This window comes from Acidovorax sp. 35-64-16 (assembly GCF_002281195.1).
GTDB classification, from domain to species: domain Bacteria; phylum Pseudomonadota; class Gammaproteobacteria; order Burkholderiales; family Burkholderiaceae_C; genus Acidovorax; species Acidovorax defluvii.
This window is the reverse complement of the sequence record NZ_NCFM01000006.1, coordinates 54,936-110,500: the sequence shown is the minus strand read 5'-3', so window position 1 is coordinate 110,500 and position 55,565 is coordinate 54,936. Positions and strand designations below refer to the sequence as shown.

The following is a 55,565-nucleotide window of genomic DNA, read 5'->3' as shown; positions in this document are numbered from 1 at the left end:
CCGATCAACTCGTCCTGCACGCGCTGGGGGGCGAACTCGTCGGCCTGCGTGTCGAACTGCGACAGCACCTCCTGAAAGAAGTCGTCGAAGTCCTGCACCAGCGTGCGGCCCTTGGCGTAGCGCTCCCACGCGAGCATGCAGGCCTTGCGCGTGACCGACAGGCGTTCGACTTGGTGGCGGCCGAGCCCGCCATAGAGCACGGTCGGGATCGCCGGCAGGAGGTAGCGCACCGCGTCGTTCATGCGGCTGATGTGCGACTGCTGGACTGGGAAGCCGTCGGCAGCGAGCCGGCGCGCCAGCTCCGACTGGCTGAGGGCGGCGCCGCTTTCCTGCTCGTAGAACTCGCGGACTTTCTCGACGCCGAGGGCGCGCTCGATGAACGTCAGGCCCCCGCGCAATTCGTTCTCGGCCAGGTGGCCGGTCAGCATCACGACTTCGCCGCGGCTGGGCCACGGGCGGAACAGGCACGATATGCGGAAGAACCGCTCGTCCTTGGTCTCCGACCACAGTTCGCGCAGGATCGCCAGGCGCGTGTTGCCGCCGTTGCGGATGATGTAGTGGTCCTCGCCCGGGCGCCGGGTGATCGCCGGCGCTGCGTCCAGGCCGCGCTCACGGATGGACGCCTTGATGTCCTCGTAGGCTGGGTTGCGCTTCTTCCTGGGATCGTGGTCGTAGGGGCGCAACTGGTCCAGGGTCACGACCATGGGCGTGTCGGCGATCGGGTCGCTCAAGGCCGAGGTGGACGGGCCGCTGCGCTCGAACCCGGCCGCGAGCAGCTTGCCGGCCATCTGCTGGGAGGTCATTTCAGCCATGGCGGCCTCCCTGCGCTGGGGACCGGGACTCGCGCTCGGCGCGGCGGATCTGCGCGCGGGCGTTGAGGGCCGCCCGGTGGTCGCTGGCCGTCGAACTGGTGTAGATCGCGGCGCAGCCTGCCTTCGTGAATTTGAGGTGGCCGCCTGGCGTGCGCTTGACGTGCCAGCCCTCGCCGACGGCGAACTCGATCAGGGCGCGCAGCCGCTTGTGGCCTCGGGCCAGTTCATGTGCGTTCGCCATGGGGCCTCCCGGTATCAAGAGGAAATGGCGGGCGGCCGGACACGCGAGCCAGTCGGTGCTGCCATTGCGGGAACAGTTCGCCGGCGAGGCCGCGCATGGTGTCGAGCGCGGCGGGGGCGACTCTGCCCGGTGGCTGGCGGTACTCGACGCGATGCACGGGCAGGCCGCGCGTCGCGGCGCGTGGATAGGCTTCGATGGCCGGCACGTCGGCGGCCAGCACGCGGATGCCGGTGTGGTCCTGGAACAGGTCACGCAGGGCTTGCTGGATCAGCCGGGCGTTCGCCGACACCGGGTGGACCCGGTTGATGAGCAGATGCAGCGGCGGCGGCTCGATGCCCAGGTGCCGGTACGGCGCGATGTCTTCCAGCAACTGCATGGTGCCGCGCCGCAGCTCGCGGGCGGCGAGGATTTCCGGGGTGACAGGCGACAGCGCCAAGTCGGAGGCCAGTACTGCCATCTCCAAGGTCACGCTGCGCGCGCCCTGGGTGTCGATCAGCACCAGGTCATAAAGGGGAGCCAGCATCGGCAGCAGGTGCCGCAACCGCAGGCGCCCATCCGGCGCGTGCAGCAGCAAGGTGTTCAGCTCGCCCCGATGGTCGTTGGACAGCACCAGGTCCAGGCCTGTGATGATCGTGCGGGACACGAGCTGGCCGAGGTCGCGCTCGTTGAAGGCCAGCAATTCATAGATGCCGCCGGGCGCGCGGTGGGCCAGCTCGTAGTAAGAGGACAAGGTGGGCTGCACGTCGAGATCGAGCAGCAGCACGCGCAGTCCCGCATCGGCGGCTAGCCCGCCCAGGTTGGCGGCCGTGGTCGTTTTACCGACGCCCCCTTTGGTCGAGACAATGGATACAACCTGCATGGCGTTCTCCGGGTGAGGATGGGAAGTCCGTGGGAGAACGGGTCAGGCCCGGTTGTTGACGCGCTCGGCGATCCACTGGTCGATTTCGATGGAATCCCAGCCGACGGCGCGCACGCCCAGGCGCAGCGCCTTGGGGAACTTGCCGGCGCGCATCAGGTTGTAGAGGTGGGCACGCTTGAAGCCGGACTTCGCTTCGACTTCTTCCAGGCGCAGGATGCGGCGCTCGTTGGGCGGCAGTGCAGGTGTTGGCGACATGGCGGTCACTCCTGAACGCTCAGTGGCGTTTGTTGGCGTGACCTCTATTCAATAGACGCGGCTGCGGAAAGACATTGCCAATGCAATCTCCGCGGCTGCCTAAACAAGCTGGAAAACCTTAGAGGATGGCGCTATGTAGCCGGCGCCTGGCTGTGGCGAACTTGCCGTTCAATGTCCGCTCCGCGATCCCCATGACGCCGTGGTGATGGGCGACCAATGCGCTGACCACGGCCTCCTGCGTCTTGAAGCTGGAGTACGGCGTGCCCGAGGGCGACTGGCCGAGTATCAACTCCAGCATGCCCCCGATGATGTTCAGGTAGGTGGTCTCGGCCCGATCGCTGATCGAGCATTGCGCGCATGCGGGGATCACCGAGGACTGCTTGAGCAGCGCGTCGTGCTTTTCCTGCAACTCGCGAAGCTGACGCTTGGACTGCTCCAAGGCGGATTTGAGGGCCAGCCTTTCGACCAGCATGGCTTGCCCGGTCTCCAGCGAGATGAAGGGATGGGCGATGCGCTCGCTGCGGGAGAAGAGAAAGGCGGGCCGCTGCTCGGGGTAGTGCTGGCGCATCCAGCGCTTCAGATCGACGTGGCGAACGGTGATATCAGGGGAGTCGATCAGTTCGATGTCGCGCATCGTGATGCCGTTCTGCCCGAAGGGCAGTTCCCCATTGAGGATGCCGTCGTAGATGCGGTCGGTATACAGCCGCAGTTCGCCCCAGCGCGGGCAGTCCAACGACTGTGGCAGGTCTCTCGGCGACGAGATCGAGGCCAGGATGACGTGCTCGAATCGCAGCAGCCCGGCCCAGCGTATGGAGGCTTCGATCGGGCGGTAGAACACCTTTGATGTTGGTGCATTGTTGTTCATGCTCCTATCTCCTTCCAGGAGAACTACATGGCCGACTCCTTTGGTGCCAACCTGAAGGTCGGCGTGTTGTCTGTGCATGAAGCGGGTCCCGAGGTCCGCTTCGTCATGGGGCCTGAGTACTTCTCACCGGCTTGTGTTGCAGGTAGCCGTCGTGTGCTCGATATGCAAGAATCCAGTGAGTCGCAAGATGGTCGAGCCTTCGCTGGCAGGCTCGAAAGCGACGCGCACAGTAGCAGCGTCATAAGTAGCGGCGATCTTCGCAAAACCGTTTGGGTATGGCCTGATATGCCAGCGGTTTCACGAGGCGCGAAGGGCTCGCAATCGCTACCCGACGTCCACAAGGACGCGGTGAAACCCCAGCCTGTCATGCTTGTCCAGCATCCTGATATAGCGACAAAGAATCGCGCGCTGACGCGCCACGGCTAGGGTGTGCGTTCTTCCCGCACGACTTGTGCGGACGAGCTACGCAATGCGCGGCGCATGCGGCTCGTAGCTGACATCCGAACTGAGCCAGCACCGAGAGAATCGGCCTGGACGTCATCGCGGTACTGGTGCGGGTGCCGAGAGCAGGGACAGGCGCCAGTTCGAGACCGTCGCTGACGACGTTGTGACGAGTGTGGGGCCGGTGTGCTGAGTGCGGGTCTATGGACGCCAGTGGAACTCTTTGGACGATCTTGTTGGCGGGGGTGAAAAACTAGGCTACAATCTAGGTCTTCGCTGGCCACCTCGGCGAAGAAAGTGTTCGGGAAACAACGACTTACGCGCCTAGTAAACGTCTCGTTTCCCGCTCCAGATATGCAAGGGAAGCTTCGGCTTCCCTTTTTTCTTGGTGATGGCGATAGTCCGGTTGATCGGGCGTTGCGTTCACCGGATAAGACAGGGGCATTGCGTGTCCGCGCGGCCCGGGTTACGCTGTGACGCAGGTGTGCGTTGGGCAGCCGGCGCCCCGATGGTGAAATTGGTAGACACTGCGGACTTAAAATCCGCCGCTTTCCTGAAAAGGGGCGTGCCGGTTCGACCCCGGCTCGGGGCACCACTACGATTCAATCATGTCAAGTTACAACGCTCCCTTTGAAATCCATGTCCACGGACAGGTCCAGTTGCGCGCCGATACCAGCTTTGAACAGCTCCAGGAGGCGCTCAAACCCCTGTGGAAATACGCCGGTGCCCGCTCGCTGGCCGATGGCGCGGCCAGTGCCTACGAAGAAGAGCCTGGAATCAAGTTCGATGCCCAGGAGCACATGCTGCAGATGTGCTGGACGGTGCGTGGCGACGACGATTTTCGCCAGTCGCTCGATGAAATGTGCATGAGCCTCAACGAGCTGGCCGAGTTGGGCGCCGCCATCGAGGTGACGTTTTACGACGCCGATTTCGATGAGGACGAGGAAGACGACGGCACCGAGTCGCGCGACGATTTTGTGATGCTGTTCGTGGGCCCTACGCCTGCGGCCATCATGCAGGTGCAGCGCGATTTGCTGGTGCAGGATGTGGTGAACATGATGGAGCGCCACTTTGATGGCGCCGAGCTCGGTGGCGTGGTGGCCGAGATCGACAAGTTGTTCACCCAGCGTTTCGACGCCCTGGTCAATTCGCTGGAAATTGGCAAGCCCCCGCGTGGATCGGGTGGGCCTGGCGGCTCGGTTGGCGGACACGGTGGCGGACGTCGCCCGCGCCACCTTCACTGAAAACGCGAGTTTTTGAGTTGCTGCGCCACCGGCCTGGCCCGGCTTGCTGCGCTGCGCGATTGACGGTGACTGGATGAAAACCGATCTGCCTTACCTGCGCACCTACCCCGAGTCGCTGCAAGACCAGGCCCGGCAACTGCTGGGCGAGGGGCGGCTGGGCCCTGTGTTGCTGCGCAAATACCCCCAGCCGCACGCGGTGCGCAGCGACAAGGCGTTGTATGACTACGCTGCAGAACTGAAGGCCCGACATCTGCGCAACGCAGGCACGGTGAACAAGGTGGTTTTTGACAGCAAGATCCATGTCGTGCGCCATGCGCTGGGGTTGCATACCTCGGTGTCGCGTGTGCAGGGCAACCGCCTGGCGGCCAAGCATGAGATTCGCGTTGCAGCCATGTTCAAGCAGGTTCCGGACGAGTTTTTGCGCATGATCGTGGTGCACGAACTGGCCCATTTGCGCGAGAAAGACCACGACAAGGCGTTCTACAAGCTGTGCGAGCACATGGAGCCTCAATACCACCAGTACGAGTTTGACGTGCGCCTTTACCTCACGCACCTCGAGCACGCTGGCGAGCGTCTGTGGGCGCTGGAATAGCTATTAATTAGATAGCTGCTCGCGCTTTACCAGAAAGCGCTACAGCCTGATTTGATCTGTATTCACGGGATGGAGACAGTGGAGCAGCAGTCGGGTGGCAACTGCAGCCAGCGTTCTGCGGCCGCCTGCAATGGTGCGAGTGCGCCGGTGGTGAGCAAGTGGATGGAGGCGGGCACCTCAGCCGCTGAATCTTCGGGGGCGAGCAGCGCATCCTTGTGCAGCAGGCGCCGCGTTTGCCGTGCCACCGGCTCGCCGGTTTCAATCAGCCGCACCTGCGGGCCAACGAGTGAGCGCAACTCGTCCGCCACAAACACATAGTGCGTGCAGCCCAGCACCAGCGTGTCGATTTGGCCCGTTTCGGTGCCAAATGTGCCCATCGCGCTGATGTAGCGTGCACACAGTGCTCTGGTTTCGGTAGCAAAAGGGTCGGTAGGCAAGGGCCGCGCCGTGCTGTCCTCGATGGCGCGTGCCAGGCCATCGCAGGGCTGGACAACGAATTCAGCCTGTCCAGCCAGCGACGCCAGCAGCCTGGAAAATTTGTCGCTGGTCAGCGTGCCGCGCGTGCCGATGACGCCGATGCGCCCGGTTTTGCTCAAGGTTGCAGCGGGCTTTAGGGCGGGCTCCAGCCCCACCAGCGGCAGGTCGGGCTGGCTGCTGCGCACCTCATGGATGGCGGCGGCCGTGGCCGTGTTGCAGGCCACCACCAGCGCCTTGATGTGGTGCTGCTCGCGCAGGTGTTGCGTAATGGCATGCGTGCGGGCGCTCACGAAGGCGTCGCCCCGTGCGTCGCCATAGGGCGCATTGCCGCTGTCGGCCAGGTAGACAAAGCGCTCGTGGGGCAATTCGGCCCGCAGCGCCTGCAGCACGCTCAGGCCCCCGATGCCACTGTCGAAAACGCCGATGGGTTGCGCAGCACGGTTCATGGTGTCAGGCAGGTAAAGGAAACAGGGGCAGGGCGGATGGTTTCACCCGCTGTGTGCAGATGCCACCCCGCGCTATCGGCGCGCCGCCATGCCCGGAGACGTCAGGCTGCCGCGACTTCGATGCCCTTGAATTCGCCTGTGGCGATGCGCTTTTGCCACTCGGCGGGGCCGGTGATGTGGGCGCTGGTGCCGCCCGCGTCCACGGCCACGGTGACGGGCATGTCCACCACGTCGAATTCGTAGATGGCTTCCATGCCCAGGTCTTCAAAGCCCACCACCTTGGCGGTCTTGATGGCCTTGCTGACCAGGTAGGCTGCACCGCCCACGGCCATCAGGTAAGCGCTCTTGTGGTTCTTGATGGACTCGATGGCGACCGGGCCGCGCTCGGCCTTGCCGATCATGGCAATCAGGCCGGTCTGCTCCAGCATCATGTCGGTGAACTTGTCCATGCGCGTGGCAGTGGTCGGGCCGGCGGGGCCCACGGCCTCGTCACGCACGGGGTCGACCGGGCCCACGTAATAGATCACTCGGTTAGTGAAGTCCACGGGCAGCTTCTCGCCCTTGGCCAGCATGTCCTGGATGCGCTTGTGTGCGGCATCGCGGCCGGTGAGCATCTTGCCGTTGAGCAGCAGCGTGTCACCGGGTTTCCAGCTGGCCACTTCTTCCTTGGTGAGTGTGTCGAGGTTGACCTTCTTGCTCTTGTTGTAGTCGGGCGTCCAGTCGACGTTGGGCCACAGGTCCAGGCTGGGGGGCGTGAGGTACACGGGGCCCGAGCCGTCCATCACAAAGTGCGCATGGCGCGTGGCGGCACAGTTGGGGATCATGGCAATGGGCTTGCTGGCCGCGTGCGTGGGGTACATCTTGATCTTGACGTCCAGCACCGTGGTCAGGCCGCCCAGGCCTTGGGCGCCAATGCCCAGGGCGTTGACCTTTTCAAACAGTTCCAGGCGCAGGGCTTCGACCTTGTCGAGCGCGGGGCCGCCGGTCTTGGCGGCTTCGGCCTTGGCCTGCAGCTCGTACATGTCCAGGTCGTCCATCAGGCTTTCCTTGGCCATGAGCACGGCTTTTTCTGCCGTGCCGCCAATGCCGATGCCCAGCATGCCGGGCGGGCACCAGCCTGCGCCCATGGTGGGCACGGTTTTCAGCACCCAGTCCACCACGCTGTCGCTGGGGTTGAGCATGTACATCTTGGATTTGTTCTCCGAGCCGCCGCCCTTGGCCGCCACGGTGATGTCCACGGTGTTGCCGGGCACGATCTCGGTGAAGATCACGGCAGGCGTGTTGTCCTTGGTGTTCTTGCGGTCGAACTGGGGGTCGGCCACCACGCTGGCGCGCAGGGTGTTGTCGGGGTGGTTGTAGCCACGGCGCACGCCTTCGTTGATGGCGTCGTCCAGGCTGCCGGTAAAGCCTTCCCAGCGCACGTCCATGCCCACCTTCAGGAACACGTTGACGATGCCGGTGTCCTGGCAGATGGGGCGCTGGCCCGTGGCGCTCATCTTGCTGTTGGTCAGGATCTGCGCAATGGCGTCCTTGGCAGCGGGGCTCTGCTCACGCTCGTAGGCGCGGGCCAGGTGGGCGATGTAGTCGGCGGGGTGGTAGTAGCTGATGTACTGCAACGCGGCGGCGATGGACTCGATCAGGTCTGCTTGGCGAATGGAGGTCGTGGTCATGGCAGGTGGGGTCAGTGGGGTAAATCGCGAACCCTGAATTATCCCCCTGCGGGCTTGCGCGGTGCTGTCAGGCACGATGGTGGGGCGGTGGCTGGCGCAAGAGGCGGCGGCGGCGACCCCAATGGGTGGCGCAGCACAGCGTTGCATGGGTATGCTGCGCCCTGGTGTTTCTATCCCTTCATTCCATTGGCTCGCAGAGCAGCAAGGCAGAACTGTGATGACATCCCGACCCGACCCGGCCGCAGTCCGCACCGAGAAAGACAGCTTTGGTCCCATCGATGTGCCCGCCCAGCGCCTGTGGGGCGCGCAGACCCAGCGTTCGCTGCAGCATTTTGATATTTCGGGCGAGCGCATGGCGCCGGAGCTGATTCGTGCCCTGGCCCAGGTCAAGCGCGCCAGCGCCTATGTGAACAATGCGCTGGAACTGCTGAATGCCGCCACGACCACGGCCATTGTGGCGGCGGCCGACGAGGTGATTGAAGGCGGCCATTTGCAGGAGTTTCCGCTGGTGGTGTGGCAGACCGGCTCGGGCACCCAGACCAACATGAACATGAACGAGGTGCTGGCCAACCGCGCCAGCGAGCTGCTGGGCGGACCGCGCGGCGAGGGGCGTCTGGTGCACCCCAACGACGATGTGAACAAGAGCCAGTCGAGCAACGATGTCTTTCCCACCGCCATGCACCTGGCCGCAGTGGAGGCGCTGACGCACCGGCTGCTGCCTGCATTGCAGCAACTGCGCACCACGCTGGCGGACAAGGCCGCAGCCTTTGAAGACATCGTCAAGATTGGCCGCACCCATCTGCAAGACGCCACACCGCTCACACTGGGGCAGGAAATATCGGGCTGGGTGGCGCAGCTCAAGCATGGCGAGCAGCATGTGCGTGCCGCACTGCCGCACCTGTGCGAGCTGGCGCTGGGCGGCACTGCCGTGGGAACGGGGCTCAATGCGCCCGCCGGTTATGCCGCAGCGGTGGCCCGCGAGCTGGCCGACCTGACGGGGCTGCCCTTGATCACTGCGCCCAACAAGTTCGAGGCCCTGGCCAGCTGCGATGCGCTGGTGCATGGCCACGGTGCACTCAAAACCCTGGCCGCCAGCCTGATGAAAATTGCCAACGACGTGCGCTGGCTGGCCAGCGGGCCGCGCAGCGGGCTGGGCGAGATCACGATTCCCGAGAACGAGCCGGGCTCGTCCATCATGCCGGGCAAGGTGAACCCCACGCAGTGCGAGGCGCTGACCATGCTGTGCGCGCAGGTGATGGGCAACGATGTGGCCATCAACATCGGCGGTGCTTCGGGCAACTTCGAGCTGAATGTGTTCCGCCCCCTGGTGATCCACAATTTTCTGCAAAGCGTGCGCCTGCTGGCCGACGGCATGGCCAGTTTCAACCACCATTGTGCCCAGGGGATCGAGCCGCACCGCGCCCGCATGGCCGAGCTGGTGGAGCGCTCACTGATGCTGGTGACGGCGCTGAACCCGCACATCGGCTACGACAAGGCGGCGCAGATTGCCAAGAAGGCCCATACCGAAGGCAGCAGCCTGCGCGATGCGGCCATTGCCTCGGGCCATGTCTCGGCCGAGCAGTTTGACGCCTGGGTGGTGCCGCAAGACATGGTGGGCCGATAGCCGACACCCGCCAGCGCCCGTGGTGCTGCACGCCAGCAGTCATGCAGGGATTTGAAGTGCTATAATAAACATAGCTGCTAGCGCTTTATGGTATTGCGCTAGAGCCTGTTTTTATCATTAATTTGCGTGCTATTTTGCCGCGGCAATGGCCTGGGCAATCCAGCCGTCAAACGTCTTTTGGTGCGCCTTGATCCAGCCGTCGGTGTGGCGTGCGATGTCGCTGGCCTTGTTTTCGCCCCGGCTCATGCGCAGGTTCTGGGCGTTGATGTCGGCCACCGGCAGCTGCATCACCTCAAACAGCCGGGCGGCCGCCGGGTTCTGGTCGGCAAAGGCCTTGTTGGCCATGATGTGCTGCTGGTTCACCTTGAACCCGTAGTTTTTGCCGTTGGACAAACGGGTGTCGTCCTGCGCTGCGGCCGTGGGGGAATCGGGCACCTCCAGCCAGACCACATCGGTGCCGGGGCGCAGCACGGCGCTCACCCAGTAGGGCGTCCAGGTGTAATAAAGGATGGGCTGCCCTTGTTTGAAGCGGGCAATGGTGTCGGCGATCAGCGCGGCATAACTGCCCTGCTTGTGGGTGATGGAGCCGCCGAGCTGGTAGTTTTTGAGGTGGCGTTCGATGGCCAGCTCGCAGCCCCAGCCAGGGTTGCAGCCGGTCAGGTCGGCCTTGCCGTCGCCGTCGGTATCAAACAGCTTGGCCAGTTGGGGGTCTTTGAGCTGGGCGAGGTTGGTGATCTGGTAACGCTCGGCGGTCTTCTTGTCGATCAGGTAGCCCTGGGCGGCGTTGTCGGAGTACACGCCCTTGCGGTAGAGCTTGGCGTCGCCACCGCTGTTTTTGTAGAAATCGGCGTGCAGCAGATTCCAGTGCGTTGCCATGAAGGTGGCGTCGCCGTTGGCAATGGCCAGGTGCTCTGTAGCGGGCTCCAGGTCTTTCATGGGCTGCACGTCGTAGCCCAGTTTTTCCAGGGCGCGCGCAACCAGCAGGGTCTGGAAGGCCTCTTCGGCAAGCGAGCTCTTGAGGGGCTGCACGCTCACGCCCTTGCCGGGCAGGTTTTGCGCATGGGCGGCTCCTGCCAGGCTGAGGGCCAGCAAGCTGGCAGCGATGGCGGTCTTGGCGCCGTGGGTGAAAAGTGGCTGATTGGACATGGCTGCGGTCTCCTTGAATGAGGGTGCGGGAAATTCGATCAATGGTGGTATGCGGCCCAAGCCCTAGCGGCGGGCCGGTGCCAGATCGGCGGGGGCTTCAGGTGCCGCCGACGCTGCGGGTGTGGTGGCGGTGGTGGCAGTGCGGCGCACCAGGCGCCACGCCAGACCGGCCGGTCCGGTCTGCCACCAATGGCGCACACCCCGGCGCGGCCGGCCCATGGCCTGGGTGATGCGGTCCAGCGTGACGGCCAGCAGCACAATGCCCAGACCGCCCACGGTGGCCAGGCCCATGTCCAGGCGGCCAATGCCACGCAACACCATCTGGCCCAGGCCGCCCACGGCAATCATCGAAGCGATCACCACCATCGACAGCGACAGCATCAGCGCCTGGTTGATGCCCGCCATGATGGAAGGCATTGCCAGCGGAAGCTGCACCTTGACCAGCAACTGCCAGGGCGAAGCGCCATAAGCACGCGCGGCTTCGATCAGGTCGGGGCGCACCTGGCGCAACCCCAGGTTGGTCAGGCGCACCAGCGGCGGCAGCGCAAACACGATGGTGACAATCACCCCCGGCACGTTGCCAATGCCAAACAGCATGACCACCGGCACAAGGTAAACAAAGGCGGGCGTGGTCTGCATCGCATCCAGAAACGGGCGCATCCAGCGCTGGGCGCGGTCGCTGGCTGCAAGCACAATGCCCAGCGGCAGACCGATCACGATACAAAATGCCAGCGAGGTCAGCACCAGCGACAGCGTCACCATGGCCTCGGACCAGATGCCCAGCAGGGCCACCAGCAGCAGCGAGACCACGGTGCCCAGGGCGATGGCGCGGCCCGCGAACTGCCACGCCAGCAGGCTCAGCAGTGCCACCATGGCCAGCGTGGGCACACTGGTGAGCAGGCTTTCCACCCAGGTGAGCGTGCCGTCAATCGGCGCGCGCACGGTCTGGAAGAAAGGACGAAAGTTCTCTACCACCCAGCCCAGTCCCTCGTTGATCCACGATTCGATGGGCAAAGAGCCATCCCACAGTTGCTGGATGTGCCAGCCACGGGACGCGGCATCGGTGCTGTCCAATGGTGTGGTTGCGGCCTGTGCCGGGGCATCCAGCCAGCTGCCGGTGCTGTCGGTGGCGTCACTGCCGGCCGGGGCTGCGCCCCATGGGTCGGCGTTCTCGGTGGTTGCTGCCGTAGTGGGCGCATCCGACGCTGCGGCAGGCAAATCCCAGGGCGTGACGGCTGCGCCGGAATCTCCCGCTGTGGCCCAGGGGGCGGTATCGGCGGGCGGTGGCAGCGCGGTTGCCGCGGGCGTGTGCAGTGCATCGGTCATGCGAAGCTCCTTTCTTGGGCGAGGGTTTCCTCAGGCGGTGCCGAGGGCGGAACCGGCGGGGTGTCGCGGTCCAGAAACTTCAGCAACGTGGTTTTGCTGATGGCGCCCTGAAATTCGCCTAGCGGCCCCAGCACCGGCAGTGCGCAGGGCGCCTGCGCCACCTGGCCAAACAGGTCGGCCACCGCCATGTCGGCGGCGATGGGCTCCACATTGGGCAAAAAGGCGTGTTGCAAACCCCTTGGCCCCACATGGCCCTCGAGTGCGGTGCGCAGCGAATCGGCCGACACGGTGCCCAGGTAGCGCTGCGTGGGGCTGACCACGTAGGCAAAGTCGCGGTCCTGGTCTTCCAGCTGCTTGAGCGCGGCGCGCGAGCCGCGGTCGTTGTGTTCGGACACCACGGTGAAGCGCTCACGCGCAATGTCGCCGGCCTTGAACACGGCAGCGGCATCCACACCGCGCACGAAGCTGCGCACATAGTCATTGGCCGGGTTGCGCAGGATGTCGTCGGGCGTGCCCACCTGCACCACCTGGCCGTCTTTCATGATGGCGATGCGGTCACCGATGCGCATGGCCTCGTCCAGGTCATGCGAGATGAAAACGATGGTGCGCCGTCTGATCTGCTGCAGGCGCAGCAACTCACTTTGCATCTCGGTGCGGATGATGGGGTCGAGTGCCGAGAAGGCCTCGTCCATGAGCAGGATGGATGGATCGGACGCCAGCGCGCGCGCCAGGCCCACGCGCTGCTGCATGCCGCCCGACAGCTCGTCGGGATAGCTGGCACCCCAGCTGGCCAGGCCCACCTGCTCCAGTGCCTGCGCTGCCTGCGCCTGGCGCTCGGCCCGGCCCACGCCCGCCAGCTCCAGCCCCAGGGCGGTGTTGTCGAGCACATTCATGTGCGGCATCAGCGCGAAAGACTGGAACACCATGCTGATGTCCTTGCGCCGCAGTGCGCGCAATTGCCCGCTGGTCAGGCTGCTGATGTCGGTGTCGTCCACCAGAATGCGGCCGGCCGAGGGCTCGATCAACAGGTTGAGCAGGCGTACCAGCGTGGATTTGCCAGAACCGGACAAGCCCATGACCACAAAGATTTCACCCGCCTCAATGGTGAAAGTGGCGTCGAATACGCCGATCGAGTTGCCGGTGCGCTCCAGAATCTCGTGCTTGCTGCAACCCTGGCGGACCAGCTCCAGTGCCTGCTGCGGCGCCTCGCCGAAGATTTTGAACACATGGTCGATGGTGATTTTTTTGGCCACGCTGGTGGATCTCCCTCGTTGAATGGGTGGAACACAGCCCGCCCGCCATTGGCGGACAGGTTCGAAGCCCTTGTGAGGCCCTGATGCGGCGGCCAACCCTGGCTGAGATCAGCACACGGGAGGGCACGAAATGGATAGGCACTGGCCGTGCCAGCTTGGCCCGAATGGCACGCAAGGTGGTGCGCAAGGGCCAGAGGTGTCCCGGCAGCGGACCCGGGGGAGGACGCTGGGACCACGGCTGCCACCGGGCAAAGGCACGGCGGCGGGGCATCAGAGACAAACTTTGACGGGCTGGAGCGACCGCGAAGGCCACACCAGGAACACATTGCAACCCCGTTGGGGCTGAATTACCTGCGTTGCAGGTGGTGAATGAGAACCGAAGTATACGGATTCAGTGTTTTTGGGTCAAAACAGGGGTTTTTCAAAACCGGGTATACACGCGCGTTGTTCCGGTCGCGATGCGCCCCGACCGGGTCCCGTCGGCGGGGGCATCCTTCTTCTATAGAGGTGCTTTTGCTATAAAATTAATAGCTGCATGCGCTTTATATATAAGCGCTTGAGGTTAATTTGACTAAAAATTATGGCTCAGTGCTTTACATGGCTGCTGTTGAGCAGCTTGTCGGTGTAGGCAATGGCCACTGCACTGGTAAGGAAGACCACATGGATGATGGTCTGCCACATCAGCACCTTCACGTCGTAATTGGCGGCGTTGATGAAGGTCTTGAGCAGGTGGATGGAGCTGATGCCGATGATTGACAGGCCCAGTTTCACCTTCAGCACCGAGGCATTCACGTGCCCCAGCCATTCGGGCTGGTCGGGGTGGTCGTCCAGGCCCAGCCGGCTCACAAACGTTTCATAGCCGCCCACGATCACCATGATGAGCAGGTTGGAGATCATCACCACGTCGATCAGCGCCAGCACCACCAGCATGATCACGGTTTCGTTCAGCGCGGTGATCTGCACCTCGGGCTTGTAGCCGATGCTGGTCACCAGGGCCTGTAGCGCCGTCTGGCTGCCAAACACGGCTTCGACCAGGTGCCAGAGTTCGAGCAGGAAATGCCACACATACACGGCCTGCGCCGCAATCAACCCGAGGTAAAGCGGCAGCTGCAGCCATCGGCTGGCAAAAATCAGCGCAGGCAGGGGACGCAGGGGAGACGGGGGTTTGGGCGTTGGGGTGGACATGAAGGCCTGAGCAGGAAATGGAATGACGCCGGATTTTAGGTTGCGCGCGGGCTGACAAGCTTTAAGCTGAGGCCCGTCAGTGGCTTGTAAGTGGGGTGGCAGACAGTACCGCACAGTTCCATCAGACCCAGGAGACAACACCATGAGTTCGCCCAATTCCTCTATCGAGTCCGTGCTCGTCGAAAACCGCGTGTTTCCGCCCTCGGACGCGATTGCCAAGGCAGCCCGCATTTCGGGCATGGCGGGTTACGAAGCGCTGTGTGCTGAGGCCGACAAGGATTTCGAAGGTTTCTGGGCCCGCCTGGCACGCGAAAACCTGCAATGGACCAAGCCTTTCACCCGCACCCTGGATGAATCCAATGCGCCGTTCTATCAGTGGTTTGCCGATGGCGAACTCAATGCATCGGCCAATTGCCTGGACCGCCACATCGGCACCCCCACCGAAAACAAGACGGCCATCATCTTCGAGGCCGACGACGGCGCGGTAACCCGCATCACCTACAAAGAGCTGCTGGCCCGCGTGAGCCAGTTTGCCAACGCCCTCAAGGCCCACGGGGTGGAGAAGGGCGACCGGGTGTTGATCTACATGCCCATGACGATCGAAGGCGTTGTCGCCATGCAGGCCTGCGCACGCATTGGCGCCACGCACAGCGTGGTGTTTGGCGGCTTCAGCGCCAAGGCGGTGCACGAGCGCGTCATCGACGCGGGTGCCGTGGCCATCGTCACGGCCAACTACCAGATGCGCGGCGGCAAAGAGTTGCCGCTCAAGGCCATCATCGACGAAGCATTGGCCACTGGCGGCTGCGACACCCTGCGCAACGTGTTTGTGTACGAGCGCACGCCCACGGCGTGCAACATGGTCGAGGGGCGCGACAAGACCTTTGCCCAGGCACTGGCCGGCCAGAGCACCGACTGCCCGCCCGTGGCGGTGGGTGCCGAGCACCCGCTGTTCATCCTCTACACCTCGGGCTCTACCGGCAAGCCCAAGGGCGTGCAGCACAGCACGGGCGGTTACCTTTTGTGGGCCAAGCTCACGATGGAATGGACGTTTGACCTGCGTCCCGACGACATCTTCTGGTGCACGGCCGACATTGGCTGGATCACGGGCCACACCTATGTGACTTATGGCCCGCTGGCCGCAGGCGCCACGCAGATCATCTTTGAAGGCATCCCCACGTTCCCGAATGCCGGGCGCTTCTGGCAGATGATCGAGCGCCACAAGTGCTCCATTTTCTACACCGCTCCCACGGCCATCCGCTCGCTCATCAAGGCAGCCGAGGGCGATGCGGCAGTGCACCCCGCGCGCTCCGATCTGTCGAGCCTGCGCATCCTGGGCAGCGTGGGCGAGCCCATCAATCCCGAAGCCTGGATGTGGTACTACAAGCATGTGGGCGGCGAGCGTTGCCCCATTGTGGACACCTTCTGGCAAACCGAAACCGGCGGCCATGTCATCACGCCGCTGCCCGGTGCAACGCCGCTGGTGCCCGGCAGCTGCACGCTGCCACTGCCCGGCATCACTGCTGCCATCGTGGACGAAACAGGCAACGACGTGGCCAATGGCGCGGGCGGCATCCTGGTCATCAAGCGCCCATGGCCCAGCATGATCCGCACCATCTGGAACGACCCCGAGCGCTTCAAGAAGAGCTATTTCCCTGAAGAACTCAAGGGCTACTACCTGGCCGGCGACGGCGCCGTGCGCAGTGCCGACCGTGGTTACTTCCGCATCACCGGCCGCATTGACGACGTGCTCAACGTCTCGGGCCACCGCATGGGCACGATGGAAATCGAATCGGCACTGGTCGCCAAGACCGACCTGGTGGCCGAAGCCGCTGTGGTGGGCCGCCCCGACGATGTGACCGGCGAGGCAATTTGCGCTTTTGTGGTGCTCAAGCGTTCGCGCCCCACCGGCGACGAGGCAAAGGCGATTGCCAAAGAGCTGCGCGACTGGGTGGCCAAGGAAATCGGGCCGATTGCCAAGCCCAAGGACATCCGATTTGGCGACAACCTGCCCAAGACCCGCAGCGGCAAAATCATGCGCCGCCTGCTGCGCTCCATCGCCAAGGGCGAAGCCATCACCCAGGACACCAGCACGCTGGAAAATCCCGCAATTCTGGATCAGTTGTCGCAGACCAACTGATCCAGAAGGGCGCCGCAGGCGCCCGCGCGCAACGCTTGCACAGAGTGCCACCTGCACTTGCCACTGTAGGACGGCACCGGCACCTTCCAAAGTTCCAGGCCGGGTGACGTGGTCATGAGGTACAACACAGCATCTGCACCCTGGCCATGTCGGCCGGGGTGATGCTTGCCTACCGGAGTACTTTCATGCACATGCGATCAACCATCTTGCTGTTCATCGTGCTGGCCATCGCCGCACTGGCCGCGCTCAACTGGGAAATACTGGCCGCTTCATCGCTGGTTTCCGTGGGGTTGATGACCTTTGAGGCACCCCTGGGGTTGCTGATGTTGGGCTTGACCACGCTACTCGGCGTGTTCTTTGTGGCCTATGTGCTGTCCTTGCAGGGCTCGGTGCTCATGGAGACACGTCGCCACACCAAGGAGCTGCAAGCCCAGCGCGAACTGGCGGACAAGGCTGAAGCGTCGCGTTTCACGGAACTGCGCAGCTTCCTTGAGGCCCAGCACTTGAAATCCCATACCGATTTGCTGGCGCGCCTGGACATCCTGGAGTCGCACCTCGCGGCCAGGGCAGAAGAGTCTGACAACACCACTGCCGCCTATGTGGGGCAGCTCGAGCAACAGTTGCTGGGACGCCCTGGCTCCAGCGTGGTGTGAAGCAACGCCTTGCCGGTTGTGCTCGGCCAAAGTGAGGAGTGCGCGGTGTGAAGCGCCCAAAACAATGGCCGCGTTTCCCGGAGGGAAAGCGCGGCCAGAGGATGCGGAGCGTTGCGCTCCGCAGCGGGCATGGGCCGAATTACTTCTGCGTCATCACCCAGGCAGCCAGCTTCTTGGCATCTGCTTCAGCAACTTGAGCGTTGGCGGGCATGGGAACGGGACCCCACACGCCAGAGCCGCCCTTGATGATCTTGGTGGCAAGCTTGTCGACAGCGTCTTTTTGGCCGGCGTACTTGGCTGCCACATCCTTGTAGGACGGACCAACCATTTTCTTGTCGACAGCGTGGCAAGCCATGCAATTCTTCGAAGTGGCCAAGGCCAAGTCAGCCATTGCAGGAGCTGCGACCGACAGTGTCATGGCAAGAGTAATCAGCGTACGTTTCATGGTGGGTTTCCTGAGGTTGAGTTACAGTGCTTTCAACGAAATTGTAGTGACTTGGGTTGACATTGCCACGCCTTTTGTCAATTCATTCATCAGAATTGTGTTTTTTGGAGATAACCATGTATCTGTTAGGTCTCGGTCTCGTTCTGGCGTTGCTCAAATATCTTGAAATCGGACCCGTCGCTGCATGGTCCTGGTGGTGGGTGCTGTCGCCGTTTGCCATCACCACCTTATGGTGGGCATGGGCCGACTCCACGGGCTATACCAAGCGCAAGGCCATGGAGAAAATGGACCAGCGCAAGCAAGACCGCATCAACAAGCACAAAGAAGCGCTGGGGATCCAGCCGCGCAAGCCGCGCTAGGCATGGTGGCGATGCCCGACCGCCAGCTGTCGCGATAATTGCGTACACATTGCCCCTGATTCCCGCGTAACCCTTTACCCCACATCACGATGCCCGTTTACCGCTCCAAAACATCTACCGCCGGTCGCAACATGGCAGGTGCGCGCTCGCTCTGGCGTGCCACCGGCATGAAGGACGACGACTTTCAAAAACCCATCATTGCGGTCGTCAATTCGTTCACGCAGTTCGTGCCGGGGCATGTGCACCTCAAGGACATGGGCCAGCTGGTGGCGCGCGAGATCGAAGCGGCTGGCGGCGTGGCCAAGGAATTCAACACCATCGCTGTAGACGACGGCATTGCCATGGGCCACGACGGCATGCTGTATTCGCTGCCCAGCCGCGACATCATTGCCGACTCGGTGGAATACATGGTCAATGCGCATTGCGCCGACGCCATGGTATGCATCTCCAACTGCGACAAGATCACGCCCGGCATGCTCATGGCTGCCATGCGCCTGAACATCCCCGTGGTGTTTGTCTCGGGTGGCCCGATGGAAGCGGGCAAGGTCAAGCTGGCCAACCCCGGCACGCACAAGCTCGAATTCAAGAAACTCGACCTGATCGACGCCATGGTGATGGCGGCTGACGACAATGTCTCAGACGCCGACCTGGCCGAGGTGGAGCGCTCTGCGTGCCCCACCTGCGGATCCTGCTCGGGCATGTTCACCGCCAACTCGATGAACTGCCTGACCGAAGCGCTGGGCCTGTCGTTGCCCGGCAACGGCACCGTGGTGGCCACGCACGCCGACCGCGAAGCCTTGTTCAAGCGCGCCGGCCACCTTGCAGTGGAACTGTGCAAGCGCTACTACGAACAGGACGATGCCACGGTGCTGCCGCGCTCGATGGGCTTCAAGGCCTTCGAAAACGCCATCACGCTGGACATCGCCATGGGCGGCTCCACCAACACCATCCTGCACATCTTGGCCATTGCCCAAGAGGCCGAGATCGACTTTACCCTGGCCGACATTGACCGCCTCTCGCGCGTCGTGCCCCAGCTGTGCAAAGTGGCACCCAATACCGACAAGTACCACATCGAAGACGTGCACCGCGCGGGCGGCATCATGGCCATTCTGGGTGAGCTGGACCGTGCGGGCAAGTTGCACACTGACACCCCCACCGTGCACGCCAAGACGATGAAGGACGCACTGGACCAGTGGGACATCGCCCGCAACCCGTCGCAAGCGGTTCAAACCTTCTACAAGGCCGGCCCCGCCGGCATCCCCACCCAGGTGGCGTTCAGCCAGAGCACCCGCTGGCCCAGCCTTGACATCGACCGCGCCAAGGGCTGCATCCGCTCTGCGGACCATGCTTTCTCGCAAGAAGGTGGCCTGGCGGTGCTGGTGGGCAATATCGCGCTCAACGGCTGCGTGGTGAAAACGGCCGGGGTTGATGACGCACTGATGGTGTTCGAAGGCCCAGCCCACGTGGTCGAGTCGCAAGACGAAGCGGTGGCCAACATCCTGGCCGACAAGGTCAAGGCAGGTGACGTGGTGATCGTGCGCTACGAAGGCCCCAAGGGCGGCCCCGGCATGCAAGAGATGCTCTATCCCACCAGCTACATCAAGTCCAAGGGCCTGGGCAAAGCCTGCGCGCTGCTGACCGATGGCCGCTTTTCGGGTGGCACCTCGGGCCTGTCCATCGGCCATGCCTCGCCCGAGGCCGCAGCCGGTGGCGCGATTGGCCTGGTGAAGAACGGCGACCGTATCCGCATCGACATCCCCAACCGTTCCATCAACGTGCTGGTGTCGGACGAAGAGCTGGCCAAGCGCCGCGCCGAGCAAGACAAGCTGGGCTGGAAACCCGCGCAGCCGCGTCCGCGCAAGGTGTCCGCCGCCCTCAAGGCGTATGCCAAGCTGGTGATGTCGGCCGACAAAGGTGCCGTGCGCGACCTGTCGCTGCTCGACTGACACAGCCCGGCGCGCAGGCGCTGCGCACAAAAACCCGCCGGTGGCTCGCACGGCGGGTTTTTTTATGGTGCTTTGTTTTTGATAGCTGGTGACGTTTATTCCATCAGCGCCAGAGGCTGTTTTGCCTGTCAATCAAAGCAAACTGGCTTGTAGCGATGCGCTGGCCAGTGGCCGCAGCCTTGCATAGTCCAGCAACTCTGCCAAGTGTGCTCCTTTGGCTTGCCATTCGTGCACCACGTTTTCGGCCAGCAGCACGTAATGCCAGGGCAGGCCCTGCCGGTGTTCTGGTGCCAAGGCATTGACGCGCTCGCACCACGCGATGGCCGCTTTCAGTTTGCGTTGCACGTTGGGGTGAATCGCCTGCTGCTGCGCCTTGGTTTCCACCAGAAAAATCCCGCTGGCCGTGCGCACCAGAAAGTCCGGCGAATAGAACGCGGGCAGCCCATCGTCCTTCACATAGCGCAGGCGGGCAAAAGTGTGGCGGTTTTCGCTGATCTTGCAAAACGCCAGAACCTGCGCATCGGCCTGCGCCCAGTGGATGAAAGCGCGCTCCAGCCCTCCATTGCGCGCGGGCCAACCCAGGCGGGTGTAGATGCACTTGCTCACCTCCACCGAATGGGCCTCCCGCAGCATTAGGCGCGGCACTTCGCTCAGGTAGCGCGCGTGCACCTCGGTGTGGCCGCTGGGGTGCTGCTCTTCGGATTCGAGCAGCGCCACGGCAAACACCTTGGTAATGTGCTCCACCACCGGCTGCAGCAGCAAAAGTCGCCAGTTTTCATCTTCCAGCGGGTTGAAGGCGGCGCCAAACAGCCGCGTCCAGATGTAGTCGTCCAGCCAGCCAGTCAAATCGGCGGTATTGACCTGCAAATAGGGCTTGGCCAGGTGCGTGGCAATTTTGTTGCCCTTCGGCAATGGCTCGCTCAGCGCCTGGCTGATGCGCCGCGTCAGGCGCGCCAAATAATCGTTGTAGCCGCCCACGTTCATCACCGCACCATCGACGCGGTAGTCGCCAAACAGTGTGGCGCTTTGCAGGTCTTGCGAGATGAAGGTGTCGCCCTTGCCCAGCAAGCCGCGTAAGGCGTCTGCCGACATCGCCGTGAAGGCGGGCAGCGCCAGCACATCCACGGCGGCGTGGCCCCGCAGTTCGTCCGCCTCGCGCAGGATGAATGGAATGCCGAAGTCAAATTTCTCGAAGCCCTCGCGCAGCTCGGCGGCGATCACGTCGCCGGTGCTGGAGGTGTCGTCCATGCTTTCGCCCGTGGTGCCCGCCACGCCTTCCTTCAGCAGCTCGTCGTAAAACGACTGGAAGGCCGGGTGCTCGACGATGCTCAGCACATCGATCAGGTTGGCCGGTTCCTGCCCGGCGTTGATGCGCTCGCGGTTCTCGCGTTTCAGGTCCGTGTATTCAGCGTCGCGCCACATCAGCCGCAGGCCCCGGCCAATGGTTTGCTCCAGCAAAATTTGCGCTTGCGAGCTGCGCAGCGGCACGATGACGCAAATGTTGTTCACGTCAAAGCCTTCGCGCAGCATCAGCACGCTCACGATGACACGCGGCGTGGCATGTTTGTCCACGCTGAACAGCCGTTCGCGCACCGGCGCCCAGTCTTTCTCGCCCAGCTCGGCTTTTTTGCCCGAGTCAATCGTCATCACCTCGTCCGGCTGCAAGCCTTCCTGCTCTTGCAGAAACTGCGCGACCAGGGGCGACACTGTGGTGTCCTCGCACACCACCAGCATCTTGGGGTGGCGCTTCGGGTCGATGCGGGCAAAGTCCGCCTCCAGCTTGCGCAGCTTTTTGAGGCCGGCCCTCAGCATCACGCGCTGGCCCTCACTCAACACGGGGTTGCCCGCCTCGTCGCGCTCGGCTTTGAACTCCAGCGGCAATGCGCCTATCTCTTTGCGCCGGTCCAGCACCAAAGACTTGACCAGCCCGGCGCGCATGGCTGCCTTCAGGTCAAAGTCGGTGACGATGTGCGCAAAGTACAGCTTCTTCTTGTTCTTGCCGCTGCCCACGTCGTTGTACGGCGTGGCAGAAAAGTCCACTTGCACAAAGCGCCGGCCCTTGGTTTCGGCAATGCGGCTCAGGCTCTTTTGCCACTCCACCTCGGTCACCTCGCCCTCGCGCTTGAACTCGTGGATGTGGTGCGCCTCGTCGTTGAACACCATCAGCTCAGGCAGAGCGGCCAGAAACTCCAGCACGTTGCCGCGCGCATAGCGGCGGTCGAGCACGTCCAGGCTGTTGCCCGTGGCGCGGCCGGGCGTCAGGGGCAGCACGGCGTTCACCACCTGCTGCGGCTCCAGTGGCGCGCCGGGCGCTTCCACTTCTTCCACGTCGTCCGCCACCTCGCCCTCGGCCAGCAAATGCCAGTTGGTGATGGCGATCATGCCGTTGCCCGTGGCCTTCAGGCCGATCTCGCCCTTGCTGCACACATTGCCGCGCACAAAGGCAAACACTGCGTCGCGGTGCGCCTCGGGGATGAACAGGTCGGCAAACTGCGCCATATCGGAAGTGGCGAAATCTCTTGCCCCGCTTGCGCTGCCTGCTATCAATTTTCCGCAAAATGCATCCAGCAGACGCTCGTACACAATCAGCCCCGGCGCCACCACCATGAACTGACGCGTAAAGCGCGCATCGTCCTGCCCCTCGGCCAGGGCGGCATTCTTGTTCAAAAGCTGCCAGATCAGCAGCGCCTGCAGCACCCAGGTTTTGCCCGTGCCCGTGGCCATCTTGAAGCAGTACTTGGGGTGCGCGTGCTTGGCGCTTGAGACCTCGGCCAGCCGGGTGCCCGCCAGCAGTGCATCGGGTGCCACCTGCTGGTACAAATCCTGCAGCGTGGCCGCGCCCAGCACCTCGTGCGCCACGATGGCATTCAGGATGGCCTGCTTTTGCCCGGCATGAAAGTTCAGCCCGCCGCGCGCAGCCACCATGTCTTCGCCAAACCACCATCGCAGCAGGTCCGCCGTGGTGGGGGTGACGAGATCCAGTATGTCGGCAGCCCCGGATTCAAGGCCCAGGCACAGTTGCCGGGTTCTGGTTGTGAGCCCGGTGGACAGGGCCATCGGGTCTTGCTGGGATGGTTGGGTGCTCGTCATGCGGCCTCCGCGAGGGTCACCACCTCGGCTTCGAAGCCAAACACATCCACCACCCGCACGCACACCTTGCGCGGGCCGCTCTTGGCGGGCACGCTCAAAGTGGCCTGCGTCACCACGCGCAGCGCGTCGGCATCGTTGGCTGTGTTGCCCCGGTAGTCTTGCCACACCGAGCGAAATACTTTGCCGTCGTAGTCCGGGTCTACCGCCCAGTATTCGATCAACGCCAGCGGCTCAGCATTGGCCACGGCCTGCAGCTTGGCGCGGTTGGCGTCGTCGAGGTTGATGGCCTCGGGCGAGAGCAGCACGTAATTTTTCAGGCGTACGTTCAGGGTTTCTTCGCGGCCCTGCACGCGCCGCTGCACCGGGTGGATGGTGAGATATTGCAAGCTGGAAAAGCGCACCTGCCCGCGCAGCTTGTCGATGCCGCCCTTCTTTTTCAGGCGGTCCATCAGGTCGGGCGGAATCACCAGCACTTCCAGCCGGTCATCGTTCAGCGCGGTGATGGTTTCGCCAATGCTGGGCTCAAAGTTCCAGCCCAGCACCACCACGCGGTCCCAGCCGCCCAACAGGTTGTCGCGCTGGGCAATGGCTTTCTTCAGGGTGGCGGTGCCGGTGAGCTTGTTGGGCGAATCGGCCAGCACCAGCGTTTTGCTGCCACGCCGGCCATTCAGTTCGACGCCCGCAATCTGGCCCAGGTTGCGCTGCGGGTTGACCTCGGGCGGCAGGGGCAGGGCGCCGTACAGCGACAGCACGATCTGCGACAGATCGCCAATGCGGAAGTCTCGCCCCAGTGTGGCCTTGGCGGCTTCTACCTGGTAATCACCGATGGCCTGGTAGAGGAAAGGTTTCGCTTCGAGGTCGATCAGGCGCTTGCGCATGATCATGCAGGCGGGTTTGCCCAGGTCGGTGGTGATCCAGCGGCGGCCGAGTTTTTCGGCCACGGCGGCCGTGGTGCCGGAACCTCCGTTGAAATCCGCGACGAGACCGCCTTCGGGGCAGGAGGCTCGGATGATGCGATCCAAGAGCTTTTCGGGCTTCTGGGTGCCGTAGTCCAGACGCTCAAGTGCTTGGGATTGGACTGGGAGGATGTCGTCCCAAAGATTTTGAATTGGGAAGCCTTGCCAGTCATCAAGATACATTTTTCGTCTGATTCGTCCATCGGGATTCTTCGGGAAGATGAGTCGCCCACTTCGATCCATTTCCTCCATTACTGATCGGCTGACAGCCCAACCGTTTTTGGGTGGCGCGTATCCCTTGTAGGTGTATTTCAAGTTTGGGCGATCCGCAGGATTGCCCAGATCTCCACTCCAATAGCGCCGCCCATCAGGCTCTATGAGATTGAATTTCGATGCAATCTCATCCTGACCTACATCTCTGCGAAATAGTGGCTCGAAATGGAACTCTTGCCCTTTGCCATAGAAGTAAACGGAATCAGTTTGAACGCCGAACTCATTGTTTGAGCTAGCCGTTCCTGTTCTGCGTTTCCACACAATTTCATTGCGAAAGTTGTCCTTCCCAAACACCTCATCCAGCACCAACTTCACGTAATGCCCCACATGCCAATCCAGATGCACATAGATCGAGCCGGTGTCCGCCATTAGCTCGCGCATCAGGATCAGGCGCGGCGTAATCATCGCCAGGTAGGACGCGGTGCCGTCGCTCCAGGTGTCCGAGTACGCAAACTGCTCAATTACCGTGGGCTTTTGCTCCAGCTCCACGCCCGGTAGCGTGACCTTGGTGCGGTAGTCGGCCTTGCTGTCGAATGGCGGGTCGATGTAAATCAAATCGACTTTGCCGCGCAGGCTGGGCGTGTCTTCATCGCCCGCCAGCAGTGCGGCCATGGCCAGCAGGTTGTCGCCGTAGATCAGGCGGTTGGCCCAAGGCGCCAGGGTCTGAGTCTCGGGTGCGGTGCCCAGCGTGGCTTGCGGGCTGGCCAGCAGGCTGCCTTGCCCCGGTGCAAACACGTTTTGCTGCGCGCTGCGCTGTTGCTGCGTCACCCAGTCTTGCGCAGCGCTGTCCTTGGCGGGCAACACCACCTCGCGCGTTTGCAGGCGCACGCGCTGGCGGCTTTCCAGGCTCTCCAGGATGCGTTCGGCTTGTTTGCGCCCGTTGGCGACGATTTCGGGGAGTTGTTCGAGCAGGGATTTAGGCATGGAGAGGCAAAGGTCTTACAGAACATACCCAAAAGGGGACGTTTTGCGTCAACTGTAAGGGATTTTTGCTGGCGGTTCCGTTGCCAACTTGCGCTCCTATGAGTGAAAAGCAGGAGTTCAGTGAGCGACTACGGGCAGCCATGCAGGCACTGCGCTTTGCACCCAGCGCGGCCGTTCTGGAACGCGAGTTCAATCTGCGGTGGTCGGGCAACCCCATTCGCAGGCAGGCGGCATGGAAATGGCTCAATGGCGAAGCGATACCCACACAGGACAAGCTTCAGGAGCTCGCCCGCTGGCTCAAGGTGGAGCCGCACCAATTGCGGTTTGGTGAACATGCGCTTCGCCATTTGCGCAGTGAGCAGAAACGCTGGGACGAAGGCGTTGGCTACCTGGAACGGGAAACCTTCGACGCCTTCCTGCAGTTGCCCGCCCCGCAGCGCAAGCTGATCCGTGAAGTGATCCTGACCTTTGCCAAGGTACACCAGGGCGGTGCGACGCCGCACGATGCATCGGCAGACCCGGTGAATCCCGAATAATCAAAAACCATAGCTGCTCGCGCTTTCTGGACAAGCGCTGGAGGCCAATTTGATTCAAAAAATGTGGGATAGCGGCCGTGGGCTACAACCCAGCGCTCCATGCCGGGCACAATACCCGCCACCATGCTGACCTATCCCCACATCGACCCCGTCGCGCTGCAACTCGGCCCCGTGGCCATCCACTGGTACGGGCTGACCTACCTGGCGGCCTTTGGCCTGTTCATGTTTTTGGGCCTGCGGCGCCTGCGGCACGAGCCCTTTTCCTCCATTACCGGCGCGGGCGCCTGGACGCGCAAGGACGTGGAGGACATTCTTTTTCTCGGCGTGGTCGGCGTGATCGTGGGCGGGCGCCTGGGCTACTGCCTGTTCTACAAGCCGGGCTACTACGCGGCGCACCCGCTGGAGATTTTTGCGGTGTGGCAGGGCGGCATGAGCTTTCATGGCGGGCTGCTGGGGGTGATTGCTTCGTTCTTATGGTTTGCGCGCACGCGCAAGCGGCCCTGGCTCCAGGTGGCCGATTTTGTGGCGCCCTGTGTGCCCACGGGGCTGGCGGCCGGGCGGGTGGGCAACTTCATCAATGGTGAGCTGTGGGGCCGCTTTGCCAGCCCCGACTTGCCTTGGGGCATGGTCTTTGCGCACAGCGGGTCGATGCAGCCGCGCCATCCGTCGCAGGTGTACCAGTTTCTGCTGGAAGGCCTGCTGCTGTTTGTGCTGCTGTGGCTGTATGCGCGCCGCGAGCGCCGCCCAGGCCAGGTGGCGGCAGCGTTTCTGGTGGGTTACGGCACGTTCCGTTTCATCGCCGAGTATTTCCGTGAACCCGATGCCTACCTGGGTCTGCTTTCGCTGGGCATGAGCATGGGCCAGTGGCTGTGCCTGCCCATGATCGCGGGCGGTGTGGGCCTGTGGCTGTGGGCGCAACGCCAGCCAGTGGTTGCTCGGAAATTTGGGTGAAATAAGGCTCTAGCGCTTGATGGGTAAGCGCTAGCAGCTATTAAAAGCATAGTTACTGCCGGGCGCTGAGTTCGGCCACCTGCTGGCGCAGGGCAGCGTTTTCGGCCGTCAGCTCGGCAATGCGCTGCTGCAGGGCGGCCACGGTGTCGGGTGCGGGTTCGCCTGCCGACACCACCGGTTCTGCGCGTGGCTTGCGCTGGGCTTCGCGCACGCGCTTGGCTGCCTGCTTCAGCTCATCCTTGCCGGCCATGGCGGCTGCCACCTGTTCTTCGGCGGGCAGGCTGGCCACCGCGGCGGCCGCGTTGATCGAGATCGTGCCGGACTTGACCGCCGCCACCACTTCGGGGGCCGCCTGCTTGCGGATCTTTTCGATCATCACCACCTGGCTGCTGCTCAGCCGTGCGGCCCTGGCAATGGCTTCACGGCTGCTCAGGGGGTCGGTGGGCGGCGGCTGGGTGACAGGGGCCGAGGGCTCTGCGTTGCTGGTCGCGTCGTGTTCGTTGTGCGCGGCGTGCCCGGCGGGCGTTTGCGAAGGGCTGGATGCCGCCAGTGCTGCGGCGCGCCGCTCGGCCACGATCTCGCGTTTGCGCAGTGCCAGCACGCCACGCTGAAAATCCGAAACGCTGCGCCGCCCCAGGTGCTGGTCGATCATCCACAGGTGCACGTCCTGCATCGACTGAAAGCGCGTGTTCTGTACCGTCTGGAACGGCAGTCCATGCTTTTGGCAGATGCCATAGCGGTTGTGGCCGTCCACCAGCACATCGCCCCACAGCACCAGGGCGTCGCGGCAGCCCTCGGCCAGCAGGCTGCGCTCCAGAGCTTCGTGCTCCTCGGGGGTCAGCGGGTCGATATAGGCTTTGAGGTCTTGGTTGATGACGATGTTCATGGCGGTATGGGTGGGCAGGGCAGGGGCGGCATTGTAGGTGCACGGGGTGCGGTGCAGGCCGGTGCTGGCCGTCAGCCGGGGGCCTTGGCAGTGCGCTACCGAAAGAGGGTGGGGGCGGCACGGGACAAGGTGTCCAGCCACCGCGGGCCGTTGGGGCCTTGGCCTATAACGCCTCGTGCTGGAAAGCCCTGATGGATTTAGTTCGCATCATTTTCCATAATTATGAAAAATTACATTGAATGTGCTGCCTTGGCGTCGTGTTCGATGCGATTGCAGGATGATGCGTCTTGGGCCTGTGTCGGGGTGGCAGCACCCCATGCCGGGCCCGGTCAACCCAGGAGCCATTTGCCGCCATGCGCCCCGTTCCCAACTCTCTGCACGACGAAGCCGCATCGCGGCTGCGCGAGCAGATCTTTGCGGGGTCGTTGCCGCCGGGCAGTTTTCTGGACGAGGCCGCGCTGTGCGAGCGACTGGCCATATCGCGCACTCCCCTGCGCGAGGCGCTCAAGGTGCTGGTGGCCGAAGGCTTGCTGCGCCACGAGCCGCGCCGTGGCTGCTTTGTGGCCGAGGTCACCGAGCGAGATCTGGACGAAATTTTCCCCGTGATTGCCTTGCTGGAGGGCCGGGCGGCGCATGGGGCCACCTGCCGGGCAGGCGATGCCGATGTGGCAGCGCTGCAAGTGCTGCACCAGCGCCTGCAGCAGTGTGCCGCCGAGGGGCGCATTACCGACTACTACGCCGCCAATCACGCCATTCACGAAGCCTTCATCACGCTGGCCGACAACCGCTGGCTGGCCCAGGCGATCGGCGATTTGCGCAAGATATTGCGCCTGGCCCGTTTGCAGCAACTGCATGCACCGGGCCGCCTGCAGCAAAGCCTGGCCGAGCATCTGGCGGTGTTTGACGCCCTCAAGCGCCGCGACAGCGAAGCGGCGGAGGCCGCCATGCGCACCCATCTGCTGCACCAGCGCGAGGCGCTGCGTGATGTGGCCCGCAATCAACAATCCAGGTTGAACCCATGACCAACACCACCGAATGGATCACCCGCAGCGTGTCGCGGCTGCGTTCCGGGGCGCCGTCCACCGACAAGGCACCCAAGGCGTCCAAACCCGCGGCCGACAAACCGTTGGCCGACAAGCAGGTGGCCGATGGCGCAGCCACCAAGGTGCCAGCGCCGCGCTCCACGCACGAGCGCCTGCAGGCCACGCTGCGGCGCGGCAATGAGTCGCTGTCGCCCCGCGCCCTGCGCCGCCTGCTGGCCGATCTGCAAGACGTAGTGGCGCCACAGGTCAGCGAGCTGGAAGGTGGTCGCCGTGCCCAGGTGGTCGCCGGCTGGTACGGCCAGGCCGAGCCCGAAGAGCGCCGCGACATGTGGTTGCTGCTGTGCGAGCAGTTTGCGCCCGATGCCACGCGCTTTCAATCGGCGCGCCAGCGCTACGAAGCCGCCGCCGGCACAGCCGACGAAGGGCAGGCAGAAATCAGCCTGCGCCGGGCCCTGGTGTCGCCGCGCACGCGGCTGATGCAGCGTTTTGCCGTTTTTCCTGAGGGCATGCGCTTTCTGGTGGACTTGCGCGCCGAGCTGCTGCCCCAGCTCAAGTCCGACAAACGGCTGGTGGCGCTCGATGCCGATCTGGAGCACCTGTTCACCACCTGGTTCGACGTGGCCTTTCTGGAGCTCAGGCGCCTGTCGTGGGATTCGCCGGCCTCGCTGATCGAAAAGCTCATCAAATACGAGGCCGTGCACGACATCCGCAGCTGGGCAGACCTGAAAAACCGGCTCGACAGCGACCGCCGCTGCTACGGCTTCTTTCACCCGCGCCTGCCCAACGAGCCGCTGATTTTTGTGGAGGTGGCGCTGGTGGACCGCATATCCAGCAGCATCACGCCGCTGCTGGACGAGGCGGCGGCACCTGCCGATCTGAAAAAGGCCACGACCGCCATCTTCTATTCGATCAGCAACACGCAGCCGGGGCTGCGCGGCGTGAGCTTTGGCGATTCGCTCATCAAGCATGTGGTCGAAACGCTCACAGCCGAGTTTCCGCGCCTGCGCACTTTTGCCACGCTGTCGCCCATTCCGGGCTTTCGGGGCTGGCTGGGCAAGAATGCAGGCGCCATGCTGGAGCGCCTTGACGAAAAACGGCGCACCGAGCTGGGCCGGGCAGTGGGGGCCGAGCCGCCGCAGTCTGCCCATCTGCTTGCTGCCGCAGACAAGGCGCTGGAGCTGGACGCGCGCTCGCCCGTGCGCCAGATGTTGATGGAATGTGCCGCTTACTATCTGGGGCGCGAGCTGCAAGATGGCAAACCCGTGGACGCAGTGGCGCGGTTTCACCTGGGCAACGGCGCCCGTGTGGAGCGCATCAACTGGGCAGGCGATCCGTCGGCCAAGGGAATGAAACAATCGTTTGGGCTGATGGTGAATTATTTGTACGACCTCAAGCGCATCGACAAGCACCGCAACCTGCTGGCCCAAGGCAAGGTGCCGGTGTCGGGGGACATCGATAGCCTGTGCCGCGGCGGATAGGCAGCACGCCAGGGCTTTGGGGGGCTTTCTCTTTCCATTTTTATAACGACGACAGGAGACAAAATGAAAGAAAACCGCATGCAACGCCGCACGCTTCTGGCTGGCGCCACCGCAGCCGGGCTGGCAATGGCCACAGGCGGCAGCTGGGCGCAGTCGGCCTGGCCCAACAAGCCTGTGAACCTGGTGGTGCCGTTTCCCGCCGGGGGTGGCACCGATGCCTTTGCCCGCCCCCTGGCCGCACAGTTTTCCAAGGTCACGGGCAAGACGCTGGTGATCGACAACCGGGGTGGGGCGGGCGGCACCGTGGGCGCCAGCTACGCGGCCAAGGGCGCCCCCGATGGCTACACCCTGTTCATGGGCGCTGTGCACCACGCCATTGCGCCGTCGATGTACCCCCGGCTCGACTACAACATCGAGAAGGATTTCGTCCCGCTGGCGCTGCTGGCCAATGTGCCCCAGGTGCTGGTCATCAACCCCAAGGCCGTGCCGGTCAGCAATTTCAAGCAGTTTTTGGAGCACGTCAAGCGCAACCCCGCCAAGCTCAACTACGGTTCGGCCGGCGCCGGCACCTCGCACCATCTGGCTGGCGAGCTGTTCAAGCAGCAAACGGGCACCTTCATCACGCACATTCCTTACCGCGGCGCCGGCCCGGCGCTGCAAGACCTGATTGCTGGCAATGTGGACATGATGTTTGACGGCCTGGGCTCGTCGGCCACGCACATCAAGAGCGGGCGCATCAAAGCGCTGATGGTGTCGGGCAATCAGCGCAACCCTGCCTTCCCCGATGTGCCGTGTGCCGCCGAGGTGGGCCTGCCCGACTACACCGTGACCACCTGGTACGGCCTGTGGGCGCCCAAGGGCACGCCGGCCGATGTGCAGGCGCGCATCGTCGAAGACATTCGCCGCATCGGCACAGCCGACGAAATCAAGACCATCTGGGCCAGCAACGGTGCCGACTACGGAGGCATGACGCAGGCGCAGTTTGCGAGCTTTGTCAGCGCCGAGGTGGGCCGTTGGGCGCAGGTGGTCAAGGCCGCTGGCGCCAAGCTGGACTGAAGCACGCAGAAAGGGATCGTATGTCTGGGGAAGTTGTCGCGGCGCGGGCCGCAGGAGCGGCCGGCGAAGCGGGTGTGGTGCAGGTCACGCTGCGCCACACCGGCCGGCTCAACGCGATGTCACGCGCCATGTGGCGCCAGCTACGCTCTGTTTTTGAGAGCATTCAGCGCAATACAGATGTGCGCTGCGTGCAAATAGAGGGGGCAGATGGTGCTTTCTGCGCTGGCGGCGATATTTCGGAATATCCGGCGTTCCGCTTTGACGCCGCCGCGCTGCGCGACTTCCACGAAAACGACGTCTGGGGTGGGCTGCAGGCCATGCTCGATTGCGACGTGCCCATCGTGGCGCACATCACCGGGGCCTGCATGGGCGCTGGCGTGGAGATTGCCAGCTGTTGCGATATCCGCATTGCCGGCAGCAGCGCACGCTTTGGCGCGCCCATCGCCCGGCTGGGTTTTCCCATGGCACCGCGTGAAGCGCAACTGGTGGCGGGCGCGGTGGGTGATGTCACCGCGCGCCAGATGCTGCTGGAGGCAGCCACCTTTTCTGCAGCAGAGATGCTGGCACGCGGGTTTCTGAGCCGCGTGACCGAGCCCGCACTGCTGGCCGCCGATGCGCTGGGCACGGCCTGCCGCGTGGCAGCGCTGGCGCCTGGTGCTGCACGCATGAACAAGCAGACTTTTCGGGCATTAAAAGTGCCGCAAGCGCCCGATGGTAAAGCGCAAGCAGCTATTGAAAATATAGTAAATGGCACACCCGACCCCTATGCCTACGCCGACAGCGCCGAGCACCGCGAAGGCATTGCCGCCTTTTTGGCCAAACGTTCTCCTGTTTTTTGATTTGCCATGACCCAACCGAACAGCAACTCCAACCTGTTTTGCGCCCTGCGCGCCGCTTTTCCTGGCGACCTGGACCAGATCGCCGTCGAAACCACCTCGCCCCAGGGCGAGCCGCTGCTCTACACCTGGCGCGACCTGGACCACGCCTGCGCGCGCATCGCCAATCTGCTGGCGTCACTGAAGTTGCCTTCGGGCAGCCGCGTGGCGGTGCAAGTCGAAAAGTCGGTCGAGGCGATGCTGCTGTATCTGGCCACGCTGCGCGCGGGCTATGTGTTTTTGCCGCTCAATACCGCCTACCAAAGCGGCGAGATTGAATACTTTGTGGGCAACGCCGAGCCCGCTGTGGTGGTGTGCACGCCGGGCAACTTTGGCTGGGTGTCCAAGATCGCCTTCAAGGCGGGCACGCAGCATGTCTTCACACTGGGCGACGACCGCACGGGCAGCCTGCTCGATCGTGCCGCGCCCCATGCCGACGTTCACCAGCCTGTTGACAAGGGGGTGGATGACCTCGCCGCCATTCTGTACACCAGCGGCACCACGGGCCGCAGCAAGGGGGCCATGCTGACGCATGGCAACCTGCTGAGCAATGCCGTCACGCTCAAGGACTACTGGGGCTTCCAACCCGGCGATGTACTCATCCACGCGCTCCCCATCTTTCATGTGCATGGCCTGTTCGTGGCCATTCACGCCGCGCTGCTCAATGGCAGCAAGATGATCTGGATGGCGAAGTTCGACCCCAAGGCCGTGCTGGCGGCCATGCCGCGCGCTACCGTGTTCATGGGGGTGCCCACACTGTATGTGCGCCTGCTGGCCGAGGTGGGGTTGAACAAGGACGCCACGAAGAACATGCGCTTGTTCATCGCAGGCTCGGCGCCTTTGCTGATCGAAACCTTCACTGCCTGGCGCGAGCGCACCGGCCACACCATTCTGGAGCGCTACGGCATGAGCGAGACCATCATGCTCACCTCCAACCCCTATGGCGGCGACGCGCGCCATGGTGGCCAGAGCGAGCGGCGCGGCAGCACCGTGGGTTTTCCACTACCGGGGGTGGGCTTGCGCGTGGTTGATGACGCGGGCAAGGCCTTGCCGGTGGGCGAGATCGGCAACATCCAGGTGCAAGGGCCCAATGTGTTCAAGGGCTACTGGCGCATGCCCGAGAAGACGAAAGAAGAGTTCAGCGCCGACGGCTGGTTCAAAACCGGCGATGTGGGCAAGGTGGACGAGCGCGGCTACGTGAGCATTGTGGGCCGCAGCAAGGACCTCATCATCAGCGGCGGCTACAACGTGTATCCCGCCGAGATCGAGAGCGCCATCAACGACATGCCGGGCGTGGCCGAGAGCGCGGTGGTGGGGGTGCCGCACCCCGATTTTGGCGAGGTGGGCGTGGCCGTGGTCATTGCCAAGCCGGGCGCAAAGCTCGACGGCGACGCCATCCTGGCGCAACTCAAGTCGCAGCTGGCCAATTTCAAGATTCCCAAGCGCTGCTTTGTGGCCACAGAGTTACCGCGCAACACCATGGGCAAGGTGCAAAAGAACCTGCTGCGCGAGCAGCACAAGGGTTTGTTTGCCTGAACGCCCGGCTTGCCGACCATGAAAAAACGGGGCCATTGCGGCCCCGTTTTGCTTTACTTTTAATAGCTGCTAGCACTTATGGATAAAGGGCTAGAGGGTTATTTAATGCTTAACGCAGCACCAGCACAGGAATGTGCGAGTGGGTCAGCACATGCTGGGTTTCGCTGCCCAGCAGCAAGCGCTTGATGCCTTTGCGGCCGTGGGATGCCATCACGATCAGGTCGCACTTGTGCTTTTTGGCAGCCGAGATCACGGCTTCTGCCACCAGATCGGACTTGGCGATCACGGCCTTGACCGTCACGCCCTCGGCGCTGCCCTGGGCTTTCACTTTGTCAACGAGTTCCTGGGCGGCGTCGCTCCATTGCTGCTCGATGCGTTTCACGTCAACCATGTCAACCGGCATGCCGCCCTCAAAATAGCTGCGCGGGTAGCGCGGAACCACCTTGAGTGCCACCACCGTGGCGCCCGACAGGGCCGCCAGGGACAGGCCAGTTTCAACCGCCTTGTTGGACAGTGCAGAACCGTCGGTGGCAACCAGAATGCGTTTGTACATGCTTGACTCCTCGAAATAGGGATGATGAGAGCTTAGAGAGGACCACGATTCGCCGCTTGATCCACGTCAATGTGCGTGTCATGCTACCTTCGGTAGGCTAGAACCATGTCCACGAACTCCTCCACTTTGCCAGATATGGCGGCCCATGTGCTGCTGGACGACCCCCAGGAATGGGCTGCCTTTGGGCGCATGCGCCGGTCTTCGGGCAGCAATACCCGAGATGCGGCGGCTGCGCCGACCGCGCCTGAGACGCCAGAAGATGTGGTGTCCGACCCGGTGTGGGAGTCCAACGTCGTGCTGGAGGGCATGCACTGCACCGCCTGCGCCTTGACCATCGAAGACGCCCTGCGGGCGGTTCCGGGCGTGGAGCAGGTGGATGTGAGTGGCGCAACGCACCGGGCGCGTGTAGTTTGGCGCCCCAACCAGGTGCTGCCATCGCAGTGGATGGCAGCGGTTCAGAAGGCGGGCTATCGTGCCTTGCCTGCCATGGACTCCCACGCCCGCGAACAGCGCCAGCGCGAGAGCCGGCTTGCGCTGTGGCGCTGGCTGGTGGCGGGCTTTTGCATGATGCAGGTCATGATGTACGCGTGGCCCGCCTACGTGGCGCAGCCGGGCGATCTGACCGGCGAAATGGAGCAATTACTGCGCTGGGCCTCGTGGGTGCTGACGCTGCCGGTGGTGTTCTTTGCCTGCGGACCGTTTTTCACCAGCGCGCTGCGGGATATCCGCCAGCGCCGCATCAGCATGGACTTGCCGGTGGCTCTGGGCATGGGCATCACCTTTGTGGTGAGCACGGCAGGGACGTTCGACCCTTCGGGAATCTTTGGCCGCGAGGTTTTTTACGATTCGCTGACCATGTTTGTCTTTTTTCTCCTGACCGGTCGGTGGCTGGAGCTGCGTTTAAGAGACCGCACGGCCGGTGCGCTGGAGGCCGTCATGAACCGCCTGCCCGACAGCGTGGAGCGGCTGGGGGCCGATGGTGTCTTTGCACGCGTGGCCGCCCGTCGGCTGGCTGTGGGGGACACCATTCGTGTGCTGCCGGGCGAGGCTTTTCCTGCCGATGGCTGCATTACGCGAGGCAACACCCAGGCCGATGAAGCCCTGCTCACGGGTGAATCCACCCCGGTTGAGCGCCCCGAAGGCAGTCAGGTAACGGCGGGCAGCTACAACCTTCAGGCGCCGGTCGAGGTGAGGGTGGAGGGGATTGGTGGTCAGACCCGTTTCGCCCAGATTCTGGCCTTGATGGAAAGCGCTTCATTGCAAAAGCCCCGCCTCGCCCAACTGGCGGACCGTATTGCGCGGCCCTTCCTCTTGGCTGTGTTGCTGGCGGCCGGGCTGGCGGTTGTCTGGTGGTGGCCTTCTGACCCGGGCCACGCGCTGATGGTGGCCGTGGCGGTGCTTATCGTCACCTGCCCATGCGCCTTGTCTTTGGCTACGCCGGTGGCCATGTTGACGGCGGCGGGCACGCTGGCCCGCCATGGCGTGCTGGTGCGCAACCTGCAGGGGCTGGAGGCCCTGGCCAGCGTGGATGCACTGGTGTTTGACAAGACAGGCACGCTCACCCGGGACGGCATGGCTGTGCATTCGGTGCGGTGCGCACCAGGGCTGGACCGGGACGAGGCCCTGGCTCTGGCCGCCACGCTGGCGCGGCAGTCCATGCACCCCGCGTCCCGCGCCATTGTGGCGGCGGCACCGGCGGACAGCACTCGCTGGAGCGCGTTGAGCCTGCGTGAAGAGGCGGGCCAGGGGTTGACCGCCGAAGTGCACGACGCATCGGGCAGCGCTGCCCCGCGCTGGCTGCGCTTGGGTTCGGCTCGCCACGCGGGGGTGCCCGCGCAAGATGGTGGCGAGGCGCTGCAAGTGGTGCTTTCGGGGCAGGGGAGCGACGGCCAGTTCACTGAACTGGCGCGGTTTGATGTGATTGAAGATGTACGGCCCGAGGCAGCAGAGGTGGTGCGTGCGCTGCAACAGGCGGGAGTGTCGGTGCAGATATTGTCGGGAGACCGTCTGGGCGCGGTGCAGCGGGTGGCCACGCAGGCAGGCATATCCCAGGCGCAGGGCGAATGCACCCCCCAGGACAAGCTGGTTGCCTTGCAGGGGCTGCAGGCGCAGGGGCGCCATGTGGCCATGGTGGGCGATGGCCTCAACGATGGCCCAGTTCTCGCCGGGGCCAATGTATCGTTCGCCTTTGGGCGTTCGGTGCCGCTGGCACAATCACGTGCTGATTTCGTGGTGCTGGGGGGTAGCCTGTCGCTGGTTGCGCAGGCCGTGCTGCTGGCGCGTCAGACCTTGCGCGTGGTCAGGCAGAATCTATGGTGGGCTGCAGGCTATAACGCGCTGTGCGTGCCCTTGGCGCTGGTCGGCTGGATGCCGGCCTGGCTAGCGGGGCTGGGCATGGCGCTCAGTTCGCTGCTGGTGGTGCTGAACGCTGCCCGTTTGTCCCGTGCCTTGCCGGGTGCGCAGGCATCTGGCCCGTACATGCCAGAACAGGTGAAAGGCCCAGCCCCCATGACCACTGCTTCCCAATCTTCCCTGGACCCGGTCTGATGGACATCCTGTATTTGCTGATCCCCTTGTCTGTTATTTTGGTCTTGATGGTCCTGGCAGGTCTGTGGTGGGCGATCTATCACGGCCAGTTCGAGAGCGTGGAGCAAGAGGGCGAGCGTATTATTCGGGACGATTGACATGCATCAATGTCAAATAACCCTACTTAAATAAAACTATTCCAGTAATAAAACGAGGTGCCCGATGGATTCTCCAAAAACAATGACTGCGCACTACAACGACACGGTTGTGCGTCAGTTTTCTATCATGGCCGTGGTCTGGGGGGTGGTTGGCATGCTGGTGGGCGTGTTCATCGCCGCCCAGCTTGCTTGGCCAGAACTCAATTTCGGTATTTCCTGGCTTAGTTATGGGCGCTTGCGTCCACTGCACACCAACGCGGTGATTTTTGCGTTCGGTGGTTGCGGCCTGTTTGCCACCAGCTATTACGTGGTGCAGCGTACGTGCCAGACGCGCCTGTTCGCACCGTCGCTGGCTACGTTCACCTTCTGGGCCTGGCAGTTGGTCATTGTGGCTGCGGCGATCAGCTTGCCCCTGGGTTACACCCAGGGCAAGGAATATGCCGAATTGGAATGGCCTATCGACATCCTGATTGCCGTGACCTGGGTGTCCTATGCCATCGTGTTTTTTGGCACGATCGGCACGCGCAAGGTCAAGCATATCTATGTGGCCAACTGGTTCTTTGGGGCCTTCATCCTGGCGGTAGCCTTGCTGCACATTGTCAATAGTGCTGCCATTCCCGCAGGTTTCATGAAGAGCTATTCGGCCTATGCGGGTGTTCAGGATGCCATGGTGCAATGGTGGTACGGCCACAATGCTGTGGGCTTTTTCCTCACCACCGGCTTCCTGGGAATGATGTATTACTTCATCCCCAAGCAGGCGGGCCGTCCGGTGTACAGCTATCGCCTGTCCATCGTGCACTTCTGGGCACTGATCTTCACCTACATGTGGGCGGGCCCACACCACCTGCACTACACCGCGCTGCCTGACTGGACGCAATCGGTGGGCATGGTGTTCTCCCTGATTCTGCTGGCCCCGAGCTGGGGCGGCATGATCAACGGAATCATGACCCTGTCGGGCGCCTGGCACAAGCTGCGTGACGACCCTATCCTGCGCTTTTTGATCGTGTCGCTGTCGTTCTACGGCATGTCCACGTTCGAGGGTCCGATGATGTCCATCAAGACCGTCAATGCCCTGAGCCACTACACCGACTGGACCGTGGGTCACGTGCACTCGGGTGCCTTGGGTTGGGTGGGTCTGATCACCATGGGTTCGCTGTATTACATGGTTCCCCGCCTGTTCGGGCGCGAAAAGATGCACTCCATCAAGGCGATTGAGCTGCACTTCTGGATGGCCACCATCGGTATCGTGCTGTACATCGCCGCCATGTGGATTGCCGGTGTGATGCAGGGCCTGATGTGGCGCGCCATCAATGCGGACGGCACGTTGACCTATACCTTCGTTGAAAGCGTGAAGGCAACCTATCCGTTCTACGTGATCCGCGTGGCCGGTGGGCTGCTGTATCTGGGCGGCATGATCATCATGGCCTGGAACGTGTGGGCAACCGCTATTTCTGGTCGTTCGGTCAAGGTAGCCATTCCCGCCGTGAACGCTGCCCACGCCTGAGCCCGAAGGAGCCCATTCATGTCTGATAAAAACCAAAATGCTTCTGCCGGCTTCACCCATGAGAAGGTGGAAACCAACAATTTTCTGATGATCGTGCTGATCCTGCTGGTGATCGCCATCGGCGGCCTGGTGGAAATCGTGCCTCTGTTCTTTCAGAAGTCCACAACCGAGGCGGTAACCGGCGTGCAGCCGTACTCGTCGCTTCAGCTGATGGGGCGCGATGTCTACATTCGTGAAGGTTGCTACAACTGCCATTCACAGATGATCCGGCCCTTCCGCGCAGAAACCTTGCGCTATGGCCACTACTCGGTTGCTGGCGAATACGTGTACGACCATCCGTTCCAGTGGGGCAGCAAACGCACCGGCCCTGATCTGCATCGTGTGGGAGGAAAGTACAGCGACGAATGGCATCGCATTCACCTGAACAATCCGCGCGACGTGGTGCCCGAGTCCAATATGCCCGCGTATCCATGGCTTGAGAAAAACACCCTTGATCCAGCCGATGTAGCCCCGCGCATGAATGCGCTGCGAACCGTGGGCGTGCCTTATACCGATGAGCAGATCGCTGCGTCTGCCGCTGATGTGAAGGGCAAGACCGAGATGGATGCCTTGGTGGCTTACCTGCAAGTCATGGGCCGTGCGCTCAAGTAAAGGAAATTTGCCATGGACATCACGACCATGCGCATCGTCGCCACACTGGCATCGATGGCTTGCTTTATTGGCATCTGGGTCTGGGCCTACAGGGGCCGCAACAAGTCCAGGTTTGATGAGGCAGCCCAGCTGCCCTTCAAGCAAGATTGACCTTCACCAGAACGAGAACATCCCATGAGTGACTTCACCAGCAATTTCTGGTCGGTCTTTGTGACCACGCTGACCCTTGTCGGCATCATCGCCTGCGGCATTCTGCTTTGGATGGCGGGCCGCAAGAAAGTCTCGGCCACGGCCGACAACACCACCGGCCACGTCTGGGACGAGGATCTGGTCGAAATGAACAACCCCCTGCCGCGTTGGTGGGTGTGGCTGTTCGTTATCACCATCGTCTTTGGTCTGGGCTATCTGGCAGCCTATCCCGGTCTTGGCACCTTCACAGGCAAGCTGAACTGGACGCAAAAGGGCGAGTACGAGGCCGAAATGGCCAAAGCCAAGGCGGAAATTGAGCCTCTGTATGCACGCTTTGCGTCCATGAAGCCTGAAGACGTGGCCGTGGATCCGCAGGCACATGCCATTGGCGAGCGCCTGTTCATGAACAACTGTGCCCAGTGCCACGGTTCGGATGCTCGTGGCAGCAAGGGTTTCCCCAACCTTGCGGACAACGACTGGCTGCATGGCGGCAACCCCGAAAAGATCCGCGAAACCCTTGAAAAGGGGCGCATCGGCAATATGCCTCCCATGGCTGCTGCGGTCGGATCTCCGGAAGATGTCCGCAATCTGTCGCACTATGTCTTGAGTCTTTCGGGCAGCCCCCATGATTCCGTGCGGGCATCCTTGGGTAAGTCCAAGTTTGTCTCATGCGCGGCCTGCCACGGTATGGACGGCAAGGGCAACCAGGCTCTGGGTGCCCCCAACCTGACGGACGACATCTGGTTGCATGGCTGGGGCGAAGCGGCCATCACCACCATGATCAATAGCGGCAAGGTCAACGAGATGCCTGCGCAAGCAGACAAGCTGTCAGAAGCGCAGATCGGCGTGCTGGCTTCCTATGTATGGGGCTTGTCCAACAAGCCCGCCGCCGCCCGTTGAAATCGGGGCGACCCCGCCACCTCTGGCTGGGGTCGTCGTCCTGAAGTGTTTGTTTTTCTGCCTCCACCGCCAGCACCATGAAATCATCTGACAGGCCACCGCGCAAGGTCATTCCCATTGCGGCGGCCACACCCGATCCATCGGCAGAGGGCGAATTTGTTTCCCTCTACGAGGCGCAAAAGAAGATTTACCCGCGATCCATCAGTGGGTACTTTGCGCGTTGGCGGTGGGCCATGGTGTTTCTGACCCAAATCGTTTTTTATGGGTTGCCTTGGCTTGAGTGGGGCCAGCGCCAGATGGTGCTGTTTGATCTGGGTGCTCGCCGTTTCTATATTTTCGGCTTGGTTCTGTACCCACAGGATTTCATCTATCTGACGGGGCTGCTGATCATTTCGGCGCTTTCGCTGTTTCTGTTTACTGCGGTTGCGGGCCGGTTATGGTGCGGATTTGCTTGCCCACAAACGGTCTACACCGAGATATTCATGTGGATCGAGCACAAGATCGAGGGAGATCGCAGTGCGCGTCTGCGGCTGGATGCGGGCCCCTGGACATTTGAGAAAATCCGCAAGAAGTTCCTGAAACAGGCCGTATGGGTGGCCGTGTCCCTTTGGACCGGTTTCACCTTTGTGGGTTATTTTGTGCCGATTCGGGAGCTGGGTCCTGAGCTGTTGGCTTTTGCTGGCGGCTGGCAGATTTTCTGGGTGCTTTTCTACGGATTGGCCACCTACGGCAATGCCGGTTTTATGCGGGAGCAGGTGTGCAAATACATGTGCCCCTATGCCCGTTTCCAGAGCGCAATGTTCGATCGAGATACGCTCATCGTCACCTACGACGAAGCCCGAGGCGAGCCGCGTGGCCCCCGAGTCAAGACGGTGGACTACAAGGCCAAGGGGCTGGGCGACTGCATTGACTGCACCTTGTGTGTTCAAGTGTGCCCGGTGGGTATTGATATCCGCAAGGGTCTGCAATACGAATGCATTGGCTGCGGCCTTTGCGTGGATGCCTGCAATACCGTGATGGACAAGATGCACTACCCCAAGGGCTTGATACGGTATTCAACCCAGAATGGTGTTCTCAATCGCTGGAATCAGTCGCAAATTTTGCGACATGTCTTGCGCCCTCGTGTGCTCATCTACACCGCCGTTCTGGTCGCATTGTGCGTGGGTATGTTAGTCAGCCTCACAACACGGACACCGCTCAAAGTGGATATTGTGCGGGATCGCGCCGCCTTGTCCCGCATTGTGGCGGGGGGCAAGCTTGAAAATGTTTATCGGCTGCAAATCATGAACGCTACAGAGGCTACGCAGCGCTATCGCATTTCAGCATCGGGCCTGGATGGCCTTGAGGTGGCCTCGGAGCAAGAGGTAGACATAGGCGCTGCGGAGTCTCGTTGGGTCGCAGTGCGGTTGCAAATCCCCTATGGATCGGCACCTCCAGGTTCTCACGCGATTCATTTCGACATTTCAGCGCTGGAAAGCGGCGGCAAAGTGGCTGAAAAATCCATTTTCCTGGTTCCACGCTGAGTGAAAGTCACTGTGCCCTACATGGTGGTTTGTGCGCTGTATTGCTGATGTTTCAAGGAGATTCCATGTCGTCCAACCCCGTTATCAATCGTGAACCGCAACCTTGGTGGAGATTCGGTCATGTCTGGCTGGTGATTGCCGGGCCGGTCATTGTGGTGATCGCTGGTTTTGTCACCTTGTGGCTGGCCATCAGCCGCCCAGACCCCGTTGTGGCCGAAGACTATTACCGCAAGGGGCTTGAAATCAACCAGACGCTGGCGCAACCAGAAAAAAGCTTGGCTCCTGCACTGAAAGCCCGGAACCACGCGGCGACTCCTGCCGGAGATCAGCCCCGCTGAGTTGGCACTCCGCATGCGCAATCTTTTGCCAAGATTAAAGGAAACAAGACGATGTGGACACAACGCCTGATGTGGATTGCATGGCCTGCCTTCATGGTGGCGGGCATTCTCGAAATGCTGGTTTTTGCCATGGTGGATCCGCAGGATCTGCATTGGTTTGGCCAGCCCTTGACGCTGTCTCGCGAGGGTGTCTACACCCTCGCTTTTTTCGTGTTCTGGATCATCACCATGGTTGCCAGTGCTATGACAACCCTGCTGTCCATGTCACCTTTTGAGCTCAATTGTTGTCCTGTGCCTGCGCATGCTCGGCCCGACGATTGTCACAAAGTGACGCCCTGCCCGTAGCCGCCATGCCGTTGCAGTGAGGCGACTCAGTGGGGGGCGCGATTTCAGGTGGCTGCTCAGTGGCAGGCCTGTTGGTTGTTGACGATTCGCCTGAGGGCTTCGGTGTCCAGAATGCGAACGTGGCGCTGCTTGACTTCCACGATGCCGTCTTCCACAAATTTGGAGAACGTTCGGCTCACCGTTTCCAGCTTGAGACCCAGGTAGCTGCCGATTTCCTCTCGTGTCATTCGCAGCACCAGCTCTGATTGAGAGAACCCGCGGGCATGAAGGCGTTGCACCAGATTGAGAAGAAAGGCTGCGAGGCGCTCCTCTGCGCGCATACTGCCAAGCAAAAGCATCACGCCGTGCTCGCGCACGATTTCACGGCTCATGATCTTGTGAACGTGGTGCTGCAGTGCAGAGACTTCGCGCGACAGCTCTTCGATGCGATCGAAAGGCATGACACACACTTCGGCGTCTTCGAGCGCGACGGCATCGCAGGTGTGGTGATCGTTGACGATGCCATCCAGTCCGATGATTTCACCGGCCATCTGAAAGCCCGTGACCTGATCGCGTCCGTCTTCCGTGGCGACGCAGGTCTTGAAAAACCCGGTACGGATGGCATAGAGCGAAGTGAACGACTCGCCATTGCGAAACAGCGTACTTCCCCGTTTGATTTTTCGTCGTACAGCCACGACTTCATCAATCCGTTGCAGCTGCTGCTCGTTCAGACCAACGGGCATGCAGAGTTCTCGCAGGTTGCAGTTGGAGCAGGCGACTTTGATGGTTTGCGGATTCATGGACACTGGAGTCTGGTTGGGCAGGGATAATTGGTGTGTGGCTGGCGGGACGCGATTTGTGCGCTCGGCTGCTGACATGAATCAAATTGTCGCCGCTACGTCCGACCATCCTCTTGATTAAAGTCAAGGACGTTGGGCGAAGGGTACGGCACAGTACTGCTGCACGCAAGGATATTTTCCAATGACCGCTGTTTCACCAGAACTTCTGCGCCGTTTTGACGTGCCAGGGCCCCGTTACACCTCATACCCAACGGCCGACAGGTTTGTCGAAGCTTTTGGGCAGGAGGATTATGCCCTCGCGCTTTCGCAGCGTCGGCTTGGCACCACGGCGATGGCGTTGCCATTGTCCCTGTACGTCCATATCCCCTTTTGCGAATCGCTGTGTTACTACTGCGCTTGCAACAAAATCATCACCAAGCACCACGACCGTGCGGATGTGTACTTGCGCTACTTGAGCCGCGAGATTGATCTGCACACGGCCCATTGCGGCACCGGGCAGGTTGTCAGTCAGCTGCATTTGGGGGGGGGAACACCTACGTTCCTCTCGGACGATGGATTGCGGCAGCTCATGGCCACGCTGCGGCGCAGCTTCACTTTCGCCCCGGGCGGAGAGTACTCCATCGAAGTGGACCCACGCACTGTCACGGCAGATCGGCTGGCGGTGCTGGCCGAGTTGGGCTTCAATCGTCTGAGCTTCGGCGTTCAGGATTTCGATGCCGAGGTTCAGAAGGCCGTGCACCGCATCCAGCCCGCAGAGCAGGTCTTCGCGCTCGTGGAGGCGTCGCGCGCGCTGGGCTTTGAGTCGGTCAATGTCGATTTGATCTACGGGCTGCCACGCCAGACACCCGAGTCATTCGACCGCACTTTGGCTCAGGTGGTCCAGTTGCGCCCAGACCGGATTGCTCTGTATGCCTATGCGCACTTGCCAGATCGCTTCAAGCCTCAGCGGCGCATTCTCTCGACAGAACTGCCCGCGGCGTCAGCCAAGGTGACCATGCTCTCGCGCTCGCTGGACACTTTCATGGAAGCCGGGTATGTCTATGTGGGCATGGACCATTTTGCTTTGCCCACCGATGCTTTGGCCGTTGCCAAGCGGCAAGGGCGACTGCACCGCAATTTTCAAGGTTACAGCACCCAACCCGATTGCGACCTCATTGGCTTGGGGGTGTCGGCGATCGGCAGGGTGGGTGCCACCTACAGTCAGAACGCCAAGTCGCTCGAGGAATATTACGACCATCTGGACCAGGGACGTTTGCCTGTGGTGCGTGGATTGGCGCTGAACCGTGACGATCTGGTCCGAAGGGCTGTCATCATGGCGCTCATGTGCCAAGGTGAATTGCAGTTTGAACCCATTGACCAAGCGTGGCTTATTGATTCTCGGAAGTATTTTGCGCCCGAGCTGGAGCAGCTGGAGACCATGGCCGAACAAGGTCTTGTTGTGCTGAATTCAGAGAGCATCAAGGTGACGGCCATGGGATGGTTTTTTGTGCGCGGCATCGCAATGGTGTTTGACCGCTATTTGCAGGCGGACCGCAATCGGGCCAGGTTCTCACGCATCATCTAGCGTTGACTGAATGGACTGTGCACCCTAATAAATGCTTGCGCCTCTCGCCGTAACTGCCTTGTTCATGGGTCTCGCAGGCGGGCCCCATTGCTTGGCCATGTGCGCTGCACCTTGCGGTGCGCTGGTGGGGCAGGGCGGGGCGCGTTCCACTGCGGACGAAACCGGCAACGTTGCGGTTCAGGCAGTGCAGTGGGTTCCGCAAGGCGGCATGCCGCGCCGGTTGCTGGCGTTTCACCTTGGGCGCCTGTTTGGCTATGCCGGGGCGGGCGCGCTGGCAGCGCTGGCCATGGAGAGCCTGGCCTGGCTGACGCAGCAAACCATGGCCCTGAGTCCGGTATGGACCTTGATGCACGTTGCTGTCATGGCCTGGGGCTTGATGATGATGGTGCAGGCGCGTCAGCCGGTGTGGGTGGAGCGGGCCGGGCGCACGGCTTGGCGCCGCGTGCAACCTCTTGTCCGTGCACCTGGAGGGCTGATGGTGGCGGGGCTGCTTTGGGCCCTCATGCCTTGCGGATTGCTTTATTCGGCGCTGCTGGTTGCCGCGCTCAGCGGTGGTGCACTGCAGGGCGCCGTCACCATGCTGCTTTTCGGAGTGGGCAGCGGTCTTTGGCTTGTGGGTGGCCCTTGGTTGTGGGGCCGCTTGCGTACACGCATCAATGCGGTGCGCGCCAGCTGGGGAACCCGGCTGGCGGGGGCGCTACTGGTGGGGGTTGCTGGTTGGGCCCTGTGGATGGATCTGATCTACAAACCCTCCTTGTGGTGCCGTTAGCTGCAAGGCAACCGTGTTGGAGTCGGTGACCGGGCGATAATTGCAGTAACTATTGGTGGAATTCATCTTACCATGTATCTTTCTATGTGCTGTGAATTCTTCCCTCCTTATTGACATCAGTCAGCTTCGCATCGGCATGTACGTTCAGTTGGACGTGGGCTGGTTGCATCATCCTTTCCCAGTGAGCCGCTTTCGCATCGTTTCGGCGAGCCAGATTGCCACGCTCAGGGAGCTTGGCCTTTCCGAAGTTCGTTACTATCCCCATAAAAGTGATCCCGCACTGGACGCGGTAGTGGCCAAGGTGCCTGATGTGGACGACCCGGAATTGGCAGCAGACCCGGTTGTCCCGGCTGTAATTGCAGATTCCATCGCCGCCCAGAATCGCGCCCACTTGCAGCGTCAGAACCAGCTATTGGCCGCATGCAACCAGCGTTTCGAGGACGCGACACGGCAGTATCAGGCCGTAGAGCGTGCAGTTGGCGCGCAGCCAGACCTGGCTCGCCATCACAGCGAAGCGCTGGTGGCGGACTGCCTGAAGGAATTGCTGCAGAACGGGGACGTAGTGATCCGTCTCCTGTCAGAAGGCGTGGGCGAGAGCAGCGCGCTGCACCCCGTCAATGTCATGGTGGTCAGCCTCTTGCTGGGCAAGGCTTTGGGCATGAAAACCCCGGAAATGCACCAGCTCGGGATGGCTGCGTTGCTGCACGATCTGGGCAAGCTCAACGCACCAGCTGACGCCGGGCTCACTCCGGCCGCGCGAGAGCGTTATGAGGCGCATGTGGGGCATTCAGTCGCTTTTGCCCAGCAAATGGGACTGTCAGATGCTGTTCTGACCGCAATAGCCCAGCACCATGAAATGGCAGACGGTAGCGGATTCCCCCTGCGTCTCGTGGGCGAAGATATGGGGCGCGCGGGCCAGATTCTGGCCTTGGTCAATCACTACGACCGCATGTGCAACCCGGTGGGAAGTGTGGAGGTCCTGACTCCCCACGAAGCCCTTTCGGCGATTTTTGCCCAGCTCAAGTCGCGCTTTGATCCGGTGGTACTGGGAGCCTTCATCCGAATGATGGGGGTTTATCCGCCAGGATCCGTGGTTCAGCTGGTGAATGACCGTTACGCGATTGTGGTTTCGGTCAACTCTTCCAGGCCGCTGCGCCCCAAGGTGATTGTTCACGACACCCGCGTTCCCAAGGACGAGGCGCCGGTGCTGGACCTGGAGGAGATGCCCGAACTGGGTATACGACGCAGTCTGAAGCCTGCCCAGTTGCCTCGCGATGCACTCGATTACCTGTCGCCTCGCAAGCGGATCTGTTATTTTTTTGAACGCGCGGTAGACCCCGGTCCCGACAAGGCGCAAGCGTGAGTCTTTTTCCGACGCACGCCTGGCTGGATGGCTTGCTGGAGGCCGTTTGGCTCGTGGACGAAAAGAGCCTGTGCATCCTGCAGGTGAACAAGGCGGCGGAGCGGTTGGCTGGACTGCCAAGTAGCGACATGGTAGGCAAGCCCGTGACAAGCCTGGCAGCGACGCCCCAGGACCATGCCTTCTGGGCCGAGCCCAAGGCCACCCTTGCAGCTGGCATTCACTCTCACACCAGCATGTTGCGAGCAGATGGTGTGCTGGTGCCTGTGGATCGACGCGTCACATGGGTGAACCCGGGCGATGGGCACGCTGTTCTCATGCTCACCATGCTGGACCGCAGTGCCCAGAACGCTACCGAGCAGGAGCTGGAAACCTTGCTCTCCGAATTGCGCGCCACCCTCGACTCCGCTGCCGACGGCATGCTGGTGTGCGGGCTTGACGGGCGCGTGCGTGCCTTTAACCAGCGGCTGGCGCAAATCTGGAATATTCCGCGGGCGCTATTGCTGCAGCGCAATGACGCTGCGGTGCACGAGCATCTCTCATCCATGGTGGTGGATGCAGAGGACTATCAGGCGCGCCTTGCCGCCATTGAATGTGAGCCGCTGCTGGAGCGCACCGACATCCTTGAGTTGCACGGCGGCATGACGGTGGAGCGCCGCGTGGTGCCCCAGCTTCACAAGGGACGACCCGTGGGACGTGTGTATTCCTTTCGGGACATCACCCGCCAGACCGAGGTGCAGGCTAGCCTGCGTCTGGCGGCACGGGTTTTTGATTCCAGCCTGGACGCCATCTTCATTGCAGATAGCCAGCACCAGCTCATGCGCATGAATCCGGGCTGCGAGCGTTTGGTTGGGCCTTGCTCTGCAGCGTTTGAGGGATGCCTGGCGGCGTCCTTGTTTGGTAGTGGTTCGGACGCATCCTTCATGGAACAGGTGCTGGCCGGATGGGATCGTGAAGGCTTCTGGGAGGGCGAGCTCTGGTTGCCATGCGACAACGGTGCCTACTGCGCCGTGCATCTTTCATGGGTTGCGCTGCGCGATGATGAAGGCCGGGTTGTACAAAGCATTGGCTTCATGCGCGACCTCACGTTGCAGCACGCGGCCCAGAAACGCATTGAAGAACTTGCCTACAGCGATGTGCTGACCGGTTTGCCCAACCGGTTGCTGCTATCGCAGAGGGTGCACACCGCGATTCAAGGCGGGCGGGCCAGCGACACCGGCTTTGCCATCCTTTTCCTGGATCTGGACCGGTTCAAGATCATCAACGACTCTCTGGGCCATCCCTTTGGTGATCGGGTATTGCAGTTGGTTGCCGAGCGCCTGCAGGCTTGCCTGCGACAGACCGACATGTTGTGCCGCCTCGGTGGCGACGAGTTCGTGATTTATTTGCATGGCGCCGACGCCGTGGTGGCGGAAAGCGTGGCAGGCCGGATACTGGACGACATGCTCAGGCCGTTCTTGCTGGATGGCATGGGGTTCTCCATCCAGTGCAGCATTGGCATGGCGCTGTATCCGCAAGACGGGGCCACGCTGGACGATCTCATCAAGCAGGCCGACACGGCCATGTACCGCGTCAAGGAGCGGGGGCGTGGCAGCTTTGGCTTTTACCAGCCACAGATGAACGCCAACCTGCTCTCGCGCATGAAGCTCGAGCACGCCATGCGCCAGGCGCTGGGTGAGCAGCGCCTGTCTGTGCATTATCAACCGCAGGTGAACCTCATTACCGGCAGGATCATCGGGGCAGAGGCGCTGATCCGATGGACGGACCCTGAGTTTGGTGCCGTATCACCCGCACAGTTTGTGCCGTTGGCTGAGGAGTCCGGCTATATCGTGACGCTGGGGGCATGGGTGATGGAGCAGGCTGTGCGCGAAGCTGCGCAATGGATGCGGGATGGCATGCCCATTGTGGTGTCCGTCAACGTTTCTGCGCTGGAGTTTCGCCAGGCAGATTTCGTGGAACGTCTGACGCGTCTGCTGGCAGTGCACCAGTTGCCACCGACCTTGCTCGAACTGGAGCTGACCGAAACCATCTTGCTGCAGGATGCGCACGAAATGGAGCTGCGCTTGGGAGCCCTGTCAGAGCTTGGTGTGAGCCTCGCCATCGACGACTTTGGGACGGGCTACTCCAGCCTTGCTTATCTGAAGAAGCTGCCCATCCACAAGCTCAAGATCGACCAGTCGTTCGTGCGGGGCCTGCCCGAAGACGATGGGGACCGTGCCATTGTCAGTGCCATCATCAGCATGGGGCGCGCGCTGCATATCGAAGTGGTGGCAGAGGGTGTGGAAACATCTGCCCAACGCGCCGTGCTGCAACAGATGCAGTGTGGCCATTTTCAGGGATACCTGTGTTCGCCTGGCCTGCCTTCGGCCGAGTTCCGGCAACTGCTGGGCAAGTCCACCCTCGGGCTGGCGCAGTTTGCGCCAGAGAGGCCTGCCACCTAGGAGCCTGTCGGACTTGGAAATCGTCGGCTGCAAATCGGCCGCAGCGATCCATTTTTCACCACCTTTTTGCCCCATAGCCGGGCTATGGCGCTGCAAATCTGGCAAAAACTGTCCTCGCTGGGGCCGATTTTCACTTTCGACGCTCCAAGTCCGACAGGCTCCTAGACTGGGCGAATAGCTTGCTCCCGCAGCGCAAGAGCACGGGGAGGGCGCTCAGCATGTGGCCTTACCGTATCGCAGGGGGTTTCCCTCAGTACGCGGCCACGCCCTTCCAGAGCATGTAGGCTGCCAGCACGAACAGCAAACTGGCAAACACACGTTTGAGCTGTTTCACGGGCAGTTGGTGCGCGGCGCGGGCGCCCAAGGGCGCTGTCATGACGCTGCAGGTGGCGATGACTGCCAGAGCCGGTAGCCAGATATAGCCGAGCGAGGCTGCGGGCAGGCCGTCCACGGATTGACCGCCCACCGCATAACCCACCACATTCGCCAAGGCAATCGGAAAGCCCAGTGCGGCACTGGTGGCGACGGCATTGTGAATGGCCACGTTGCACCAGGTCATGAAGGGCACGCTGACAAAACCACCACCGGCACCCACCAGGCCGGACAGGAAACCAATCAGCCCCCCGGCCGCCAATTGACCGCCGGGTCCCGGCATCTGTCGGGACGGCGCCGGTTTTTTGTCCAGAAACATCTGAAATGCGGAGAAGCTCACAAAAAGCCCGAAGAAGATTGCCAGAAATGCACCCTTGAGCAGCGAAAAAACGCCCAGGCTCGCCACCAGTCCGCCGATAACGATGCCCGGCGCCAGCCGCTTCACGATGTCCCAGCGCACCGCACCCCGCTTGTGGTGTGCGCGCACGCTGGAAATCGAGGTGAACATGATGGTGGCCATGGAGGTGGCAATGGCCATCTTGACGGCGAGATCGGGGGCTACTTGCTGGTGGCCCAGGATGTAGGTCAGGAAGGGCACCAGCAGCATGCCACCACCAATGCCGAGCAGGCCCGCCAGAAAACCTGTGCCCAGACCGAGGATTCCGAGTTCAACAATCAGAAGGGGGTCGAGCATCATGCAAAGGATTCCGGGGGTACTGAAGGCGCGACGTCTGCGCAGAGCGTTGTTGCACTGACGGGGGCAAAAAGAGGGTGTCTGCAAGTGCCACCGGACCGGCATCCTGAACCGGGGGTTCAGGTGGGCGAGGGCAGCCAGGCGTTGGGTTCATCTGACGCGAGATGATCACGCTCACCGGGCGATGTACCAAGCCCGTGCTCAATGAGCATTGGTTCAAGGAAATATAAAGCCCGGCAGCACCGCAGACACCTCCATTGTAGGCGCTGGATGCATGCCCTGCAGGCGCTGCCGTTGTAAACAGTGGCTGCAGGTGCGATTTGCTCAGAGCAGTCGCCCGTCTTCCCCCAAGGCGTCATCCAGGCGACGCACAAGCGCCTGCAGCCGCTGATCATCGGTGCTCGCGTCGGAAGGCTGGCTTGTTGATCCGATGGTGTGGGTGTGACCGGCTGGTTGTGCACGCTCGGCCGCCAGGTCAGCGGCTTCGCGGTCGGCAATGTCAAACGCCAGATTCAGCGCCGCCAGCACGGCAATGCGTTCGCGCGACCGCACCTTGCCGGCATCGCGGATGCGCGTCATGGCGGTGTCTACACGCTCCACCGCTTCCAGCAACCTTGACTCGTGCCCTTCGGGGCAGGACAGCAGGTAGCTTTGCTGCAGGATCTGCACCTCGATTTGTTTCATTCGGCGTCCTTGGGGGAGGGGGCGGTGGGCAGGCGTTCCAGCAGGGCATCCACCCGGGCGCGGGCGGCGCTCAAGCGTGATCTGAGGGAGTCGCGCTCTTGCGTGAGGCTAGCCACCTGGCTTGCCAGCAGGGCGTTGGTGCGCTGGAGTTCCGCGTGGCGCAAGAGCAACCGCTCAACGCGTTCGGCGATCTGGTCGGTGGTGGAAGGAGCGTCCATACTGCCAACGATTGTAGAGGGGTGCACCTGGAATGCCCTTAAAATCGCGCCGTTGGTGCTCGCGGTGTGGTTCACATACCGCAGTTCAACGGGAAGCAGGGAGGTTCCGCCAAACATGGTGGGCCCAGCCTGCGCTGCCCCCGCAACGGTCAGCGGACGAATCATCCGATTCCCTCTTCATTCACACGCCACTGGGTGCCTTGAACAAGCGCCTGGGAAGGCATTGGAGGGTGCTCCGCCAGCCCGGATACCGGCCAACACGGTGGTTTCGTGCGCCTTTCAGGGCAAACGAAGCCTTGTCACCCACATGCTGGCGGGGAAGCCGGCTCGGGTTGTTTGTTGATGATGATTCCTATGAAAATCCGTACCCCTCGTGCGCGCCGTATGGCGCCGCTGTGCCTGCGCCCCTGCGTGCTGGCTGTCCTGTCGCTGGTGTCTGCCCAGGTGGTGGCGCAAGCGCAGCCATGGGCTGCGCCCGTGCTGCTGGCGCAAAACGCACGCATGCCTTCGCTGCAAGACACCGTGGTGACCGCCACGCGCACCGAGCAGCCCCTGGCCGATCTGGTGGCCGACGTGTCCATCGTGGACCGCGAAACCATCGAAGGCAGCGGTGCCACGGGCCTGGCCGATGTGCTGGCACGCCTGCCGGGTATCGAGATTTCACGCAACGGTGGCGTGGGCAACGCCAGCAGCGTTTTTCTGCGGGGCGCTGAATCGCGCTTCACGGCGGTCTATATCGATGGCGTGCGCATTGACTCGCAGTCCACCGGCGGCGCGCAGTGGGAGCAGATTCCCCTGTCGCAGATCGACCGCATCGAGGTGCTGCGCGGCCCGGCCGCTGCGGTCTATGGATCGGACGCCATTGGTGGCGTGATCCAGCTATTCACCCGTCGGGGCGAAGGCCCTGCAAGGCCCTATGTGGGCATGGGCATTGGCAGCCAGGGCACCCGCAAAATCGAGGCCGGGGTCAGCGGCGCGGCCGGGCAGGATGGCGCGTTCGATTATTCGCTGGGCATTGCGCGCGAAATCAGCGACGGGTTTGATGCCAAGGTCAGCGGCTCACACAACCCTGACCGCGACGGCTACCAAAGCACCTCGGGTAACGCCCGGCTGGGATTTCGCATCAATGCCCGGCACCGTCTGGACGCGACGCTGCTGGCCAGCCGAATGAATGCGGGCTACGACAATACCTCTTACAGCGTGTCCAGGCCCGTGGATGACCGCAGCCTGAACCGCCTGCGTACGGCAGGCCTCAGCTGGGCTGCGCAATGGTCGGACGTGTACAGCACGCGCGTGTCGGTGACCGATTCGGTCAACCGCTACGAAACCACGCCATCGCCTTACCTCACCGAGACAAAGCTGCGCGGCTACCTCTGGCAAAACGATTTCCGCTGGGGCGCACATCGTTTCAGTGCCGCCCTGGAACGCCGCGAAGACGACCTGCAAAACGCCCCCATCCAGAATGGCCGCTCGCAGGACGCGCTGGCGCTGGGCTATGGCTTCAACGCGGGGCGCCACACGCTGCAGCTCAATGTGCGCCACGATTCCGACAGCGAATTCGGTGGCAAGGACACGGGCAGTGCGTCTTATGGCTACGCGTTTGCTTCACACTGGCGCGCAACGGCCTCGGTGGGCACTGCTTTTCGGGCACCTACCCTGTACCACCGGTTCAGCGAATACGGCGTGGCCACGCTGCAGCCCGAGACCAGCCGCAACGCCGAACTGGGCCTGCGGTATGCACAAGACCGCAGCAGCTTCTCGGTGGTGGCTTACCGCAACCGGGTCTCGAACCTGATCTCGTTCGCGGGTGCAGGCACCTGTGCATCTGCCTTCGGTTGCTATGCCAACACGGCCCGCGCGCAGTACGAGGGTGTAACGTTTGCCGGGTCTTACCACCTGTCGGGTGTGCAGCTTCACGGCTCGCTCGACCTGCAAAACCCACGCAACCTGGACACGGGCAAGCAGCTGGCGCGCCGGGCCAAGCGCCATGCCACCCTGGGTGCCGACACGCGCATTGCCGACTGGACCCTGGGCGCCGAGGTGCAGGCCTCGGGTCGCCGGTTTGACAATGCTGCCAACACCAATGTGCTGGGGGGCTATGCGCTGTTCAACCTGTATGCAAGCACCCGCATTGCCCGTGATTACACGCTGCTGGCCCGCATAGATAACCTGGCCGACAAGGACTACCAGTTGGCCCGCACCTACGCCACACCTGGCCGTACGCTCTATGTCGGCGTGAAGTGGGCGCCGCAGTGAACATAGCCCCCAAGCTCTCTCACTTCGTGTGGTCGCTGCCCCCCGAGGGGGCGCAGCCTTGCTTGGGGCGGCCCGGCGCGGCGGCTCAGTCTCTGGTCGGTACGCGCTCAGCATGACTCCACCTTCATCGGCCCGCTGCCCGGCGCTGCTGGTCGCCGCACCCGCGTCCGGCCAGGGCAAGACCACCGTTACGGCGGCCCTTGCGCGGCTGCATGCGCGCAGGGGACTTCAGGTGCGGGTGTTCAAGTGCGGGCCCGACTTTCTGGACCCGCACTGGCACCAGCTTGCCAGCGGGGCCCCGGTGCACCAGCTCGACCTGTGGATGACGGGCGAAGCCGACTGCGCCCGGCGCCTGCATGCGGCGGCGCAAGAGGCTGACCTCATCCTTATCGAAGGCGTCATGGGCCTGTTCGATGGCGACCCGAGTGCGGCCGATCTGGCCCAGCGCTTCGGTGTGCCGGTGCTGGCGGTGGTGGATGCGTCCGCCATGGCTGGCACCTTTGGTGCACTGGCGTTTGGCTTGCGGCACTACCGCCCGGGTTTGCCCTGGGCGGGCGTGCTGGCCAACCGCGTGGGCAGCGCACGCCATGCCGACATGCTGCAGGCTGGCTTGCGCGAGCCCCAGGATTGGCTGGGTGCCCTGATGCGGGTGACCTTGAAAGCTGATGTGGGCGTTGATGTGGGCGCTGCCCGTGCTGCCGGGGCCTTGCTGCCCGAGCGGCACCTGGGCCTGGTGGCGGCGCACGAGCTGCTGGACAGCCAGCAGCGCCTGGATGCCGCTGCCGACGCGCTGGCGGCCACGCCGCTGGGGCAGATGACGGCCCAGGACCTGCAACGCTGGGCGGTGGATTTCCCCGCGCCCGCGCACACGGCTGCCGTGCCCGCCTTGCTGGCGGGCCGCACGGTGGCCGTGGCGCGCGATGCCGCGTTCTGCTTCATCTACGCCGCCAACGTGCAGTGCCTCACGCAGATGGGCGCGCGCGTGGTATTTTTTTCGCCCCTGCACGACGCGGCGCTGCCCCACTGCGATGCCGTGTGGTTGCCCGGTGGCTACCCCGAGCTGCACACCGCGCAGATCGTCGCCAACACCGGCATGCAGGCCAGCCTGTGTGCGCATGTGGCCGCAGGCAAGGCCCTGTGGGCCGAGTGTGGCGGCATGATGGCGCTGTTTGAATCCATCACCCTGGCTGACGGCAGCACGGCTCCGCTGTGGGGACTGCTGCCCGGCCAGGTGACCATGCAAAAGCGCCTGGCAGCGCTGGGGCCGCAGCAACTGGCCGTGGCGGGGCATACCCTGCGTGGCCACACGTTTCACTATTCGACCTGCGACAGCAGCGCCACCGTGGTGGCCCGCACGGCCCGGCCGGGTGAAGTGCCCGCGCCGGATGCTGGCGAGGCGCTGTACCAGCAGGGCAGCATCCACGCCAGCTACTTTCACGCGTGGTTTCCTTCCAGCCCCGAGGCGGTGGCCCACCTGATGGGCGGAGTGCCCCTATGACCATGCCGCACGCAGCCATCACCACCGAACTCATCCTGGGTGGCCAGAAAAGCGGCAAGTCGCGCCGCGCCGAGCTGCTGGCGCGCGACTGGCTGGCGCAATCGGGCGAGCACCGCGCCGTGCTCATCGCCACGGGGGAAGCATGGGACGACGAAATGCGCGAGCGCATCGCCCGCCACCAGCGCGACCGTGCCCTGCGTGTGCCCGGCCTGCAAACCGTGGAAGAGCCGCGCGATCTGGCTGCTGCCGTGGCGCGCCTGAGCACGGCGCACACCCTGGTGGTAGTGGACTGCCTTACGCTGTGGCTCACCCACTGGACGATGCCTGTGGGTGCCGAAGGCATGAATTTCGAGCAAAAACAGGCTCTTGCGCTTGACTGGAAAGCGCAAGCAGCTATGTTTTTGGAAGCAGTTCGGCAATCCACAGGCCCCGTGGTTCTGGTGGGCAACGAAATCGGCCTGGGGGTCATCCCGCTCGGGCGAGAGGTGCGCGCCTTTGTCGATGCCCTGGGCACCCTGAACCAGCAGGTGGCCCAGGTGTGCCCCCGCGTCACCCTCATGGCAGCGGGGCTGCCGTTGACTTTGAAAGAAACCTGTTCATGAAACCGACCCCCGTGCGCCGCATCCTGTGGGTGATTGCGATCCTTATTGCTCTGGGCTTGCT

52 protein-coding genes, 1 tRNA gene, 1 other RNA gene and 1 riboswitch (2 of these 55 cut by a window edge) are annotated in these 55,565 nt (G+C 62.6%); of the genes, 33 read left to right on the top strand and 21 right to left on the bottom strand.

Annotation, left to right across the window (positions count from 1 at the left end; all coding sequences use genetic code 11):
- The 5 genes from B7Y64_RS06905 to B7Y64_RS06885 form a co-directional block, all read right to left on the bottom strand.
- A protein-coding gene (locus B7Y64_RS06905; RefSeq protein WP_033448893.1) for a ParB family protein crosses the window boundary here: on the bottom strand, positions 1–812 show its beginning. Its footprint begins 823 nt before the window's first position; 812 of the gene's 1,635 nt are visible here — the first part of the coding sequence; the start codon lies at positions 810–812; its stop codon lies beyond the left edge, outside the window.
- On the bottom strand, positions 805–1,053 hold the full coding sequence (locus B7Y64_RS06900; protein WP_033448898.1) for a hypothetical protein: 249 nt from the start codon (positions 1,051–1,053) through the stop codon (positions 805–807). Before B7Y64_RS06900 ends, B7Y64_RS06905 begins: the two co-directional genes overlap by 8 nt.
- Complete coding sequence (locus B7Y64_RS06895; RefSeq protein WP_033448900.1) at positions 1,037–1,912, bottom strand: ParA family protein; 876 nt, start codon at positions 1,910–1,912, stop codon at positions 1,037–1,039. The genes B7Y64_RS06900 and B7Y64_RS06895 overlap by 17 nt, the downstream gene beginning before the upstream one ends.
- A 42-nt stretch (positions 1,913–1,954) precedes the next feature.
- The gene (locus tag B7Y64_RS06890; RefSeq protein ID WP_033448903.1) at positions 1,955–2,167 is read right to left on the bottom strand and encodes an AlpA family transcriptional regulator; all 213 of its coding nucleotides are present in this window, start codon (positions 2,165–2,167) and stop codon (positions 1,955–1,957) included.
- A gap of 118 nt (positions 2,168–2,285) precedes the next feature.
- Positions 2,286–3,032: a hypothetical protein gene (locus B7Y64_RS06885; RefSeq protein ID WP_033448905.1), complete on the bottom strand. Its 747-nt coding sequence runs from the start codon at positions 3,030–3,032 to the stop codon at positions 2,286–2,288.
- A gap of 27 nt (positions 3,033–3,059) precedes the next feature.
- Here B7Y64_RS06885 and B7Y64_RS06880 point away from each other — a divergent pair, with 27 nt between their 5' ends.
- The 4 genes from B7Y64_RS06880 (at position 3,060) to B7Y64_RS06865 (ending at position 5,309) form a co-directional block, all read left to right on the top strand.
- Positions 3,060–3,458, top strand: a complete 399-nt coding sequence (locus B7Y64_RS06880; protein ID WP_060433553.1) for a hypothetical protein — start codon at positions 3,060–3,062, stop codon at positions 3,456–3,458.
- A gap of 517 nt (positions 3,459–3,975) precedes the next feature.
- Positions 3,976–4,068, top strand: a tRNA-Leu gene (locus tag B7Y64_RS06875).
- A gap of 13 nt (positions 4,069–4,081) precedes the next feature.
- Positions 4,082–4,717: a DUF6806 family protein gene (locus B7Y64_RS06870; protein ID WP_291323868.1), complete on the top strand. Its 636-nt coding sequence runs from the start codon at positions 4,082–4,084 to the stop codon at positions 4,715–4,717.
- Between the two features lie 73 nt (positions 4,718–4,790).
- On the top strand, positions 4,791–5,309 hold the full coding sequence (locus B7Y64_RS06865; RefSeq protein WP_291323867.1) for a M48 family metallopeptidase: 519 nt from the start codon (positions 4,791–4,793) through the stop codon (positions 5,307–5,309).
- A gap of 62 nt (positions 5,310–5,371) precedes the next feature.
- Here the strand turns inward: B7Y64_RS06865 and murI are convergent, their stop codons facing one another.
- Together murI and B7Y64_RS06855 are read right to left on the bottom strand one after the other, a co-directional pair.
- Entirely contained in the window at positions 5,372–6,232 is an 861-nt protein-coding gene (gene murI / locus B7Y64_RS06860; protein WP_291323866.1) for a glutamate racemase, read from the bottom strand.
- A 101-nt stretch (positions 6,233–6,333) separates the two neighbouring features.
- The gene (locus B7Y64_RS06855; RefSeq protein WP_291323865.1) at positions 6,334–7,902 is read right to left on the bottom strand and encodes a fumarate hydratase; all 1,569 of its coding nucleotides are present in this window, start codon (positions 7,900–7,902) and stop codon (positions 6,334–6,336) included.
- 217 nt (positions 7,903–8,119) lie between these two features.
- Here B7Y64_RS06855 and fumC point away from each other — a divergent pair, with 217 nt between their 5' ends.
- A complete protein-coding gene (gene fumC / locus B7Y64_RS06850) occupies positions 8,120–9,526 on the top strand; it encodes a class II fumarate hydratase (RefSeq protein ID WP_291323864.1) in 1,407 nt (468 codons plus the stop codon).
- Between the two features lie 129 nt (positions 9,527–9,655).
- Here fumC and proX read toward each other — a convergent pair whose 3' ends face one another.
- From proX to B7Y64_RS06830, 4 genes are all read right to left on the bottom strand, one after another.
- A complete protein-coding gene (gene proX, locus B7Y64_RS06845; protein ID WP_291323863.1) occupies positions 9,656–10,672 on the bottom strand; it encodes a glycine betaine/L-proline ABC transporter substrate-binding protein ProX in 1,017 nt (338 codons plus the stop codon).
- A gap of 63 nt (positions 10,673–10,735) precedes the next feature.
- Entirely contained in the window at positions 10,736–11,998 is a 1,263-nt protein-coding gene (proW, locus tag B7Y64_RS06840; RefSeq protein WP_291323862.1) for a glycine betaine/L-proline ABC transporter permease ProW, read from the bottom strand.
- Positions 11,995–13,251 carry a glycine betaine/L-proline ABC transporter ATP-binding protein ProV gene (gene proV, locus B7Y64_RS06835; protein WP_291323861.1) on the bottom strand — a complete coding sequence of 419 codons (1,257 nt, stop codon included), beginning with the start codon at positions 13,249–13,251 and terminating at the stop codon, positions 11,995–11,997. The genes proW and proV overlap by 4 nt, the downstream gene beginning before the upstream one ends.
- Before the next feature lie 585 nt (positions 13,252–13,836).
- Positions 13,837–14,436: a TIGR00645 family protein gene (locus B7Y64_RS06830; RefSeq protein WP_291323860.1), complete on the bottom strand. Its 600-nt coding sequence runs from the start codon at positions 14,434–14,436 to the stop codon at positions 13,837–13,839.
- A 142-nt stretch (positions 14,437–14,578) separates the two neighbouring features.
- Between B7Y64_RS06830 and acs the strand changes: the two genes are divergently transcribed.
- Complete coding sequence (gene acs, locus B7Y64_RS06825; RefSeq protein ID WP_024815456.1) at positions 14,579–16,573, top strand: acetate--CoA ligase; 1,995 nt, start codon at positions 14,579–14,581, stop codon at positions 16,571–16,573.
- Positions 16,574–16,758: 185 nt separating this feature from the next.
- Complete coding sequence (locus B7Y64_RS06820; protein WP_024815455.1) at positions 16,759–17,226, top strand: hypothetical protein; 468 nt, start codon at positions 16,759–16,761, stop codon at positions 17,224–17,226.
- Between the two features lie 139 nt (positions 17,227–17,365).
- On the opposite strand, the gene B7Y64_RS06815 is transcribed toward B7Y64_RS06820, so the two are convergent.
- Complete coding sequence (locus B7Y64_RS06815) at positions 17,366–17,671, bottom strand: c-type cytochrome (RefSeq protein ID WP_024815454.1); 306 nt, start codon at positions 17,669–17,671, stop codon at positions 17,366–17,368.
- 116 nt (positions 17,672–17,787) lie between these two features.
- On the opposite strand from B7Y64_RS06815, the gene B7Y64_RS06810 reads away from it, so the two are divergent.
- Complete coding sequence (locus B7Y64_RS06810) at positions 17,788–18,030, top strand: TIGR04438 family Trp-rich protein (RefSeq protein ID WP_024815453.1); 243 nt, start codon at positions 17,788–17,790, stop codon at positions 18,028–18,030.
- An 89-nt stretch (positions 18,031–18,119) separates the two neighbouring features.
- Positions 18,120–19,976: a dihydroxy-acid dehydratase gene (gene ilvD, locus B7Y64_RS06805; protein ID WP_291323859.1), complete on the top strand. Its 1,857-nt coding sequence runs from the start codon at positions 18,120–18,122 to the stop codon at positions 19,974–19,976.
- Positions 19,977–20,108: 132 nt separating this feature from the next.
- Here the strand turns inward: ilvD and B7Y64_RS06800 are convergent, their stop codons facing one another.
- Positions 20,109–23,066 carry a DEAD/DEAH box helicase family protein gene (locus B7Y64_RS06800; protein ID WP_291323858.1) on the bottom strand — a complete coding sequence of 986 codons (2,958 nt, stop codon included), beginning with the start codon at positions 23,064–23,066 and terminating at the stop codon, positions 20,109–20,111.
- Positions 23,063–25,219: a site-specific DNA-methyltransferase gene (locus tag B7Y64_RS06795; protein WP_291323857.1), complete on the bottom strand. Its 2,157-nt coding sequence runs from the start codon at positions 25,217–25,219 to the stop codon at positions 23,063–23,065. The genes B7Y64_RS06800 and B7Y64_RS06795 overlap by 4 nt, the downstream gene beginning before the upstream one ends.
- Before the next feature lie 98 nt (positions 25,220–25,317).
- Between B7Y64_RS06795 and B7Y64_RS06790 the strand changes: the two genes are divergently transcribed.
- On the top strand, positions 25,318–25,755 hold the full coding sequence (locus B7Y64_RS06790) for a transcriptional regulator (protein WP_291323856.1): 438 nt from the start codon (positions 25,318–25,320) through the stop codon (positions 25,753–25,755).
- 123 nt (positions 25,756–25,878) lie between these two features.
- A complete protein-coding gene (gene lgt, locus B7Y64_RS06785) occupies positions 25,879–26,706 on the top strand; it encodes a prolipoprotein diacylglyceryl transferase (protein ID WP_291323855.1) in 828 nt (275 codons plus the stop codon).
- Positions 26,707–26,758: 52 nt separating this feature from the next.
- Here lgt and B7Y64_RS06780 read toward each other — a convergent pair whose 3' ends face one another.
- Entirely contained in the window at positions 26,759–27,592 is an 834-nt protein-coding gene (locus B7Y64_RS06780; RefSeq protein WP_024815447.1) for a hypothetical protein, read from the bottom strand.
- A gap of 353 nt (positions 27,593–27,945) precedes the next feature.
- On the opposite strand from B7Y64_RS06780, the gene B7Y64_RS06775 reads away from it, so the two are divergent.
- The 5 genes from B7Y64_RS06775 to B7Y64_RS06755 all read left to right on the top strand — a co-directional run bounded on the left by B7Y64_RS06775 (position 27,946) and on the right by B7Y64_RS06755 (position 33,580).
- Positions 27,946–28,614: a GntR family transcriptional regulator gene (locus B7Y64_RS06775; RefSeq protein ID WP_024815446.1), complete on the top strand. Its 669-nt coding sequence runs from the start codon at positions 27,946–27,948 to the stop codon at positions 28,612–28,614.
- Complete coding sequence (locus B7Y64_RS06770; RefSeq protein ID WP_114656561.1) at positions 28,611–30,113, top strand: malonyl-CoA decarboxylase; 1,503 nt, start codon at positions 28,611–28,613, stop codon at positions 30,111–30,113. Before B7Y64_RS06775 ends, B7Y64_RS06770 begins: the two co-directional genes overlap by 4 nt.
- A gap of 63 nt (positions 30,114–30,176) precedes the next feature.
- Complete coding sequence (locus B7Y64_RS06765) at positions 30,177–31,169, top strand: tripartite tricarboxylate transporter substrate binding protein (protein ID WP_291323854.1); 993 nt, start codon at positions 30,177–30,179, stop codon at positions 31,167–31,169.
- A 20-nt stretch (positions 31,170–31,189) separates the two neighbouring features.
- A complete protein-coding gene (locus tag B7Y64_RS06760; protein WP_291323853.1) occupies positions 31,190–32,008 on the top strand; it encodes an enoyl-CoA hydratase/isomerase family protein in 819 nt (272 codons plus the stop codon).
- A gap of 6 nt (positions 32,009–32,014) precedes the next feature.
- Positions 32,015–33,580 (top strand): malonyl-CoA synthase, encoded by a 1,566-nt coding sequence (locus tag B7Y64_RS06755; protein ID WP_291323852.1) that lies wholly within the window; start codon positions 32,015–32,017, stop codon positions 33,578–33,580.
- A gap of 109 nt (positions 33,581–33,689) precedes the next feature.
- Here B7Y64_RS06755 and B7Y64_RS06750 read toward each other — a convergent pair whose 3' ends face one another.
- Positions 33,690–34,133: a universal stress protein gene (locus B7Y64_RS06750; RefSeq protein ID WP_024815441.1), complete on the bottom strand. Its 444-nt coding sequence runs from the start codon at positions 34,131–34,133 to the stop codon at positions 33,690–33,692.
- 105 nt (positions 34,134–34,238) lie between these two features.
- On the opposite strand from B7Y64_RS06750, the gene B7Y64_RS06745 reads away from it, so the two are divergent.
- From B7Y64_RS06745 to B7Y64_RS06705, 9 genes are all read left to right on the top strand, one after another.
- A complete protein-coding gene (locus B7Y64_RS06745) occupies positions 34,239–36,680 on the top strand; it encodes a cation-translocating P-type ATPase (protein ID WP_291323851.1) in 2,442 nt (813 codons plus the stop codon).
- Positions 36,680–36,817 (top strand): cbb3-type cytochrome oxidase assembly protein CcoS, encoded by a 138-nt coding sequence (ccoS, locus tag B7Y64_RS06740; RefSeq protein WP_024815439.1) that lies wholly within the window; start codon positions 36,680–36,682, stop codon positions 36,815–36,817. The genes B7Y64_RS06745 and ccoS overlap by 1 nt, the downstream gene beginning before the upstream one ends.
- A gap of 64 nt (positions 36,818–36,881) precedes the next feature.
- Positions 36,882–38,321, top strand: a complete 1,440-nt coding sequence (gene ccoN, locus B7Y64_RS06735) for a cytochrome-c oxidase, cbb3-type subunit I (RefSeq protein WP_111866911.1) — start codon at positions 36,882–36,884, stop codon at positions 38,319–38,321.
- 18 nt (positions 38,322–38,339) lie between these two features.
- On the top strand, positions 38,340–38,972 hold the full coding sequence (ccoO, locus tag B7Y64_RS06730) for a cytochrome-c oxidase, cbb3-type subunit II (protein WP_024815437.1): 633 nt from the start codon (positions 38,340–38,342) through the stop codon (positions 38,970–38,972).
- A gap of 12 nt (positions 38,973–38,984) precedes the next feature.
- A complete protein-coding gene (locus B7Y64_RS06725; RefSeq protein ID WP_024815436.1) occupies positions 38,985–39,122 on the top strand; it encodes a cbb3-type cytochrome c oxidase subunit 3 in 138 nt (45 codons plus the stop codon).
- Positions 39,123–39,146: 24 nt separating this feature from the next.
- Complete coding sequence (gene ccoP, locus B7Y64_RS06720) at positions 39,147–40,061, top strand: cytochrome-c oxidase, cbb3-type subunit III (RefSeq protein ID WP_024815435.1); 915 nt, start codon at positions 39,147–39,149, stop codon at positions 40,059–40,061.
- Positions 40,062–40,138: 77 nt separating this feature from the next.
- Positions 40,139–41,584 carry a cytochrome c oxidase accessory protein CcoG gene (gene ccoG, locus B7Y64_RS06715; protein ID WP_024815434.1) on the top strand — a complete coding sequence of 482 codons (1,446 nt, stop codon included), beginning with the start codon at positions 40,139–40,141 and terminating at the stop codon, positions 41,582–41,584.
- Between the two features lie 65 nt (positions 41,585–41,649).
- Entirely contained in the window at positions 41,650–41,922 is a 273-nt protein-coding gene (locus B7Y64_RS06710) for a FixH family protein (protein WP_024815433.1), read from the top strand.
- A gap of 51 nt (positions 41,923–41,973) precedes the next feature.
- The gene (locus B7Y64_RS06705) at positions 41,974–42,267 is read left to right on the top strand and encodes a hypothetical protein (protein ID WP_291323850.1); all 294 of its coding nucleotides are present in this window, start codon (positions 41,974–41,976) and stop codon (positions 42,265–42,267) included.
- Between the two features lie 56 nt (positions 42,268–42,323).
- Here the strand turns inward: B7Y64_RS06705 and fnr are convergent, their stop codons facing one another.
- Positions 42,324–43,046: a fumarate/nitrate reduction transcriptional regulator Fnr gene (fnr, locus tag B7Y64_RS06700; protein WP_024815431.1), complete on the bottom strand. Its 723-nt coding sequence runs from the start codon at positions 43,044–43,046 to the stop codon at positions 42,324–42,326.
- A 181-nt stretch (positions 43,047–43,227) separates the two neighbouring features.
- On the opposite strand from fnr, the gene hemN reads away from it, so the two are divergent.
- From hemN to B7Y64_RS06680, 4 genes are all read left to right on the top strand, one after another.
- A complete protein-coding gene (hemN, locus tag B7Y64_RS06695; protein WP_024815430.1) occupies positions 43,228–44,610 on the top strand; it encodes an oxygen-independent coproporphyrinogen III oxidase in 1,383 nt (460 codons plus the stop codon).
- A 31-nt stretch (positions 44,611–44,641) separates the two neighbouring features.
- Positions 44,642–45,379, top strand: coding sequence for a sulfite exporter TauE/SafE family protein (locus B7Y64_RS06690; protein ID WP_024815429.1), 738 nt, complete (start codon positions 44,642–44,644; stop codon positions 45,377–45,379).
- Between the two features lie 91 nt (positions 45,380–45,470).
- A complete protein-coding gene (locus tag B7Y64_RS06685; protein ID WP_291323849.1) occupies positions 45,471–46,742 on the top strand; it encodes an HD-GYP domain-containing protein in 1,272 nt (423 codons plus the stop codon).
- Positions 46,739–49,180, top strand: a complete 2,442-nt coding sequence (locus tag B7Y64_RS06680) for a bifunctional diguanylate cyclase/phosphodiesterase (protein WP_291323848.1) — start codon at positions 46,739–46,741, stop codon at positions 49,178–49,180. The genes B7Y64_RS06685 and B7Y64_RS06680 overlap by 4 nt, the downstream gene beginning before the upstream one ends.
- A gap of 250 nt (positions 49,181–49,430) precedes the next feature.
- On the opposite strand, the gene B7Y64_RS06675 is transcribed toward B7Y64_RS06680, so the two are convergent.
- From B7Y64_RS06675 to B7Y64_RS06660, 4 genes are all read right to left on the bottom strand, one after another.
- Entirely contained in the window at positions 49,431–50,246 is an 816-nt protein-coding gene (locus B7Y64_RS06675) for a sulfite exporter TauE/SafE family protein (RefSeq protein ID WP_291323873.1), read from the bottom strand.
- Positions 50,247–50,320: 74 nt separating this feature from the next.
- A non-coding RNA gene (gene ssrS / locus B7Y64_RS06670) (6S RNA) lies at positions 50,321–50,500 on the bottom strand.
- A 70-nt stretch (positions 50,501–50,570) separates the two neighbouring features.
- Positions 50,571–50,930: a cell division protein ZapA gene (locus B7Y64_RS06665; RefSeq protein WP_291323847.1), complete on the bottom strand. Its 360-nt coding sequence runs from the start codon at positions 50,928–50,930 to the stop codon at positions 50,571–50,573.
- Positions 50,927–51,148, bottom strand: a complete 222-nt coding sequence (locus B7Y64_RS06660; RefSeq protein WP_024815424.1) for a hypothetical protein — start codon at positions 51,146–51,148, stop codon at positions 50,927–50,929. The genes B7Y64_RS06665 and B7Y64_RS06660 overlap by 4 nt, the downstream gene beginning before the upstream one ends.
- A gap of 36 nt (positions 51,149–51,184) precedes the next feature.
- Positions 51,185–51,422: riboswitch (cobalamin riboswitch) on the top strand.
- 80 nt (positions 51,423–51,502) lie between these two features.
- On the opposite strand from B7Y64_RS06660, the gene B7Y64_RS06655 reads away from it, so the two are divergent.
- From B7Y64_RS06655 to B7Y64_RS06640, 4 genes are all read left to right on the top strand, one after another.
- On the top strand, positions 51,503–53,404 hold the full coding sequence (locus B7Y64_RS06655) for a TonB-dependent receptor (protein WP_291323846.1): 1,902 nt from the start codon (positions 51,503–51,505) through the stop codon (positions 53,402–53,404).
- A gap of 112 nt (positions 53,405–53,516) precedes the next feature.
- The gene (locus tag B7Y64_RS06650) at positions 53,517–54,902 is read left to right on the top strand and encodes a cobyrinate a,c-diamide synthase (RefSeq protein WP_291328571.1); all 1,386 of its coding nucleotides are present in this window, start codon (positions 53,517–53,519) and stop codon (positions 54,900–54,902) included.
- Positions 54,903–54,904: 2 nt separating this feature from the next.
- Positions 54,905–55,504, top strand: a complete 600-nt coding sequence (locus B7Y64_RS06645) for a bifunctional adenosylcobinamide kinase/adenosylcobinamide-phosphate guanylyltransferase (protein ID WP_291323872.1) — start codon at positions 54,905–54,907, stop codon at positions 55,502–55,504.
- A protein-coding gene (locus B7Y64_RS06640) for an ABC transporter substrate-binding protein (RefSeq protein ID WP_291323845.1) crosses the window boundary here: on the top strand, positions 55,501–55,565 show its 5' portion. It continues 838 nt past the right edge of the window; the window shows 65 of its 903 coding nt (coding positions 1–65); it begins with the start codon at positions 55,501–55,503; its stop codon lies off the right edge, out of view. Before B7Y64_RS06645 ends, B7Y64_RS06640 begins: the two co-directional genes overlap by 4 nt.

Excerpts from the sequence above, each read along its gene's own strand:
- hemN (WP_024815430.1), top strand. The coding sequence starts at position 43,228 with ATGACCGCTGTTTCACCAGAACTTCTGCGCCGTTTTGACGTGCCAGGG.
- fnr (WP_024815431.1), bottom strand. The coding sequence starts at position 43,046 with ATGAATCCGCAAACCATCAAAGTCGCCTGCTCCAACTGCAACCTGCGA.
- B7Y64_RS06815 (WP_024815454.1), bottom strand. The coding sequence starts at position 17,671 with ATGAAACGTACGCTGATTACTCTTGCCATGACACTGTCGGTCGCAGCT.
- B7Y64_RS06775 (WP_024815446.1), top strand. The coding sequence starts at position 27,946 with ATGCGCCCCGTTCCCAACTCTCTGCACGACGAAGCCGCATCGCGGCTG.
- ccoP (WP_024815435.1), top strand. The coding sequence starts at position 39,147 with ATGAGTGACTTCACCAGCAATTTCTGGTCGGTCTTTGTGACCACGCTG.
- B7Y64_RS06690 (WP_024815429.1), top strand. The coding sequence starts at position 44,642 with ATGCTTGCGCCTCTCGCCGTAACTGCCTTGTTCATGGGTCTCGCAGGC.
- B7Y64_RS06790 (WP_291323856.1), top strand. The coding sequence starts at position 25,318 with ATGAGTGAAAAGCAGGAGTTCAGTGAGCGACTACGGGCAGCCATGCAG.
- ccoO (WP_024815437.1), top strand. The coding sequence starts at position 38,340 with ATGTCTGATAAAAACCAAAATGCTTCTGCCGGCTTCACCCATGAGAAG.
- B7Y64_RS06810 (WP_024815453.1), top strand. The coding sequence starts at position 17,788 with ATGTATCTGTTAGGTCTCGGTCTCGTTCTGGCGTTGCTCAAATATCTT.
- B7Y64_RS06745 (WP_291323851.1), top strand. The coding sequence starts at position 34,239 with ATGTCCACGAACTCCTCCACTTTGCCAGATATGGCGGCCCATGTGCTG.
- B7Y64_RS06900 (WP_033448898.1), bottom strand. The coding sequence starts at position 1,053 with ATGGCGAACGCACATGAACTGGCCCGAGGCCACAAGCGGCTGCGCGCC.
- lgt (WP_291323855.1), top strand. The coding sequence starts at position 25,879 with ATGCTGACCTATCCCCACATCGACCCCGTCGCGCTGCAACTCGGCCCC.
- B7Y64_RS06710 (WP_024815433.1), top strand. The coding sequence starts at position 41,650 with ATGTCGTCCAACCCCGTTATCAATCGTGAACCGCAACCTTGGTGGAGA.
- ccoG (WP_024815434.1), top strand. The coding sequence starts at position 40,139 with ATGAAATCATCTGACAGGCCACCGCGCAAGGTCATTCCCATTGCGGCG.
- B7Y64_RS06660 (WP_024815424.1), bottom strand. The coding sequence starts at position 51,148 with ATGGACGCTCCTTCCACCACCGACCAGATCGCCGAACGCGTTGAGCGG.
- B7Y64_RS06890 (WP_033448903.1), bottom strand. The coding sequence starts at position 2,167 with ATGTCGCCAACACCTGCACTGCCGCCCAACGAGCGCCGCATCCTGCGC.
- B7Y64_RS06645 (WP_291323872.1), top strand. The coding sequence starts at position 54,905 with ATGCCGCACGCAGCCATCACCACCGAACTCATCCTGGGTGGCCAGAAA.
- proW (WP_291323862.1), bottom strand. The coding sequence starts at position 11,998 with ATGACCGATGCACTGCACACGCCCGCGGCAACCGCGCTGCCACCGCCC.
- proX (WP_291323863.1), bottom strand. The coding sequence starts at position 10,672 with ATGTCCAATCAGCCACTTTTCACCCACGGCGCCAAGACCGCCATCGCT.
- B7Y64_RS06855 (WP_291323865.1), bottom strand. The coding sequence starts at position 7,902 with ATGACCACGACCTCCATTCGCCAAGCAGACCTGATCGAGTCCATCGCC.
- B7Y64_RS06895 (WP_033448900.1), bottom strand. The coding sequence starts at position 1,912 with ATGCAGGTTGTATCCATTGTCTCGACCAAAGGGGGCGTCGGTAAAACG.
- B7Y64_RS06865 (WP_291323867.1), top strand. The coding sequence starts at position 4,791 with ATGAAAACCGATCTGCCTTACCTGCGCACCTACCCCGAGTCGCTGCAA.
- B7Y64_RS06765 (WP_291323854.1), top strand. The coding sequence starts at position 30,177 with ATGAAAGAAAACCGCATGCAACGCCGCACGCTTCTGGCTGGCGCCACC.
- fumC (WP_291323864.1), top strand. The coding sequence starts at position 8,120 with ATGACATCCCGACCCGACCCGGCCGCAGTCCGCACCGAGAAAGACAGC.
- B7Y64_RS06870 (WP_291323868.1), top strand. The coding sequence starts at position 4,082 with ATGTCAAGTTACAACGCTCCCTTTGAAATCCATGTCCACGGACAGGTC.
- murI (WP_291323866.1), bottom strand. The coding sequence starts at position 6,232 with ATGAACCGTGCTGCGCAACCCATCGGCGTTTTCGACAGTGGCATCGGG.
- B7Y64_RS06725 (WP_024815436.1), top strand. The coding sequence starts at position 38,985 with ATGGACATCACGACCATGCGCATCGTCGCCACACTGGCATCGATGGCT.
- B7Y64_RS06800 (WP_291323858.1), bottom strand. The coding sequence starts at position 23,066 with ATGACGAGCACCCAACCATCCCAGCAAGACCCGATGGCCCTGTCCACC.
- acs (WP_024815456.1), top strand. The coding sequence starts at position 14,579 with ATGAGTTCGCCCAATTCCTCTATCGAGTCCGTGCTCGTCGAAAACCGC.
- B7Y64_RS06780 (WP_024815447.1), bottom strand. The coding sequence starts at position 27,592 with ATGAACATCGTCATCAACCAAGACCTCAAAGCCTATATCGACCCGCTG.
- B7Y64_RS06795 (WP_291323857.1), bottom strand. The coding sequence starts at position 25,219 with ATGCCTAAATCCCTGCTCGAACAACTCCCCGAAATCGTCGCCAACGGG.
- ccoS (WP_024815439.1), top strand. The coding sequence starts at position 36,680 with ATGGACATCCTGTATTTGCTGATCCCCTTGTCTGTTATTTTGGTCTTG.
- ilvD (WP_291323859.1), top strand. The coding sequence starts at position 18,120 with ATGCCCGTTTACCGCTCCAAAACATCTACCGCCGGTCGCAACATGGCA.
- B7Y64_RS06665 (WP_291323847.1), bottom strand. The coding sequence starts at position 50,930 with ATGAAACAAATCGAGGTGCAGATCCTGCAGCAAAGCTACCTGCTGTCC.
- B7Y64_RS06760 (WP_291323853.1), top strand. The coding sequence starts at position 31,190 with ATGTCTGGGGAAGTTGTCGCGGCGCGGGCCGCAGGAGCGGCCGGCGAA.
- B7Y64_RS06650 (WP_291328571.1), top strand. The coding sequence starts at position 53,517 with ATGACTCCACCTTCATCGGCCCGCTGCCCGGCGCTGCTGGTCGCCGCA.
- B7Y64_RS06820 (WP_024815455.1), top strand. The coding sequence starts at position 16,759 with ATGCACATGCGATCAACCATCTTGCTGTTCATCGTGCTGGCCATCGCC.
- B7Y64_RS06770 (WP_114656561.1), top strand. The coding sequence starts at position 28,611 with ATGACCAACACCACCGAATGGATCACCCGCAGCGTGTCGCGGCTGCGT.
- B7Y64_RS06655 (WP_291323846.1), top strand. The coding sequence starts at position 51,503 with ATGAAAATCCGTACCCCTCGTGCGCGCCGTATGGCGCCGCTGTGCCTG.
- ccoN (WP_111866911.1), top strand. The coding sequence starts at position 36,882 with ATGGATTCTCCAAAAACAATGACTGCGCACTACAACGACACGGTTGTG.
- B7Y64_RS06675 (WP_291323873.1), bottom strand. The coding sequence starts at position 50,246 with ATGCTCGACCCCCTTCTGATTGTTGAACTCGGAATCCTCGGTCTGGGC.
- B7Y64_RS06880 (WP_060433553.1), top strand. The coding sequence starts at position 3,060 with ATGGCCGACTCCTTTGGTGCCAACCTGAAGGTCGGCGTGTTGTCTGTG.
- B7Y64_RS06755 (WP_291323852.1), top strand. The coding sequence starts at position 32,015 with ATGACCCAACCGAACAGCAACTCCAACCTGTTTTGCGCCCTGCGCGCC.
- B7Y64_RS06750 (WP_024815441.1), bottom strand. The coding sequence starts at position 34,133 with ATGTACAAACGCATTCTGGTTGCCACCGACGGTTCTGCACTGTCCAAC.
- B7Y64_RS06830 (WP_291323860.1), bottom strand. The coding sequence starts at position 14,436 with ATGTCCACCCCAACGCCCAAACCCCCGTCTCCCCTGCGTCCCCTGCCT.
- B7Y64_RS06705 (WP_291323850.1), top strand. The coding sequence starts at position 41,974 with ATGTGGACACAACGCCTGATGTGGATTGCATGGCCTGCCTTCATGGTG.
- B7Y64_RS06885 (WP_033448905.1), bottom strand. The coding sequence starts at position 3,032 with ATGAACAACAATGCACCAACATCAAAGGTGTTCTACCGCCCGATCGAA.